Here is a 45,665-nt window from a genome sequence, read left to right as displayed (position 1 = left end):
TATCGGGAGAATAGACATCACCGCCGAGGAGCTTGGTGACTATAATTACTGGCAGAAACAGAATCTGACGGTCGAACAGAAGAAGTATCTTGCCCTGCGAATTATGGCTCCCATGAGCGAAGAAGAATTATCTACGCTTATGGGAGAGTTTGAGCAATACGAGATGACTATGAAAGGATTGGACGGGGAGTTCAATGGATTTACGAGCAGAGTAAGTACGAAAAAGGGTTCTTCAGGTGTACCAGAATCTTCAGACCATCCAGGAACAACGGGTTCTCCAAGTGCTGCTTCTAAAGGAACAACGGTGACAGATAAACCGGCTACAAGCAAAACAAAGACATTTGTGAAAAAGTCAAAAGATGTGATTGTTAAAGCCGTCAGCGATTATTATAAAGAGAACCAAATCATCCGGTTTCAGCCTTGGGGCAACTTGGGAAACAACAAGCCCAAAGAGTCGGGTAGTGCTGGGGAAGTTAGTTCAGGAGGGAAAACAAGCTCGAACGCTGGGAATAAGTCAAGCGATGGGGCAGGAACAAGTTCCTCCAGCAATGGCAAGAAAACGAATCAGACCCCAAGCACTAGTAAGAAGTCCCAATCATCGGGTGAAACGGATAGTACGGGTTCGAGTTCAGGTACAGGGAAGAAGCCTAGCGATGGTGAAGGAACAGGCTCATCAGGCAGCGGCAAGAAAGAGGATCCATCTCCGAATACCAGTAAGAAGACCCAAACATCGGGTGAAGCGGACACTACAGGATCAAATTCGGGTACAGGGAAAAAATCGAGCGATGGTGAAGGAACAAGTTCATCCAGCACTAACAAGAAAGATAATCAGATTCCCAACAGTCATAATCAGTGGAAACAAGATTCATCGAAGAAAAAAGGAAAAGGTAAAGATGATAAAAAGAAAAAAGAGGAGGAAAAACGTAAAAGGGAAGAGGAAGAAAGACAAAAAAGTGAATCAGAGGCTGAGGGACGGGAAAAGATACGAAGAGGTATGGTGATCCTCCCGAGGAAGAATTTAAATTTAAGATTGAAATTGCTGCTGAAAAGAAAGCTGAAGAAATAAGAAGTACAGGATTGAAAGATATAGAGGATTTTGCTAAGAATACAGGTTTGGAGTTACAGGATGCAATTGATTTAAAATCACATCTGTTTCTTAATAAATATGATCTTCCAGCTTACGATGAGAAAGGTTTATACTTTTATAAAACTAGATTAACACCTGATCCCGAAGTAATATATGCTTATCACAAAGTTCTGGATGGAGAACTGACTCCTGATCAGAAAAAATGGTTTCAACAGTTAAAAGCACATGAATTAGATGAAAAAGCACGAATGGATTCTGGGGCAGAATACTATAGGCATCCAGGTTCTTGGGATTTCGAGTCGAAAACCTGGAAATCAAAGCCTCCTGGTGCACATGATAATGCTGTAGCACAACCTGAATTTGGAACATTTCCTGGATATAAGGAGGAAAGTTCGAGATTTTATAAAATCAAAAAAGGTGATGAATATGAGATTGTCTTTTAGTAGTGCGGTGCAAAAAATAAATGAAATAGACTGGAATACAGGAGAAAAGCCCAAAGAATCACATTCAGCTCTGTTAGCTGAATACTTGAGAAGAATTGCTGTCTTTACAAGTTCTTATATTTCTAATCAAAGCCCATTAGGAAGTCCGGTTAGAGTCCTAAATATTGAAAACAATGATTTGCTGCTAGAAATTGATAGGGTTGTGGATGAAAGTTTGCCTGACATTAACAACCCTATACACTATAAAATATGTAGAAATTATTTAGAAACAGCATATGTTGTTGAAAAAGGCTTATCGGAAGTCTTAAAAGTAGCAAATATTTATGAACCTATTATTAAGTTTTTTGAAAGAGGTGGGAAACTAAGATTCGATAGCGACAGGGCTTTGAGCTGTGGTAGTGCTGCTTTTGTTCTTGAAAATTGGATTGATTTTCATAGCAGTAGGCTAGAAACCGATATAAGTGACTCTAATTTGGAGAGAATTGATCTTAATAATAATGATGTTTAGTTAATCTCGATATCGTACCTCGAACGCGTCAATTATGGTTAGATATTACCATGATTGACACGTTTTTTTGATTTGTACCTCCAACATCCATGCGCACCATGCACCGCCAATAAAGGAGAAGGAGATAACGAAGTCAAGTATATCACCGCAACTGACTTATTTTTTTGTTTCTTAGCTTTCTTGCGTTTCTCAAATTTACTTTCTACTGTAGAGGAACTGAATTTTGCACATGCAGAAGTGAATATCGAAGGTAAGCCCATGGAAAAATAAAATTGGCGATGGTGAAGGAGCAGGATCATCAAGTGGTGGCAAGAAAGAGAGTCATGATTCAAGTCATGCATCTAGTACGTCGGGGAAAAAGTCGGATAATGCCAATGAGTTAAGTTCGAAGTCCGCTCAGACAAACAAGGAACAAGTGGAAAGCCCAACTTCGAATGCTACAAAGAACGAAACTCCGAACGGAAAAAATGAGTGGAATAACTCTCCATCTAAGAGAAAAGGAAAAGGTGAAAATAATAAAAGAAGAAGGGAAGAAAAGACTCGAGAAACGGAAAAACCTGAAGTGAAACAGGGTGAAACACAACTTGAACACAGGTATACTATTGATCCTAATACTGGAAAACAAATTGATTTTGTATGGGTACCCTCAAGGAAGATTGATCCTATAGCCGACAAGGATGTACTTGACCGAGTATCAGAATTAAAAGGTATACTTTCAAATTCTGTACTTAAGAAAGTTGGTAATTTTGCATGGATGAAGGTTAATATCGAAGGTATCACAAAAAAAGAATTTTATGCCCACAGTCGAGTGAACACAAGGAGCGGAAATACAAAACTGAATGACATTTCAATTATAGAGGAAGGGAGAACTCCAGTATTTAAAGCTACGGAAGCTCCAGGACCGGATGGAGTGCCTTATTCGAGAAATCCAGATTCAGAATATAAAATGTTTAATGATTTAGCCTATCAACTCGGTGATAATGTAAAGGTAAAGGGCCATATTAAACTTTTTACTGAAAAAGATACATGTGGTAGTTGTAATAATATTATAAGTCAATTTAAGGCGAAGTATCCGAATATAACAATTGAAATTATTCATAATGGGGGCATCCCTGTTATTCCAAAAAATTAGTGGAGGTATTTATATGCACTGGGAATACGAGGAATTGTTTGAGGCAGTAAATGAAACATACCATGAATTTAAGTTAGAAAATATGAGTGGCACTAAAGCATTATCTAGAACACTTAGCGAATTTGAAACAACAATGAATCTCGGTATTTTTGAAAAATCTATAATAGTTATAGCTTACGGAGAGATATTATTAACTCATGTAGAGGTGTTTCATAAATCTAAAGAGTATTTGTTAAAAGAATTGAAAGGTTTGAGTCTACATCAACTAAAGGATAAGTTGCCTTTAGAACAATTTAACGATCTTAATACACGCAGAAAGGTAATATTAGAAAATATTGAACAGAAGCCTGTAACAACTATACTAGATTAGAATTGGCAGTAATGTTGTTGATTCATTTTATTTGTGATTGCACAGATATTCTTTACAGTGTACAAAGCCAGAATGTGATAGTTTCTATAAAAGTTTTTAAGTTTCCTTATTTAGGAGGGTGAAAAGCGCCGAATAAGCCCGATAGCTAGTTACTAGCAGACTTAACTTAGTCATATTTGTATAAAGGTTTTGTCGTCTCAGTTCTGTGCACACTTAGAATTTGAGGTGAAGTTATGCTTTTAAATGATGTTGTGTCTAGTGTTAAGAAGCTTGACTGGAGTTCCGTTGGAACAGTGATTTCTAAGGAGAATGAGAGATTAGGATATGAATTTTTCAGAAGATTGGCTTCTTTTTTTTAAGTGGAAAATATAACACCCATTTCCCCTAAGTTTACTGATACATCTTGTCTTTTAGGTGACACTAGTGAACTAATAGATTTTAAATTATTTTTCAATGAGGAAATAATAAAATATATGAATCAATTTTCTGATGTAGAATTATTTTTAAATTTTTATTTGAAGTTGGGGAAATATGTAGAGAACCATCCCCAACACTCCAAGTATATGTTCGTGTATGAACCATTGTTGAAAATCCTAGAAAGAAAGGGGGCATTCGTGTTTAGAGTAAATGAGTTGGAAATTATGGGGGTGAGTCATCTTCCTTTAGGAGGTTGGTATGAGAGATTTTTAAATAAACCTCCATGCGAGATTGACGACTTATAATTACTGATCAAAGATATCGTAGCCTATATGTGTTAACATCAAGCTTTAATAGAGAATTAGAAATAGGATTACATTGAACAGGTTGATTATGGATGGAAACAACCATGATTAACCTGATTTTTGTTAATCTCGTTCTCTCATAGGTTTTTTTAATCAATCAGAAGAGTTTTTACAGTGTAGGGTTAAAAAAAGGTTACTGCTGTTCAATTTTATGTAGAAGAAATGATTTATTTTGAAAGTTGCCTCCAGTTTAAACAAATTTTAATCCAAGTTTATATCGTCTACCTATAAATGATTATTTTAAAAAATCTCCATATGCTTTTAATCCGATCCAAAATCTAAATTAGGAATTAATATTGGTTTAAAGAGGATGAAAGGTATAGGTTTTAGTGAAAATCAATTACTTTAGATTCCATTTTTATACAGGACACGATGATATACAAAAAACTTATTCCAACATGAGTCTTTCATAGAATAAGTGTGAGATTTATTCTAATATCGATTTCCAGAAAAAAGATGACGTAAGAAATTGCGAGGAAATGTTTTATGAGCTAATGGAGGTATAAGGACACATGGTGAACATTTCAAATTTTGTTTTTAAAGAGAACATGCCGGCAAACGTCATTGAGAAGTACCAATCTGTAATACCTATTCAACTAATTGAAGTATGGAAGGAATATGGACTGGGTAGTCTTTCCAATGGATATTTGAGAATTATTAATCCTGATCAGTATATAGAATTATTACAGGATACCTACAGTCGAGCAAAATTAGCAATTCCTCTATTTACAACAGCAATGGGAGATATATTGATTTGGGAAGATGGATACTTAATGGCGCTTAACTTCAGAAAGCATGAAGTAAATGTTATAGGGAAAAATTTCAAGTACTTTTTTGGGGACATAAATGATGAATATTTTTTGAATAAAGCTCTTGACTGGTCTCCCTATCTTGAAGCGCTTGAAAAATATGGAGAGCCTGCTTACGAAGAATGTTTTGGCTATGTGCCTCTTTTAGGATTAGGTGGATCAGAGAAAGTTGAGAATTTAAAAAAAGTTAAATTTATTGAGCATATATATATAATCAATCATTTTATGGGACCAATGGAATGAAAATAAAAAATGGAGACCGATATAAATGTTTAACCGTAGGTATTATCTTCTATACGGGGCATCTATAGGAGGTATATAAAAGCTAATTGGAGAATGGAAAATGAGAATAATTTGGAAACGTACGGTTGGAGATATTAGTGAAGATATAATTAATAAGGTTGAAAAAAAATATGGTATACAATTTCCTGATGACTATAGAGAATGTGTTAAAAACTATAATGGTGGGCATCCTGTACCGAATATATTTTCCTATGATGATGGAGGAGAGGGAGTTTTTGACCATTTACTAAGCTTTACAAGTGAGCCTAATATTGTTGTAGTTTATGAATTTATAAGTGATTTCATGCCAAAAGGGATATTTCCATTTGCAATAGATCCTTTTGGCAATTAGCTTTGTTTTGATTACCGAAAAAGTGAAAATTCACCTTCAGTTGTTTTTCTTAACAATGAAGAATTTGGTGAGGATTCCATTACAGAGGTATGTAACAGTTTTTCTGAGCTTTTAGAAACATTACATGAGGCCAGCGATGAATTTTATTGACTTTCTTGATAGGTGGGTGAATAAGTATCAATATAGATGAAAATATTATTAAAAAAAGTTCATATCCTCCTGTAAGTCTCCAGGAGATCGAGACAGTCGAGAAAAAGTATAATATCATTTTTCCTGATGACTATAAGAAATTTTTAATGTTACAGAATGGTGGCAACACTGGTGCTAGAAGAAGATTTACTACAAATGATGACCAAAAAGAAGGTGAAATAGAGTCTTCTATTTTGATGTTTTTCCTTTGTCTCATAATTTAAATAATAATTCAGAACAAAAGTATCGTCTGTACACAGAAGCAAATGTTTTATCGAGAATTTATTATCCAATAAGTGAGACACCGAGAAATAATTTAGTGTGTATTGTAGTAGAAGGACCTAATAAAGGGAATGTATATCATTTCGATATGGATTATGACAATTATATTGAAAAGAAACTTCCTCTAGAGGAAGCACATATCAGACTGATCGCCAAAAGTTTCATTGACCTTTTGGATAGTTTATTTGTTTCCCGGACGTAGGAATAATCATAATTAAGAATTAATAGCTACGAGTTGCAATCAAAGGGCCTATTCCATCAGAACAATTTAGATGGGATAGGTATTTTTGTGAGAACAGACTTCTAAATTGTCAGTTCCTCGTGAAAGATCACACACAGTTCCTCGACTACCCTGATGGGTGAATTCGAGCAACATGAGATGACTATGAAAGGATTGGACGGGGAGTTCAATGGATTTACGAGCAGAAAAATTTACCAGAAAACATAATGAAATTGGTTAACAACGGATCTTATACATGGCATCACACTGAAGTACCGGGGAAAATGCAATTAGTTCCCTTTTGTATACACAACATTACTACTCATAATGGTGGTAGATCAACCGGAATGTGGGCAGATGCATTCCTGAAAGACGTTCTTTTAGTTGTAATAGTCATAATTACTTAATTACTAGATTCTTGTGCATTCTTGAAGATCCAACCGACAATGAACTTGGAATATTTGATATTGACGCAACAAAATCCCAACTTGATGAGGACTTAATAGGAGTTGCCTTGTTACCAGTAGCTGTTCTATTTTCTGGTGATTTTCTATGCTTAGATTTTCGTGAATCTAGAAATTCTCCTAATGTTTGTGTCTGGGATCACGCAAATTCTGGTGAATTCGATCCAGTGAGTTATTTTTTGGCGGAAAGTTTTAAAGATTTTTTGGCATTGTTAACTAAATAAACAAAACAATATACAATCAATCATTTTATGGGACCAATGGGATGAAGGAATGGTAGATTCATGATTCACTATGATTATACAAATTGGATTGGATACGAATTACAGTTTTGATGATCAGTTACTTATTTGGTGATGTGAATATTTTTGTTATTTACCATATAATGAATAAAGTAGAGGATTGATAATTATGTATCCAGAAAAGTATCCTGATAATCCATTATGAAACATAGCAGATTGGGTGGGACTATGAGTTTTAGAGCTAAATAAAATATAGCAAAACACAGGTTAGATCGAGAATACATAATTTCCAAAGTTAGTGTCCAGGTGGTGCATGCCAAAAGATAAGAATAGGGAGTGGAAAAAGTGAGATTGGATGCTAATACGATTGTCTTTCCATTGCCAATCGATAAATTATTAGATGTAGTTGAGCGAAGCTTGAGAGTTTCATTTCCCGAAGCTTATAGAATTTTTATTAAGGAGAATAATGGAGCTGTACCAATCACAAATATCTTTAGTTTTAATCAGCAAGAATACACAATTGAAAAATTTCTTTGTATATTGAATGACAGTGAGTCTGATCCCATAAATGGTTGGTATGATATTGAAGCTACTATTGCACAAATAGAGGATAGATTAACTGACAATGAAGATTTAGTGGGAATGAATGTAGTTCCTATTGCGGCTCTTTTTTCAGGAGATTTTATTTGTTTGGATTTCAGAGAAACAGAAGAGCCTGCTGTAGTTATTTGGTTTCATGAAGAATCAGAGAAGTTTTCTCCTGTGACACAAAAGGTCGCCCTCAATATATCTGAATTTTTTGAAATGCTAAATGAATAAGGTTACTCTAGTTCATGTTAGCACGTGGTCAATTCACCGTATATCTGTAGACTATAGTCCATTAAAAATATCTGGAAGAATTCGATTTAAACGATGTGGCTGAACGATTAACAGAAGATGAGAAGATAGAGCTATCTTTTGACAGATGACCAAAACTAGTTAGGAAGTGACCCGATGGAATTTGAATATCATGTAACCATGAGTGATCTGAAGCATAATGAGAAGGAAACCTTTATCAACATCTGTAATGACCAGAACGTGAAGCACGTGTTGATCGTCTTGGACCAAGGTGAATATATTAATCAACCGATGATTACAGGTATTGTACATAGCACGGATTATGAAGAAGTAAAGGATGTTATTGAAGAGGTTACCACGAAATTCCGGGTTAATGGATTCACGGTTGTTCGGACCAAAGTGGAAATTCCCGCAAAGGAAGAGACGTATTTTGATCAGCCGATGCTGGCGCAGTCCAAGCCTTATTTCGAATGGCACGGTAAAGTATATGTTGATGATGTGGGCAGGTTGAAGCAGTTGTGCCCCGGATCAGGCGGACATATCTCACGGAACTCGTTGAATGCGAATGGAAAAATTAGATTCGTAACGGTCCGAGAATATGAAAGTGCAGAAGATTTTTATCGGAGAGTTGAAGAGATTCATGCCATTTTGCATATGAACAAGATCGAACTGTTAAAACAGCAATATGAACTGTGCATCTACGATAGCCGGGAAGAATTGGATCGTGGATGGATCTAACCGGATGTTGAGTACGATGAATTGAGGAGGAGAACGGTTGTCTGGAAAAAACATAAAAATGCACCTCTTAAATGAGGATGAGAGATTCATTGTGGTGTTAGAAGCCTTATTGAAACGTGCCACTCTAGTAGATGGCCCATTTATATTAAAAGGTAGCTTGTTAACCAGACAGTATTTGGAGAATCCAAGTATTCGGTATGTTGATGATATTGACTTTTTGTATGCAGGTCGAATTGAGACCGAGGATGAAGCCAATGAAATTTTTACAGATTGGATGATTCGGGTAACTGAGATGGATCTGAATGACGGTATCGTATTCCGAAGCTTTCGGGAGAATACCTTTTGGCGCAGAATAGACTACGCGATGGCGGATGATTTTCCCACGGTGAACACGGAGCTTGCCTTTTATATTGATAGTGAACCAAGGAAAGAAGATATGTATGAGGATGAGCTGCACCTGGATATATCTTTTAATCTGGACTTGGAAGAGCAATCTGTTGCTCTATTGTATCAACCTATGGTTGGTGAAGCTTTTGTCGTTCCTCACACCGTACCACTCTCTATTCAGATTGCATGGAAGCTACATCAATCGATAGTGAGGCCCCGGTTTAAAGACCTGTACGATTTGCAGCATCTGTTGTCTAACCCGTCATACGATCAACAGGCTCTCCAGGAAACCCTACAGACCTTGGTCAACGAGTGCAGTATGGATCCAGCCATTACGAGAGAGGATATGAAAAAGGTACTGGTTGACGATCTTCATGATGTATATTCGAGGTTAAACTACGATTATGACCTCCAGTATTATGCAGGAAGTCGTAGTTCTGAAGTGTATTTTCTGGACTTTGTCTCGGAGCTGCGCCAAACGATGAATCACGTCGGGATTAACAGTGAGGCATATGAACACTTACCAAGTTGCACTACGCATAAATAGCCTTCTCATTTACAAGTAATCTGAAACATCGATTGTGGATTTGCAAATGGATTTGAAACGAACACCCAAACTTCGATACAATGTTGTCATAGAGTCTGAGAGAATGGATCCAATACGGCTCAGAAATGGAGAAATACAACATGACTGATTATATCAACGCTGAAGATATTAACGACGTAATTTTGGCTGGGGCGGCTTCAGAGCTGGAGCAGATGGTAGGCAAAATTTGTGAACTGATCAGTACGCCTTTGGAACAGACAACGGAACTGGAGCGTCAGGTGATTGCTGCTTTTGGATTTGGCGCTGTATATGGCATTACCCATCGGGATCAACTAGGGGAGTCGCAGGCTCATGCATTGAGCATCCGGATGCTGATTAAGCCGTTTAACTACAGTGAACAGCAGGCTGTCGATTTTGCCGATGACTTGATTCGGGTGGCTTCCGATCGTGAAGTTCATCCTGTGATGAACACGATTATTCATCGTGGGATTGATGGACACCGTCAATTCAACCAAGAGGACGATGAAGGGTTGGCTGGCAACATTCAGGAGATTTTGGCGGCAGTACAACCGGAAAGAAACTGAAGAAGCAGAGCGTTCAGCCTTTCACGTAGTGGTTACAGATAGTATAAATTTCTAACGAATTGTTTAACTTGTTTGGGAGATGATCGCAATGGATCTGATGAAATTAAGCAAGGAACTTTCCTACGTCTTGCGTCACGCCCCTTGGGAGTATGAGTTAGAGCTGGACGAAGAAGGCTGGGTGGAGATTCCCCAATTGTTAGTGGCTTTACATGAAAGTCCACAGTGGAAGGAAGTCACGGAAGCCGATCTGGAGCAGATGATTCAAGCCTCGGAGAAAAAGAGACATGAGATCCGTTCTGGCCGCATTCGGGCATTATATGGTCATTCGACTCCGCAAAAGATATCCAAAATACCTGCTGATCCACCGGAGATACTCTATCATGGTACCCCATTGCGGTCGGTTGCTTCCATTATGGAACAAGGTTTGCAGCCTCGCCAAAGGCAGTATGTACATCTGTCCGCAGATATCGATACTGCCAATCAGGTGGGAAGAAGACGTGATGACCAGCCGATAATACTGAAAATTAATGCCAATCAAGCGGCCAAAGACGGAATACTCTTTTATCATGGAAACGAAAATATTTGGCTGGCCGATCATATCCCGGCACGTTACATCGAGCAATAATCACTGTCTCGAAGTCCAAGCCGGCTAGTAGACCCTTTTCTAAGGAACTCAGGACGTCTTATTTCGCCTTCAGATGCTCTTTCTAAAAAGTAAGGAACCTCAGACACGTTATTTCCTGAATTTCCTGACAAAAACGCTGTAAACAGCTGTTTATTCTGATATAGCGTGTCTCAGGTTTCTTAGATTTCTGTGGTCACTTTAAATCCCTGAATAAGACGCCTCCGATTCGTTAGTACTCGCTTACTTGTACATTCAAGATGCCATGCCCTGACACGTTCATGTCGGCTTACGCTTTCAGTGGGTTTGAAGACACGCACTTGTATAAGTGATCTGTTCAGCTTCCAGATGGTGTTATAGTTCTTAACTGCACAAAAAGGGACACATTCAACATTCGTTGATGTGTCCCTTTTTGATTTCCATTACTTCTCCTCTATGTATACAGAGAGAGAGTTCGGATCTGGAGAGTTTTCGTACCCAAAACTTACTTGCCCAAAATCGCTTTAACACCCTCGCTCAATGGTTGAGCCGGACGGCCAAGTAATTTCTCCAATGTGTCGCTTGCTACAGCCAGTGCACCTTCACGGATGGCACTTTGCATATCTACGAGCATGGAGACAACAAAGTCTGGCAGACCTGCACCTTTCATGATCTCAGCGTATGCGGCATCGTCCACGTTTTGTACGTTGATCTCCTGTCCCAGCACTTCACCAACAATGGCAGCCAGTTCAGCCTGAGTACGCAATTTGCCGGACAGCTCATATACGGTATTTTCATGTTTCTCCCCAGCAAGAACAGCTGCAGCAGCATGAGCATAATCGCTGCGAGTAGCCCAGCCTACTTGGCTGGAGTTAGTTGCATGCACCCAAGGTGCGCCCTGGGTAACTGCTTGCACACTACCTGCTTCATTTTCCAGGTACCAGTTGTTGCGCAGGAAGGAATAAGGAATGCCGGATTCGCGGATCGCCTGTTCTGTGGCGCGATGTACTTCAGCCAGGGAAAGAGTGTTATTCTCTGCATTCACAACGCTGGTATAAGCGATGAATCCAACTCCTGCTTTCTGGGCAGCGTCCACGGCAGTCTGATGTTGGCGAATACGCGTTTCATTGTCACCATCGGTGGAAATGAGCAGCAAACGGTCCACGCCAGCAAACGCTTTTTCCAATGTTTCCGGTTGATCGAAATCACCGTGACGAACGTCAACGCCCTGAGCACGAAGAGCTTCCGCTTTCTCGGGGCTGCGTACACTTACAGCCAGATCCCCAGCAGATACCGTTTTTAACAAAGCCTCTACGACCAGTGAACCCAAATGACCTGTTGCTCCCGTAACTAAAATTTTCATTGATATTTCCTCCTATGGGGTGTGTTTTGTATCGACACTAATCTGAAATGTCAATCTACATGAATGGATGTAATCGTAGATGTTATAACAGGTGTGATTACAACGAAAGGTTAAAAAAAGCTCATAATGAGCTTTTTTTATTCAGAGACGTGAACCTGATCCATCATCTGTTGTATCGTTACACGATTCAAGCGCTGCTCCATGGCTGTCTGAGCCTCAATAAGTTCGGCACGCAAAGTTTGTTCGATCATGCTGCCAACCGGACAATTTGGATTCGGATGTTTGTGGAAGTTGAACAACTCCCCATCCTCGACGACTTCAAGAGCTCGATATATATCCAAAAGGGTAATATCCGCCGGGTCCTTCAACAAGGAAGCACCGCCGACACCGGGTCTAACCTCAATCAGGCCGGCCTGTTTCAGCTTGGACATGATCCGTCGAATAATCACGGGATTCGTATTCACGCTTTTGGCGATATAATCTCCAGTGCACTCATTGGGCACAACAGCGACCAGAGACAGCGTATGAACCGCAATGGAAAAGCGACTGCTGATTTGTTTCATAGATGATCACCACCGTTGTAACTATAATAGTTACAAAAAAAGACGTTGTCAAATTTTTTTGTTTAAACGGCAATTTACATTTGGAATATTTCGTAATTATAGATGATGATAATAACCAGAATAAATAGAAAAAAATATGTTAATTGACAAATATTTTAGTGAATATATAATCTGATTATCTACACAAATGTATATATTGAGAAAATCGTTCTAAGACGAAATGCAGGGGGAGTGATACCTATTTTTAAAAATTTTTAAACGAATTAGCTTCTCATAACTTCTAGTTATAAACATGTGATTTGAAATAATATTTGTCCATAATGATCTGACTCCAGATTAACTTCAAACTACCAGTTTATGGGAGGAGCCATGTTCGTTTATGCTGCTACGAATGCTGAGAAACGATATAACGAGAAAGAAAGGGATTACGGCTGCGTTATTTATTTTTGTACTGCTGGCCGCCTTGCTGGTATCTTCGGGGTCAAGGATGATTATGGAACTAACGAGTTCCATTCAATATCTGTTCTCTGAATCCAAAACACCGCACTTTGTACAAATGCATGCCGGAGAGCTCAATCAGGCCAAAGTGAACACGTGGGCCGAGGAAAATGCCATGGTTGAGCATCATCAGATTGTGGAGATGGTCAACATTGACGGCTCTAACCTGTTTCTCGGAGCGGAGTCTGAAAAGAACAGCGTTATGGACATTGATTTTGTTACACAGAATCAGGGTTTTGACTACTTGTTGAATCTGAACAGTGAGATTATACAGGTTAACGACGGCGAGATCGCAGTACCGGTATATTACATGCAGCAAAACAAATTGAATGTGGGTGATCAGGTCCGGGTAGGTAATGGACAGTTTGAGCGTTCCTATACGATTGTTGATTTTGTCCGTGATGCTCAGATGAATCCGTCGGTTGTCCACTCCAAACGTTTTATTGTGAGTTCAGGGAATTTGCAGGAACTGAAACAGAGCATCGGGGAAATGGAGTATCTCATTGAGTTCCGGTTGACTGATCCCGGACAGACGGGAGATTTCACCCAGGCTTACCAAAATGCCGGGCTTCCCAATGCCGGGCCAGTTGTAACCTACGGGCTGTTCCAGGTATTGAATGCCATGACCGACGGAGTTATTGCAGCCGTCATTATTCTGGTCAGTCTTGTGCTGATCCTGATCGCGATGCTCTGCATCCGATTCACGATGCTGGCGACCATCGAAGAGGACTATCGTGAGATCAGTGTCATGAAAGCGATTGGTATCGCCGAGAAGGATATCAAGAGACTGTATCTGATGAAGTATATTTTCATGGCCGGATTAGCTTCCGTGCTGGGTTACATTGCATCGCTCGGAGTTAACAGACTATTCGTTTCAAACATTATGTTGTATATGGGAAAAGCGCCTGCAACCCTGCTGCATTTTGCAATTCCTTTAGTGACAGCCGGATTGATATTCACAATGGTGGTTCTGTTCTGTCGAACGGTACTGCGGCGTTTTCGTTCCATCTCCGCGGTGGATGCTCTCCGTACCGGAAGCCTGGGAGACACTCAGCTCATTCGGAATCGGCTTAGTTTGTCCCGCAATCGCTGGTCTTCCGTACCCGTCTTTCTAGGTCTGAAGGAAGTCATACAGCGAATAAAGATGTTCCAATTATTATTATTCGTCTTTGTGGTCAGTTCATTTATCATGATTGTGCCGGTCAACTTCCTGAACACTTTACAGGCGCCAAGCTTTATTTCCTATATGGGTGTTGGACAAAGCGATATTCGCATTGACTTGAGGCACACAGACGATGTAGAGCAGCGTTATGCCAGTCTGGTTGCCCAGATCCAAAATGATAAAGATATCAAAACGTATTCCCCATTGGTAACGAGCCAGTTCAAGGTTCGGAATGCAGAAGGAAGTTACGACAATCTGAGTGTGGAAACCGGGGATTTCAGTATTTTTCCATTGTCCTATGTTAGCGGGAATGCGCCAACAACCGAGAATGAAATAGCGCTATCGGATGCAAACAGCGGCGAGCTGGGTCTGAAGACAGGTGAGCAGCTTACCCTGCTGGTTAATGGCAAGGACCAGGTGATGACGGTCAGTGGCATATACCAGGACGTTACGAATGGTGGGAAAACGGCGAAGGCTTTGTTGCCCTACAACAAGGATAGCGTTTTGTGGTACGTGGTCAGTCTGGATCTGAAAGATCACGGGGAAATGGCTGCCAAAATAGCTGAGTATGAGACGTCCTTCTCTCCAGCCAAAGTAACGGATCTTCAAGGATATCTGGATCAGACGCTTGGAGGAACCATCCAGCAATTGAAATTGGTTACGATGCTGGCCTTGGTCATCGGTGTCTTCATATCCATTTTGATTACATCTCTGTTCCTTCAGATGTTAGTAGCCAAGGACAACAATGACATTGCTGTATTAAGAAGTCTCGGCTTTGCCTTGTCCAAGATCAAGTTGAAGTATGTCGTGATGTCACTTGTCATATTGATTGTTGGGGTTGTTGCTGGAACGATATTGTCCAATACATTGGGTCCGTTACTGGTCAGTGGCATCATGTCGACGTTTGGTGCTTCGAATATTGTTTTTGTTGTTAACCCGCTGCAGGCTTATATTTTGTGCCCATTGCTGCTTGCAGGCACGATCGTACTGACAGCATGGGTCAGCATACAATCGATCAAGGAAACTAGCATATCCAAAATGATTGTGGAATAGGGAGGATTAACGATGACAACTATACTTGAAGCCAAAGAAGTGAATAAATCCGTAGCGATCGGCGAGAATGAAGAACATAGCATCCTGAAAGATATCAACCTTCAATTAAAAAAGGGAGAGTTTGTTTCCGTCATGGGTCCGTCCGGTTCAGGCAAGTCCACGTTATTGTACAACATTAGCGGCATGGATCAGATTAGTGCGGGCAGCGTCTATTTTAATGGCAAAAAAATATCCGCATTTCAGGAGAGAGACCTGGCAAGTCTGCGTCTGACCAAGATGGGGTTCATTTTTCAAAATATTCATCTGCTCAAGAATCTGAATCTGTTGGACAATATCGTACTTTCCGCATATCTTGCCAAGAACAGCAGCAGAGAAACGATCAATACACGGGCGATGTCACTGATGAAAAAAATGGGGATTGACGGGCTGGCTCAGCATAACATCACCCAAGCCTCGGGAGGACAGCTGCAGCGGATCGCTATCTGCCGCGCGCTTATTAATAATCCGGATATTCTATTCGGAGATGAACCGACAGGGGCTCTGAATTCCAAATCGACGTATGAAATTATGGATATTCTGGGCGATATTAATGCAGCAGGTACAACCATTTTGCTCGTAACCCATGATGTCAAAGTCGCTGCCAGATCGGAACGAGTGCTGTTTATGATGGACGGCAAACTGGTTGCAGACAAAAATATGGGGAAATATGCAAGAGAACGTCAGGATCTGAAGGCAAGAGAAACCCATCTGGCGCAATGGTTGACTGAAATGGGGTTCTAAAAAAAGAAATTAATGACTACAATAGACCGACAGTCGGTCGACGTATCGGAGGCAAGGATATGAGATTGATGAAAAACCCGGAAGAACGCAGGAACGAGATTTTGGATGCGGCAGAGACTCTGTTCGTGACCAAGGGATATACCAAAGCAACGGTCATGGATATCCTCCAGGCGTGCAACATTGCCAAAGGCACATTTTATTATTATTTTCAGTCCAAGGAAGAGGTTATGAACGCCATCGTCATGCGTTTTATTCTCAGTGGGGAGGCATCAGCCAAGCGCGTGGTATCCGATCCCAAACTGAACGCCCATGACAAAATTTTTCGAATCATGATGGCACAGAATCAGCCTGACGACAGAAAGCATGATCTCATCGAGCAATTGCACAGTGTCCATAATGTGGAGATGCACCAAAAGAGTCTCGTGGAGACGGTAATTCGGTTAAGTCCGATCTTGGCTGAAGTGGTGGAGCAGGGCATTCAGGAAGGGGTGTTTCACACACCTAACCCCAAGGAATCCATCGAATTTCTGCTCGTATCGTCCCAATTTTTGCTGGATCGAGGCATCTTTCAATGGGAGGAGGAAGAACTCCAACAAAAGGTTGAAGCCTTCACGCATATTATGGAACGTGTTCTGGGAGCAGAAAAAGGAAGCTTTGCCTACGTCACCCGTCTTTATTTTCCACATCAAGCTTAACCAAGAAAGGCGTGCTATCCATGGAACATACCGTTCAAAAATCATTTCGGAAATTTCTGGTTGTATGGTTCGGTCAGCTTATCTCCATGATCGGGATTGGTCTTACAGCCTTCTCGCTGGGGGTATATGCCTTCGAAAAAACGAATACCGCAACAAGTGTTGCGCTGATTACCTTGTTCACGTTTCTGCCGAACCTCCTGCTTCGACCGATTGGAGGTGTGCTGGCTGATCGGTTCGACCGTCGAACCATGATGATCATCGGCGACCTGGGATCGGCGGCGGGTTTGATTTTCATTCTGTCGATTATGCTTACGGGTGATATCCAGTTATGGCATATCTATGTGGGAGTGGCCTTTAGTTCCGTGTTTTCCGCACTGCAAAGCCCGGCATATAAGGCCTCTGCCACCGACTTGCTGGATAAGGATCAATTCTCCAAAGGAAGCGGTCTTGTGCAACTGGCTGAATCCTCGAAGTTTCTGTTTTCACCCATCCTTGCGGGTATTCTGCTGAGTATAACAACCATTGAAGTCATTCTGGTCATTAATATTCTGACATTCCTGGTTGCTATTCTGGCTGTGTTGGTTATTCGGAAGAGCATGAAGGTGGAGCGAGAGGATAAAGAAGACAAAAACTGGATGACTGATATTCAGGAGGGCTGGAGAGAAGTTGTAACCAACAAGGGAGTACTGCTGCTGGTCATGATTATTTCTCTGGTCACCTTCTATCTGGGATTCCTGGAGACACTTATTGGCCCGATGCTGCTGTCCTTTACAGATGCCAAAACACTGGGGACGTTTCAGTCCGTTAGCGCGATTGGCATGCTGATCAGCAGCTTGTGCATCGGCATATTTACGATGACGAAGAAATACGCAAGTGTACTGGTAATGGGTCTGATTTTGTGCGGCCTGTCCTTCTCGCTTCTGGGGGTATCCACCAACATTTATTTTATTATCTTCGCAGGTTTTCTGTTCCTGTCATCACTGCCGTTTGTCAATATGAGCGCAGATGTGCTGGTACGTAACAATATCGCCAACGAAAAGCAGGGCAGGGTATGGGGCATTATTGGTATTCTGTCACAGCTCGGGTTCGTGATAGCATACAGTTTGGCTGGATTTCTGGCCGACCATGTGTTTAATCCACTGATGATGGAGGGTGGAGCACTGGCGTCTTCCGTTGGTCAGATCATTGGAACAGGGCCGGGAAGAGGCATTGCCCTGCTGTTCATCATAGCGGGTCTCTTCGTTATTTTGATCGCGCTTATCACATCCCGTTTGAAAATGATCAAGTCGTTGGAGCAAGACACCGACATCGCTCCGCCCGATTCTGCCGGTTTGGCGCACGATTAATTCAGAATGAATGTGTGACGGTTAAAGATCTCCACAGCGAAAGCCCTCGTCCGAAGCAGGTGAACGGTCTGGTTGAAGAACCAGACACACATGCTTTGCAGACAAGGGCTTTTTGACTGTGAAGTCAGCAGTTTTTTATAAAAAAGGTTTGGGATATCGTCATTCAAGTGATCTTATCCCTTCACCGCCCCGGAAGTGAGACCGCCAACAATATATTTCTGCCCAATCAGGAACACAATCAACACAGGCAGGGAAGTAAGCACGATATCCGCACTCACCAGATTCCACTGAGCACTGAACTGCCCGAAGAAGTTATATACAGCCAGTGTCATCGGCCACATCTCGACAGTATTGAGCATGTAGAGCGGAGCGGTAAACTCATTCCAGACACTCAGGAAATTAAGAACAAACACCGTCACCAGTACAGAGGTTAACAGAGGCACGATAATTCTGAGAAACAGCTTGATCCCGTTGCACCCGTCCATTATGGCTGCCTCATCCAGTTCTTTTGGAATATTGGACACAAACGCATACGTGATGAATAGCGAGATCGGAATGCCCATCGCTGTGTACAGCAGAATCATGCCCATATGCGAATTAATCATGCCCAGGGATTTCATCACTTCCATTAAAGGGATGTAATTGAGCGGCAGTGTGATGCCGAGAATCAGGAAGAAGTACAGGAACTGACTGAACTTCGAATGATTGCGCGACAATGTAAAGGCCGAAAACGCCACAACAAACACAAGCAGCAGGGAAGAAGCCGTTGAATGCAGCAGACTGTTGAAAAAGGAACCTCCCAAATGTCCCTGTTCATAGACAATTTTATAATTTTCAAAGATAAACTTCTCAGGCAGGGTCAGTTTCAGTACTTTTGCTTCGGCATCGGACTTGAATGAATTCAGGACAATGACGACAAAAGGAATCAATACCACCAGGCTAAGCAGCCAGGCGAGTACATTTAATCCGATGGAAACCAGCTGTTTTTTCACTCGCATCTAGAATTCCACCTTTCGGTTCATCAAGCGGATAATGAAGAAGGAGATGATCGCCATAATGACAAACAGAATCGTGGATAACGCACTGCCGAGTCCCCAATAGCCTTTCGCAAAAGAGGAATACACCGCTGTGTTAATCACATCTGTCGCGTTGCCTGGTCCACCGTTAGTCAGCACGTATACGGCATCGAATACCCGCAGCCCGTACGTAATATTAAGCACCGTGGCGATTGTGATCGTAGGCATCAGCATCGGAATGGTGATCCGAAACAGCTTCTGCCCGAAGCCGGCACCATCAATGGATGCCGCTTCATAATAATCACGGGGAATGGCGAGCAGTCCGGCGATGAACAGGACCATGATGTACCCCATCCCTTTCCACGTATCCACCGCCATGATGGATGGCATGGCCCAGGTCAGTGAGCCCAGCCAGTTCTGGGCCAGAACGTCCAGACCGAGCGAACGCAGCGTCACGTTAACGAACCCGTTGTTGGGATCGAGCAGGCTTTTGAATACCAGGCCGACGATCAGGAATGACAGCACCTGGGGTGAAAAAATGATCATCCGATGCAGATTGGCGGCCTTTACACCGCTGACCAGCAGCAGGGCAAGGAAGAGACCCAGCACCGTCTTGGCGATGGAGGTAATCAGGGTAAAAAGTACTGTATTCTTAATAAAAAGTAAATACGTGGGATCACCCGCCAGAATAGTGCGGAAATGTTCCAGGCCTATAAAGTTCTTCTCCGAACTGTAGCTGTTCCAGTCGGTGAAGGAATAGTAGATGCCCAGCAGGGCGGGAGCGACGATGAACAGTAGATATAATACAATCGCTCCGGATGAGAAATACCAGGGATAGATCTTGTTCGCATTCATAATCCGTTACACCTGTCCTTCCTGCCAACATCCATGAGCGGGCGATGCCCGCTGCATGCAACACTGGTCAGCCTTATATTATAGGTACCGGCCTATACGCTGTTATTGCCACGCTTCATCCTTCAGCACTTTGGCTTGCTCAGCCCGGCGTTTATCAATATTCTGCAATATTTGATCCGGGGTCATTGCTCCGGCGAACATGCCGGAAAGATCCTTGCCGATATCCATCCATTGCGGATCAATGTACTTCACGGCTGCCTGCATCACCGTACCCTTTTCATGATTTTTCTCATAATCGATATAATCCTGCGTCAGCTTCGGTTCGATTTCTGGCCAGCAGATCGTCAGATTGCCTTCACCTTCATCAAAGACACGCTGCAGATGATCATGCTCCGTAATCCAGCGGAAGAATTTCAGTACTTCCTCAGGATGTTTGCTGTTTTTGTTGCCAAACATGGCTGCTGAACCACCCGGGTTCACACCAATGGTCTGGTTGTCTCCCCACGGCATGACGAAGAATCCCATATTGTCCGCCATCGCCGGATAAGCCTCGGACACTTCCTTCTCCGTACCTGGAACCCGCAGCAGCATGGCTGCTTTCTCCTGACCGAAGGCCTCGATTCCCGCTTCAACGGTATTGGATAGGAAATCCTTGCCGAAATAGCCGAGGTCCGCAAATTCTTTCAACTGTTCAATGACCGTCTTGAGCTGCGTCAAATCTTCGACTTTCATCTCATTGTTGTTCAGCTTCTCATACGTTCCCGGCGCAGACTGCTCATAGTTAGGCCCCGTTTCGAACAAAGGCAGAACTTGATACCATCCACTGGCAGGTGCCTGATAGAAAGGGATGATGTCTTTATCCTTGATTTTCTGGCTGATCGCCTTGAATTCTGCATATGAAGTTGGCGGCTCAATGCCAAGCTCTTCAAAGATGCGTTTGTTATAGTACACATACCAGATTTTTGTGGGTGCAAAAGAAACGCCATATACCTTGTCCTTGTGACTGACTGTTGGTAAAATCTCCTCCGACATGCGACCCGTAAATTCTTCCTTGGTCAGATCAATCGCGTTTTCTTCCGGTCTTACGTTGGCAGGCATGCTAAGCGGGTCCACATCAACGTTGAAAATATCAGGAGCTTCACCGGAGGCGAGCTTCACCTTGATCAAGTCACGCCACTGGGCGTCAGGTACCACCTGAAAGTCAATTTTGACGCCAGTTTCCTGCTCATACTCCTTAGCCATCGTCTGCATGATCCCTGTACGTGGAATACCGGACTGGCTTGTTCCGAAGGTGAGTGTTACCTTGTCATTGCCGTCCGCATTTTTACCGGAGTTGCATCCGGCAAGCAGCAGGGTGGAGAGCAGCAGCACACTTGCAAAGAAAAATAGAAATCGTTTTCTCATGATTGAACCTCCCAGAATAAAAAGAATAATTGACACTTGCCGAAACGCTTAATGTAAGCGTATTCTTATGTGGATAACTTTACTGTGAACGACGAATGTGCTCAATAGACAAAAGCGTTCTGTTGAGTGGACATTTTCGAATGACGCAATAGACTTAAGTCAAGAGGATGAGGTGTGAGATGGTTCGTTATCGCTTTAGAACGCTTCAGCAAAGTCTGTTTGCCTATTACTCTGCGGTGTTTATAATCTTTTCGCTCATTGTAGCAGGCCTTCTGTATGTTTTTCTCGCAAGCGATATCCGTAATCGTAGTGAGGAGCAGCAGAAGCAACTGGGGGTATCGATGGTAGGCAATCTGGATCAAGAGGTTGTCAAAATGAACAATTTTTCCATGAACATTGTGTATTCCAATCTGGTGAAAGAACATTTCAGTCATTATTTGTCTCCGGCGGAGGACAGTGAACAGACACTGGGGAGTGATCCGGCATTTTACAAGGATACAACGACATTGATTGATGTCATTCTGGCGATTATTAGCAGCTCCAACACGGCGAAACAGGCGAATATCTATGACGTGAATGGCAAAATGCTGGGGGCAGGGGCTTTTAACGGTCAAATGTCGGTAGACCTCACTCAACGACCATGGTACGAGGAAACGTGGGAGAGGAGTGGCTGGCGGGTCATCCGGCTGTTGGATGGGGGAAGTCTGCCTATGCCTACAGAGGAGGGGAAGTCCGGGAATCCGTATATCTCTCTCACTCGCGTATACAAAGACGGGAATTACGTCAGTCAGGGAGTCGTTGAGATTCTGCAGGATGCGGGTACCTTGTTCCAGCATTTGAATGAAGTACAGGGTGGTCATGATGATCTTCGCATTTATGTGATGGACGAGCGAAATACACTATTATATCCTTTTGCTTCTGATGATCGAGAGTTGATTGAAAACAGTGCCTACGTTGTAGAGAGAGTTCGTAATGGTGACGAGGCATCAGGAACGATGCAGGAAATTGCTGATCCGTATGGGAATTCGAAACAGATGATGACATACACCACCTCACAGGAGACAGGATGGACCGTTGTCGTTATGCAGTCCAAGCAGTCCCTCTTTGCAAATCTGAATCGCATGGCTCTTCTGTTTATGGGGGCTACTTTGGGTACATTGATGCTTATTCTGCTTCTCTCCTACCTGATCTCGAAGCGTGTCACTTTGCCGCTCCATCGTTTGCAGCGTATTATTCAGAAAACAGGTGTGCATGATCTAACCACGGGTGAGGACTCGGGTCAGTTGTTTAAGCTGGATCGCCCGGGTTCCATCCGCGAGATGGATGAACTGAATGATACATTTATCAGACTGAATCAACAGCTTGTACAGTCCTTTCAGGATATGATGGCCATCAAATCACAGGAGACGGATGCCAGATTGCTGGCCTTGCAGTCCCAGATGAATCCTCATTTTCTGTATAACAACATTACGAACATCAGTATTATGGCGGAAGAAGGCATGAATGGACAGATTGTTGCGTTCTGTGGTCATATTGCTTCCATGCTGCGTTATATCTCGGCCCCGAACAAAAACGGTGTCCCATTATCCAAAGAAATCGACTATTGCGAACGATACCTGGAGTGTATGAAAATCCGGTTTGAAGATGATCTGGTCTATGAATTTCATATCCCTGATGCAATGAAAGACATTCAGGCTCCGATGCTTCTGATTCAGCCTCTGTTGGAAAATGTCATGAAATATGGACTTGGGGATACGCCACCCTGGAGGATACATATCATTGGAGAACTGGACACAATAGCAAAGGCATGGCAAATAACAGTAGAAGATAACGGACCTGGCATGGAACCCGAGGCGCTTAACGCCATACAGCAATACATGAAGAAATCACAGGAATGGGAGCGTATGCCTGAGCTGGAGATGGGCGGGATGGGCCTCCGGAACATTTGGATCAGACTGAAGTTATGGTATGGCCCCGCAGCTCGTATTCATATTGTAAACAAGCTTTCTGGTGGAGTGAGCATTACCATTGGAGGTTCCATTCGAAAGGAGCACCGTTCAATCCATGACGATGACGTATAGAACCATTATTGTCGAGGACGAGGCATTGATTCGCCGCAATGTATCGCGTAAATTCAGGGAGCTCAGCACACGTTTCGAGGTGATTGGTGAAGCGAGGAATGGACAGGAAGCATTACAGCTGATTGAACAAATGGTGCCTGATCTGGTTGTTACCGATATTCAGATGCCAGTTATGAATGGGCTGGAACTGGCGAAACATCTGTATTTTGCCTATCCACATGTCAAGATTGTAATCCTGAGCGGCCACCACGAGTTTGAATATGCACGTCAGGCGATCCGTTATAAAGTGGAGGATTATCTCCTCAAACCACTCACGGAGCAGCAACTTCGGACGCTGCTGGACGCGATGGAATTAAAACTCGGCAGTGCAGAGGATTCGCTGGCCCATGTCAGCGCAGTGCAGGACGAACAGGTAAAGCCGGAAGATATTGCAGAGGCTGTCAAACGGTATCTGAAACAGAACTATATGCATGAAATCACGTTGCAGGATATGGCAGGACAGATGCATTTCAGTGTGGATTACCTGGGAAAGTGCTTCAAAAAAGTAACGGGCGAAACACCGCTCAAATATATGACAGGACTTCGAATCAATGAAGCGAAGCGCATGCTCGTGACTCGCGAAGATATGGATATCAAAATCGTAGGCAAGGCAGTGGGGTACAGCGATTCTCATTATTTCAGTCGTATTTTCAAAAACAAAACAGGCCTGTATCCGAGTGAATATCGTCAGCAGTCACAACAACGAAAAAAAGCCCTGTCCCTGGATCATGAGAACCAAGATGACTTGGGCTGATTATTGGGACAAGGCCTCTTCCGTGATTTGGCGGATATCAAATGGGGAACGGTTGCCTTCCTCAATGATGTCGGGGAGAATATGCTCGAGAAAATAGTGTACACAGTGGAGGTCAATATTTTTGATTTTGATCAGGGCATATCGGTACATCACGATAAATTCCTTTTCGGTGTTGCCACGTTGCAGTTCAGCAAATGCCTCGTAGACCTGATCCATTTTGTCGGCCACTTCCAGAATGAGTCCTTCGACAGAGTTGTCTTTGCCTTCACGCAGTTGTTTGCGGAAAATGTCCTTGAATTCTTCCGGGATATTTTCGTTGATAAAATGTTCAACCATGCCTTCTTCCACCTGTTGCAGCATGGAGCGCAGCTCAAGTGAATGATGTTTGACGGGTGTTTTGATATCGCCGATGAATATTTCGCCATAATCATGGCTGCTGGTGATTTCGTAAAGCTTCTTCCAATCGATGGTAACCCCGTTCATTTCCTCAATATCGGCCAGGCTTTTGGCGTATTGCACCACTTTCCAGGAATGGGCGGAGACGCAGTGCTCTTCAAACTTAAATTTTCCAGGGGTCCGAATAATGCGTTCAAGATCATTCAGTGACCTAAAGTACGTGTGAATTCCCATATTAGCGATCATCCTTTGTTAGTTTGGTAGTATGGTAGTATGAACCGACTATACTCCAGTTATATTAACCCTGGATTAACAATGTATACATGAAAGGTAAAATGGGCTAAACAGAAAAAACCACCATGTCCTTTTGAAGATAAGTCAAAGGAAGAATGGTGGTGAAGAAATGGTAATGAAGATGTACAAGCAGATTAAACTAAATGTTGGTATACATCTGAGCTCCTGCAAAAAGACTGTTAACGAAAGTGAACTATATCGTAGGCGATCTAGCCTTTTTTTCTCACAGGGGAAACAAACCAGTAGGCCATGCCGACAAATAGAGCTCCTCCGATAATATTACCGAGCGTGACCGGAATCATGTTATGCATCCAGCCTGCCAGAGTAATCGTATCCGGGTGGTTTGGCAGCAGCCAGGACAAGGATAGCAAGGTCATATTGGCGACACTGTGTTCATAACCACTGGCGATAAAGGCGTACAGACACCACCAGATGAGGACAAGTTTGGCAATATCCTCTTTCGAGCGGGCGGCCATCCAGATCGCCAGACAGACCAGCCAGTTACAGAGAATGCCACGGAAGAACAATTCGCTAACGGGAGCGGCCATCTTTTTGGCAGAAACGACAAACAGCAGATGTTCCGGTGTAGCCGTCTTGAAGAGACCACTGCCCACAATGAGCAGACTGAGCAGAACAGCACCGATCAGATTGCCCAGGAAGACAAGCCCCCAGTTTTTGAGCGTATCTCGAACGGAAGTCCGGCCTGCCAGCGTGCTCATGGTGAAAAACATGTTATTACCTGTGAACAGTTCCGATCCGGCAAAGATAACGAGTGTGAGGGCGAGTCCAAAAGACATGCCCATCAGCATCATTTGCAGTGGTGACTGAGCAGCAAGCAGCGGGGCACCGATACTGAATATCAGAATGATGCCAAGACCTACATAAGCACCAGCCATCAAGGCTGCAACCATGTAACGTGGCAGGCTGGCATTCATTTGATCCCGTTTTTTAACTGCAGCTTCAATAATGCCTTCAACATTGGGTGTATACATGACGATTTCCTCCATTTGGTGCATCTATCGTTGACAGTGAAAATATATAGCTATATAGCGATCCAAACCTGCCCGTTCTCGATTTTCACAGGATACATCCGCACTTGGCCCTGATCGGGGGCCTGCACAAGACCTGTGTTCAGATCGATTTTCCAATCATACAGTGGATCGTACAGATCATACCCGGAGACCATCCCTTCTGCCAGCGGTCCACCTTTGGGATGGGGACTACGATTTTCTGCGGCGAAGATGGTGCCATCAGAGGTCCGAAATACGGCCAGTGATTGGCCTTTGACCTCAACCACTCTGCCAATCTGCGGCAGGAATTCTTCAATCTCTCCGGCAGGATAATAGATGGCAGATTGCTGTGTTGTCATATGAACAACTCCTTCATTTTCAAATTACCTTACAGAATCAATAAAGATAGCTCATAATGGCCGAGAAAGGGGACTATGGTCGAGCTGACACTTCTATGCCATGGAATAGTTTGTTCTGGCCTTCCTCGTTACGCAGTGCTTTTTTCCAAGGGTCTTCCACTTGCTCAAGAGCGAATTCGATTCGTTCCATAAGTGCCTTGCGCTCTTTCACATCATCGACAACAACGGCTCGAATCTGCTCTAGACCCAGACGTTCCACCCATTCGGAAGTCCGCTCCAGGTAATTGGCTGTCTCCCGATAATGCTGCATGATCGCTCCGCAAAGCTCAACTAATTCTTCATCAGTCTTCACCTTGCACAGGGAGTCAGCGAGTCTGGCCTTGATGCCACCGTTACCGCCAATAAATATTTCCCAGCCGCCGTCATTACCTACGATACCGATATCTTTCGTACACGACTCCGCACAGTTACGAGGACAACCGTTTACGGCATATTTGAACTTGGCAGGCAGATCCAGACGTTCGAACTTGCGCTCGAGCAGAGCGCCCATCGCCATGGAATCCTGTGTGCCGAAGCGGCAAAATTGTGATCCGACGCATGTTTTGACCGTTCTCAGCGACTTGGCGTATGCGTAGCCTGAAGGCATATCCAGCTCAGCCCACACGTTGGGCAGATCTTCTTTTTTGACTCCAATCAGGTCCAGACGCTGACCTCCTGTTACTTTGACGGCTTTTACATCGTATTTGACCGAAATGTCAGCAATGCGTTTCAAGTCTTCCGGTGTTGTGACCCCGCCATACATGCGCGGTACAACGGTATATGTGCCATCTTTTTGAATATTGGCGTTCATGCGTTCGTTGACAAAACGGGATTCCTTTTCATCCACATGGGTATCTGGTGCAATCATGCCAAGGTAATAGTTAATGGCCGGGCGGCATTTGGAACATCCTTCGGGCTGGCTCCATCCCAGGACATGCATGACCTCTTTGGTCGTTTGCAATCCTTTTTGTCTAATCTCGGCTACGATTTCATCCCGGCTGAGGGAGGTGCAACCGCAGATTCCCTGTTTGGCACCTGTTGTGAAGCTGTCTCCAAGCACATATTGCAAAATTTGTTCAACAACCGGTTTACAGCCGCCGCAGGAGCGGGTTGCACCCGTACAGGCTTTAATTTCGTCTACGCTGGTTAATCCTTGATTCGTAATGGCATCGACAATGGTTCCTTTGGTTACCCCGTTACATCCGCAGACAATTTCGTCTTCTGCCATGGTTTCCACGGAGGCAGCCTTTTTGTGCCCGCCACAGCCTGTACCCATCAGTGAAGCATACAATTCATCGGTCATTTCGGCTTGTTGTTTGATCAATTTCTGTAATTCGGCAGAATCCGTAATGTCACCAAAGAGTACGGCACCAACTAAGATATTATTCCGAAGCAGAATTTTTTTGTACGTGCGTTTCCAGTCATCCTTATGAGCAATGACCGTATGTTCGGGACTGTCGATGAATTCACCGGTCGAAAAGACGTCCACGCCCGAAATTTTCAATTTGGTGGATACAACAGAACCTTCATAAGGAGCGGTCTCCACGCCGCATATATGTTTGGCCAGAATCATGCCTTGTTCAAATAGTGGGGCCACGAGGCCGTAACATACACCGCGATGTTCAGTACATTCCCCGACGGAATACACGTTATCCAGTGAAGTTTGCATATAGTCGTTTACCACAATGCCCCGGTTCACTTCCATGCCGCTTTCACGAGCTACATCCGTGTTGGGTTTGATGCCTACGGCCATAACAACAAAATCGGTGTTCAGCACGGAGTCATCGGCAAAACGAATACCTTCTACCCGTTCGCCACCAAGAAGCTCTGCGGTTTGTGCACCCATCTTGAACCGGATGCCCTGACGTTCTAGTTCGGCTTTTAACATCGCGGACGCCTGCGGATCAAGCTGGCGCTCCATCAGATCCTGCATCAAATGCACAACTGTGACTTCCATCCCGAGCTGTACCAGCCCTTTGGCAGCTTCCAGACCTAGAAGCCCGCCCCCAATGACAGCCGCTTTTTTGTATTGTTTCGCAGCTTCCAGCATGACGTTACAATCGGCTATATCCCTGAACCCAACAACCCCTTGTTTGTCATGACCGGGTACGGGAAGAATGAAGGAACTGGAGCCGGTTGCGATGATGATTTTGTCGTAAGGGAAGCGTTCGCCTTCTGCAGTAACGACTTCATGGGTCTCGGAATCAATCCTTGTTACAGTTGTACCCGTATGGAGGGTAATACCATAATCCTCATACCAATGCAGATCATTGAGCACAATATCATCAATTGTTTTGCTGCCTTCCAGCACATAGGACAGCATAATCCGGTTGTAATTTGGATAGGGTTCAGTACCAAAGACCGTAATGTCGAACCGTGAGCTCAATTTTAAAATTTGTTCAACTGTACTGATGCCTGCCATACCGTTACCGATGATAACCAATTTTTCCTTATTTCCGTTCATGTGTGTATGCCTCCTTGAATGGACACTTTACATTACCATCATTTTTAGTGATTTATATTTGAATCATACCGTTCATTGGTGACATTAAATGTGACTAATTTCACTAATTACGATAGAGGCGTCACAAATTTAAAAGTGTGATCCCCGTCACGGAATCTTTTTTTCTTCTTTATGAACCCCAATGCAACTAAGAGTGAATGGATACAGGTTAAGAAATAACAAAATGAGAAATGCGAACTATTGTTCTTGTTTTCTTTTCGTTGTAATATCGGAAGTGGGCCGATTATGTTCCCTATTTCGTCGAAAGGAAGTTTTTGCACCATGATGGGAAGATCCCACCTGATTATCGGCACAGGCGTATCGCTGTCTGTTCTTCAATTGGTCGGCATACCAGTGACTGCACCGGCAATTACGGTTGCCTTGATCGGTTCGCTGCTGCCGGACATCGATGAGCCTAATTCGCTGCTGGTATCGAAGGCACTGCCGAACAGCCTGATCAGGCTGTTACAGATGATCCTTTTGCCTACAGCCGTGTTTGTGTATTTCTACGTTCAGGCCAAACCCTGGAATCTGCTGCTTGCGGTTCTGATTGCGATGGTATCATTTCTACCGTCCCGTTCGCTGCGCAAAGTACTGATGTTTGCGATTGGATTGGGACTCGTCATCTATGGTCATGCATTCGCACCCTGGAATCTGATCGCGGGCAGTTTGTTAATGCTGTGTACGACGTTAACCCACAGGGGGTTAACACATACCCTTTATGGAACGGCCGTATGGGCTGGATTGCTCTACAGCACTACGAATCATCAGGGACCAGAGATTTGGGTAGCTGGAGGTACGGCATACGCCATGCACTTATTGGCCGATTCATTGACGAATCGCGGGATTCGTCCTTTGCCACCGCTTAAGTGGCGTATACGTGTGAATCTGATGAGTACAGGAACCAAACACGGGGCCGTTGTGGAAAATGTCTGTATTGTGCTTACTCTCATTTTGGCCTGGTTTGCATTCTCACCGTTATTTCTGTAACCCAAAAAACGTCAGTCCTTAACTCCGGACTGGCGTTTTCCTGTATATCTTCTTTGAGATCACGACGCATGCAATCGGATGGCGGCTTAGGTCGTTGTAGGCTTGGTAGGCGTAGAAGAGAGTCCTTCAATATCCGTGGAGCCAAATACGAATAACATGACAAGGATGACTATAATTATCAGTTCGGCGAAGCCAGTTCCGTCAAAGTCAGACATTATCCCTACCTCATTTCATGATATCTAGGAATTCATTTTTTGCTGAAATGCTTTCATAACATCATCCAACGTCATATCCCCATTCTGGTTCAGAAATTCCACCAGTTTATCTGTATTGGTTGGTGTGAGATTTTGCAGTGTTTTGTATTTTCCGGTTAAACCGACAACCAATGTTGCTTCTCGAAATAACGTTACATTATCCACTCTTAATTTCCCGCTCACCAGCAAGGCCGCGACGATAATTTCCAGGTTCTTTCCTTTAAGGTTGCCGTTGAGAAGGGTGTTGGGCAGCATTTGTTTTGGTGGAACCTTTATTCGATTTTCCGTTCCCTCTCATTGCCATAACAGGTCCCCCACTGCTTGTTGTTTAGTTCATCTACCGTTGTTATATCTTATGAATCTTTTCTATATATGTTCTAGCTATTAAACTAGTTGCAGAAAAAAAGAGACGTCCTGCTGAAGTCAGAACATCTCTTGGAGTATTCATTTAGAAGGGGGGAGCAATGAAGCTCACGTCATTCAAGATCCTCTCCTGAATCCATCCTTACGCGTTTTCGATAATCGTATTCAGTGTGGTCTGATCCAGACCCTTCACCAGTTTCACGAGCAGCTCTTTGGCTGCATCATAGTCATCCGTGTGAATGATGGAAGAAGAGGTATGAATGTAACGGGCACAGATCCCAATTACCGTTGAAGGTACACCAATACCACTCATATGAACCGCTCCGGCATCCGTACCGCCGGGAGAGATGAAATATTGCATTTTGATCTGATTGGAAGAAGCGGTATCTTGAACATATTCCACGATGCCACGATGGGTGAACATGCCCGGGTCGAAGATTCGCAGCAAAGCGCCTTGACCGATATGTCCGAAAGATTGCTTGTCTCCGGTCATATCGTTCGCCGCACTGCAATCCAGTGCAAAGAAGATATCCGGCTCAATCAGATTGGCAGCAGTGCGTGCACCGCGGAGTCCCAATTCCTCTTGGACCGTTGCACCGCAGTAGAGCGTATTTGGCAATGTTTCCTTGTGTAGTGCTTCAACTAACTCAAGTGCAAGTCCTACCCCGTAACGGTTATCCCAGGCCTTCGCCATAATTTTCTTCGGATTGGCCATCGGTGTGAATTCACAGATCGGTACGATCTGCATACCGGGGTGAATGCCCCAAGACTCTGCTTCTGCACGGTTATCCGCGCCAATATCCAAGTACATATGGCTAAGGTCAACCGGTTTATTGCGTTGGGATTCATCCAGCAAGTGTGTAGGTGTTGAACCGACAACCCCTGTAATCCGGCGATCCGGAGTGATGATCTGAAGACGCTGGGACAGTACAGCCTGACTCCACCATCCACCGAGTGGACGGAATCTGATCATGCCTGTTTCCGTAATGCCTGTAGTCATGAAGCCAACTTCATCGAAGTGACCCGCAACCATAACTTTGGGACCGGACTGCTCGCCCCGGAGTACTCCAAAAAGGCTGCCCAAGCGATCTTGGACAAATTCATCCGTATAAGGAGACATTTGCTCCTTCATCCATCCGCGAAGCTCGCGTTCAAACCCGGAAACGGAAGGGAATTCCGTCAACGTGCGAAACATTTCCATCGTTTTTTGATTCATGTGTCGACAACTCCTCTGCTTGTATGTAGATCGGTCTCAGCAGAACGGCTGCCGGACGGTTGTTCTTCGGAATGAGAAGAACGATTTATTTAACCACTGGTCACACTATAGTATGAACCTTGCGCTAGTAATTGTCCATGGTTATGTCACGTATCTAAGGCATGAGAGGTTCCTCTTCATATCATTTTCTCCACGTCCCAAAATCCGCACAATTCATTGTCCCAAAGCAGTTGTATTGAATATGCATATAGTGAGGAAGTGTCTGCTTACCCTGCATTATTTCACTTGCCTGACAACAGGAGGGAGTTGGGAAACAAATGAGGCCGCCCGATGAAGGCAATGAAACCATCCTTTGTATTGTTCTTTTTATTTTGCTCGTGATTGTTCTGCTTTATTTATAAATGAATCAGAGTTCTGAACCGGCTGTGTAACTCATCTGGATTCGGCTACTTCATGGAGCTGGAAACAAATGCTGTCATTCGCCGGATACATAACCTTCCCAACATTAACAAACAATGAATATAGGGTTACACACAGTACAAGTCGTCATTAGCTGTTGACTCATTTTGATTTCAAGGGAGGTTCTTAATCTTGCCAGCTCAAGAGAAGTCAGGTAGTGGGAAAAAATCTGCATCCCTGTCCATCAGCGAACAGGAATATAAAAAAGTCGCCAAAAAACATGAGCCTGCCCGTCCAATCTGGGCAAATTGTATCAAAGCTTTCTTCGTTGGCGGGTTCGTGTGCGTCATTGGACAGGCGATCCAGGAAGCTTTTATGGCCGGGTTCCATATGACTTCCAAGGAAGCGGCCAGTCCAACCGTTGCGGTTATGATCCTCATTTCGGTTATACTGACCTGCCTTGGGGTCTACGATAAAATTGCCCAATGGGCCGGGGCAGGAACAGCCGTACCGGTTACCGGATTTGCCAACTCGATGTGTTCGGCCGCGCTGGAGCATCGCGCTGAGGGATTGGTGCTGGGTGTGGGGGCCAACATGTTTAAACTCGCCGGCTCAGTTATCGTTTTTGGTGTAGTGGCAGCGTTTATTGTAGGCATCGTCTACGCCTGTCTTGGATTCGGAGGTGGGCATCTATGAAACGAATCGGCCGTCAATCCTGGCAGTTTGAGAATCGTCCGCGCATTATCGGCAGAGCAACTGTAGTCGGTCCCGATGAAGGACAAGGTCCCCTGGCATCCGATTTCGACTACGTGTACGATAACCTGGAGTTAGGGGAGAAAACCTGGGAAAAGGCAGAGCGCAAGCTGCTTGAACAGGCGACTCAAATGGCATTAATCAATGCGAATATTACAAAGGAAGAGCTTCAGTTTTTTGTCGGAGGGGATCTGATGAACCAGATTATCAGCAGTTCATTTTCGGCTCGTAAACTGGGCGTTCCTTATCTCGGCGTCTTTGGTGCCTGTTCCACTTCCATGGAGACACTGGCTCTGGCTTCCCTCATTGTGGATTCTGGTGGCGGAGACTATGTACTCGCTGGCACGGTCAGTCATAACTGTACGGTGGAGAAGCAGTTCCGTTACCCCACGGAATATGGCTCTCAGAAACCGCCTTATGCCCAGTATACCGTAACTGGCTCAGGGTGCGGCGTGGTATCCCGAACAGGTGATGGCCCTGTTGTGACCCGTGCAACCATTGGCAGAGTCATGGATCTGGGCATCAAGGACCCGTTTAACATGGGGGCAGCCATGGCTCCAGCGGCGGCGGACACCATTGTTTCCCATTTTCGTGATACAGGGCTTGAACCCGGATATTACGATCTCATTGTTACGGGGGATCTTGCCTCGGTTGGATTACCGATCGTTAAGGAGCTTTTGCACAAAGAGGGCATACCAATGGAACAGACCGTGTTCAATGACTGCGGCCTGATGATTTATGACCTGGAGAAGCAGCCTCAGGTTGTGGCTGGAGGAAGCGGCTGCGGTTGTTCGGCGAGCGTGACTTATGGTCACATCCTGAACCGGATGCAAAAAGGTGAGCTCAAGAAGGTGCTCGTCGTTGCTACCGGTGCGTTGTTATCTCCGCTTTCATACCAGCAGGGCGAGAGCATTCCTTGTATTGCTCATGCTGTAGCCATAGAAAAGGAGGGGTAAAGGAATGCAGTTTTTATGGGCATTTATTGTTGGTGGGTTGATATGTGTCGTGGGACAGCTGCTGATGGATGGTGTCAAACTGACTCCTGCTCACACAATGAGTACACTTGTTGTTGCCGGTGCTGTGGCAGATGCGTTTGGCCTGTATGATCCACTTGTCAAATTTGCAGGTGCGGGGGCATCCATCCCCATTACCAGTTTTGGTAACTCCCTCGTGCACGGGGCATTGACGGAACTGGAGAAAGAAGGCTGGATCGGGGTCATTACCGGAATATTTGACCTGACTGCCGCCGGGATTTCGTCAGCGATTATTTTTTCGTTTCTCGCGGCATTGGTCGTTCGACCCAAAGGGTAATCAGGCGTGCAGGGGCAGCCGTTATATTAGTAGTCAGCAGAGGCTTCGGATAACTTCTATCCGGGCCTCTTTTTGTCGTAATCATGCGAGAACTGCGGTGAATCTGACGGCTGGAAACAAATTGTGAGTCCCTTCGAGTGTACTCGCGACCGTGGATCATGTACAATAAAAGGAAATCTGTATGCTTTTTTAGGAGGTTAGACCACATGCCTGTGCGCAAAGAGTCGATCCAAATCATTTCAGCTGTTCGTTCTAATTTAGAATCATGCATAATGGGGAAATCCTTTGAAATTCAACTTTTGCTCACAGCTTTGCTTGCAGGCGGACACGTTCTAATTGAAGACGTACCGGGAACAGGCAAGACGCAATTGGTTAAAGCATTATCCAAGTCCATGCGTGGTGAGTACCGTCGTATTCAATGTAATCCTGATATCTTACCAAGTGACATTACGGGAGTTTCCGTGTTCCACCCGCGTGATGAGCGATTTTACTTCCGTCCGGGTCCGGTCATGACCAACATTTTGCTGGCAGACGAGATTAACCGGGCCACAACGAAAACGCAGTCCGCATTGCTGGAAGTCATGGAGGAGCGCAGTGTAACCGTAGACGGCGATACGTATGATCTGCCCCATCCATTTATGCTCTGCGCAACCCAGAATCCAATCGATTTTGAAGGTACGTATACATTGCCGGAAGCGCAGCTCGACCGGTTCATGTTGAAAATAAGTCTGGGTTATCCAGACAAGGATATCGAGAAAACGCTTTTGAAACAGCATCAGTCGGGTCAGCCTGTTGACCGGCTTGAATCCGTAACCCATATGGATCAGATTTCTGCGATTCAGCAGGAGATCAAGGAAGTGTTCATCGGCGATCCGGTGATGGATTATTTGCTTGATGTGGTTCGCCAAACTCGCTCCCACCCATCCGTATTGCTGGGCGCCAGCCCGCGGGCAGCCATTTCATTCATGATGGCCGTGAAGGCTTTTGCCTTTTTGCAGGAACGTGATTACGTGCTTCCGGATGACGTGAAAACGATGGCGCCTTACGTTATCTCCCATCGGATCGTGTTGCGTCCCGAATCGAGACTGGACAGCATGAGCTCTGAAGCCGTACTGAATTCCGTTCTTCAGCAGGTTCGTGTGCCCGTCTCCATGGGACAATAATTGATGAAGCCGCTTTTGAGTACAGTCAGAAGGGGAATCCGCCACCCCCGCGTTTGGAGCATCGCGGCGGTGTGGATGTGCTGTTTGGCTTATGTTTTGTTCCAGGGTGGGAAGACCTCCCTGATGCTGCTGTCCATGGTGACCCTGCTTTGTCTTTATCTGGCGATTGCCGGGTTTGGCGGAGTAAGGCGTGTCCAAGGCGTGCGCAAGCTCTCTTCCGGTCAGGATCATGAAGAATTGCTGCATGCAGGTGACCAGGTACAGGTGCAATTAAGTCTGAACATTCCGGGATTTTTGCCACTTCCTTATGTCGTAGTGCGAGAAATGCTGCATCGGCATAACGGCGAATCCTGGTCTTTCAAAGAAAGCCTGATCCCGAACATGCGAGGGTATGGGAATTTATCGTTTCAAACCCCACCGCTGGAGCGGGGGAAGTATGTCTTTTCAGAGACGGAATGTGCCAGCGAAGACATCTTTGGACTGATCGAACATCGAGGAACATTCAAGGCCAAAGGAGAGTTTCGGGTGTTGCCGCGAACGGTATTTATTCCATACTGGCAGCTGTATGACCGCAAATCACGGTTATCCGGTCCGCAGACGGCTCTAACCCGCTCGCGAAGGGAAACGACCCAGATCAATGGCGTGCGTGATTATGTGTACGGAGACCGTCTTTCCCGCATCCACTGGAACGCTACTGCGAAGACGGGAGCGTGGAAGTCCAAGGAATTTGAACATGAGTCTGTGCCGAAAACGATTCTGGTGCTTGATGCGCTTGCAGGCAGCTATGAACATGGAGAGACCTTTGAACTGGCTGTATCCACGGCTGCTTCCCTGCTGGAGTATGGCTCAAGAGAACGAATGGGTATGGGACTGCTGACACTGTCGGAGAATACAGCATTTTTTGCACCAAGCGAAAGCCTGCTGGAACGGCAAAAGATGATGCATCATCTGGTGGATATCCAATATAACGGCCAGGACAATCGGCTGCTGCCAGGTGTGGAGAAAATGATGCGCCAGCTGCCTCAGGGCGCTTATTTTGTAGTGATTTCTCCCCAGAAGGATGAAAAGGTATTGGAACTGCTGCGATGGGCGGATACGCGGGGGATGACCCCGTGCCATATTCTGACGGACACCAGTGAATCCCGCCGGAGTGCTGAATGGAATGCCATGCTGCGCGGAAGAGGAACCAGATCCTTCACGGTTTCCCATCTACAGGAGCTTCCAACGGTTATGGGGGGAGGTAGTGTATGAGTACTAAAGGCAAAGAGCTGGCAGCGGGAAAAAGATCCTGGTATCATGCAGCTTCGTTGCTATGGATATTCCTGATTGGGATGCAGTGGATTTCATTTACACAGGAAACCTGGTATACCGAAACAACTTCATTGGTGCTATGGACGCTTGCAGCGGTCAGTTTACTGGAAATTATACTCCCCTTCAAAATGATGATTCGAACCATAATCAAGGCTGTTGTCATTGGTTATATTTTGCATAAGACATTAATCGATTACGCGGTTTACATTCCTTACGGCACATTAATGGAGCGTACAGAGCAGTTTATACTGCACCTGACTCCATACATCTGGTTCTCCCTGTGTGCATGGGTGATGCTTGAAGCAGCCCTTCGTCTGGTGACCACAACACCACGCATTCTCGTTTTCCTGGGCATTAACATTACTTCGATGGGAATTCTTGACTCCTTCACCCAGGTTCCACTCTGGATTGAAATCGCATGGGTGATGTTTGCGGGAATGGGATGGCTGGTATGCCAGCACTTCCGTAATTTCCAACTGCAATATCCACAAGGGTGGAAGCGAATTATCCGATATCCTTATAAAATTCTGGCCAACATTGCCATCATATTTTCTTTGATTATCGTAGCCAGTGTGAACATGCCGGAAATTCCTCCAACCTTGACTGACCCGTATACCGCATGGCGTAATTATACCGGAAGTTCGGCAAGTCAGGCGGGCAACGGAACACTGGACATTCCGGCAGCGACCGAGTCGGGATACAGCAGGGAAGACAATAAGCTGGGCGGAGGATTTAACTTTGACTATACACCTGTCATGTCCGTCACTACCAATGAGCGCAGCTACTGGCGCGGTGAGACGCGTGCCGAATATACAGGAACAGGTTGGGATGATCGGGGACGAAGTGGGACAGAGGATGTTGAGGCAGGACAGGCTCTGAAGAATGACGAATCCGGCAATGTGGATACCAAGCAAGTCACTCAAAAAATAACCATGTTGAATGACAATGTGTATCCAATCCTCTTCGGAGCCTATTCCATTGCTGAAGTCACTTCAGTCAATGGAGAGGCCAATTCGGACCGGATGTTATGGAATCCGGAGCAGGCAGAGCTGCATGTCGTAACAGACCGTCAGCAACCGCAATATCCGAAGACATATACGCTCGTATCCGAAGCTCCAGTCATTGTGGAAGACGAACTCCGGACAAAGTCTTTTGATGATCTGTATTCGAGCAATCCGGCAGATGATATGTACCTGCAGCTCCCATCCCGATTCCCTGATCGGGTGACGGACCTGGCCACCGAAATTACAGCATCCGCAAATACACCGTATGAAAAAGTGGCATTACTGCAAAACTATTTACAACAAAATTTTGATTACACGAACAATCCGGATTTATCCCGAAAAGTAAGCAGTGACTTTGTTGAAGGGTTTTTATTTGACATTCGTGAAGGGTATTGTGATTACTTCTCGACTGCGCTGGTGATGATGGCGCGCTCCGAGGGCATTCCCGCCCGCTGGGTGAAAGGTTATGCGCCTGGTCAGCTGTCGCTGAATTCTGATATGCAGGCTCCGCGCCAACCAGGAGCCGAGATCGAGACGACCTACACCGTTACGAATGCAGATGCGCATTCCTGGGCTGAAGTTTATTTTGGCGAGTATGGCTGGATTCCGGTGGAAGCGACGCCGGGCTTTGACATGCCGCTGCTCACGGAACAACCGGATGTACAACCCGTAGATGAGCCTGAAGAACAACCTGAAGAGGAACCGGTACAAGAAGAAGAGCCGACTCCTTCACCTGAAAAGGCTGCATCCAGCATCCCGGCTTTTGTGATCTGGGCTGCGGGAGCCATCATCGTATTGTGGGTTGCTTACATGTTCTGGCGTAATCGTTTCTCGCTTCGATTCTTTGTGCTTCGTCTTCGGACAGGCGGTCCGCTTACTCCTGAACAAAAGGTAGTGGCGGAGACCGAGCGCTGGATTCGTTATGCGAGACGGAAAGGGCTAACCCGGAGCGGGGACGAAACACTTCGTGAATCGGTAACCCGCTGGAGCCAGGCAAAACCGGCTGCAGCAGCGACTTTTCATGAACTTCTCGCGAAGTTTGAACAGACTCGCTATAGTCCAGCGTCTGTAACAGCAGATGACTGGAAAGCAGTCTACCAGACAGCTTCGAAGCTGCGTAAGGAACTCAAAGCGGAACGGGCATAGATGTCGCCTGTCCCGTTTTTCCTTTTTTCCCATCCCATCAGGGCTGTATGCATTTTCAGGAAAGACGGATTTGTGATATAGTGTGTCGTATGAAACTGAGGTGACTTCTTTGTTTGAAATGTTAATGCCCAAGCTGCGTGTAGACACGGTTTTTGACATTAATCTGGAAGAGCTATACGCTCAAGGCTACCGTGGAATTATAACTGATCTGGACAATACACTCGTTGGGGCCAAAGCCCCTGACGCTACGCCCGAACTGATCGAGTGGTTCGCACGTGTGAAAGAGGCTGGTTTCCAGCTCATGATTGTGTCCAATAACAATTTGAATCGTGTATCCCTGTTTGCGACGCCACTGGATATCCAGTTTGTGCATAGTGCACGCAAACCATCGAATGTTCCGTTTCGTAGAGCAATGAAAATGATGGAGTTAACTCCAGAAAAAACGATTGTAGTAGGCGATCAGATGCTTACGGATGTCTTTGGAGGTAATCGACTGGGACTCTATACGGTTCTGGTGTTGCCGATTTCCATTGGAGATGAAGGCTTCATGACCCGCTTCAATCGGCGCGTGGAACGGATTGCTCTAACGAGTTTGCGCAAGAAAGGCTTATGGCTTGAGGAGGAAAATAAGAAATGACAGAACCGCATAACGGCAATATTGCCGTAAGATGCAGCGGATGCGGCGTGCATCTGCAAACGGAAAACCCTGAATTACCAGGCTTCATCCCCGAGAAAGCGCTGGATCGTGAACCGGTCATTTGCCAGCGTTGTTTCCGTATCAAAAATTACAATGAGTCATCATCCGTTACAGTGGATCAGGACGAATTCCTGGCCCTGCTGAGCAAAATCGGGGATAAGGATGCACTTGTCATCCATATCGTTGATCTGTTTGACTTTGATGGCAGTATCATCTCCGGTTTGCAGCGTTTCGTAGGTAACAATCCAGTATTGCTTGCCGTGAACAAAACGGACCTGCTCCCCAAAGTAACCAACTGGAACAAGGTTCGTAACTGGGTGCAGAAGCAGGCCAAAGAACAAGGTTTGCGTACGGTGGATGTCGTTCTATGCAGCGCAAAGCAAAATCAGGGCTTCGACCGACTGCTTGAGCTAGTCGGGACGTATCGCGGAGATCGTGACGTATATGTGGTTGGAGGTACTAATGTGGGCAAATCCACATTGATTAACCGTCTGATCCGTGACTACAGCGATCTGGAGCAGGAACTTACGACCTCCCGTTATCCGGGAACGACGCTGGATATGGTTAATATTCCGCTGGATGATGGAAAAGCTATTATTGATACGCCGGGTATTGTATACCCATGGCGTTTCAGCGAGATTGTATCCCGGAAGGATCTGGCTGCCATTATGCCGGAAAAACCGCTTAAACCTGCCGTTTATCAATTGAATTCTGGTCAGACGCTGTTCTTTGGCGGCATGGCTCGTTTTGACTTTGTGGAAGGGGATCGTCAGTCCTTCACTTGTTTTATCAGCACTGCGCTTGATATTCACCGGACGAAGCTGGAACGTGCAGACGACTTGTATCGTGACCATCTGGGTGAATTGTTGTCTCCACCGACGCGTGAAGATGCAGCGGACATGCCTGAATGGACAAGACATGAATTCCGTATCAAACGTGGCAGTCAGTCGGATATATTCATTTCCGGTCTGGGCTGGATTAAGGTTAACGGTGAGAATGGGGCGCTTGTTGCAGTTCATGCTCCAAAAGGTATTCGTGTACTGATCCGTCCTTCCTTGATCTAATGTAATCTTAGAAGCATGTTCATCAGATCGGAGGCGGAAGTATGTCAGAACAAAAAAATGCCAATCCCTCACTTCCTGTCTTGCTCGGTGTAATGGGCGATCCCATTGCGCACTCCAAATCGCCTGCAATGCATAATGCGGCTCTTCAGGCTGCAGGAGTGAACGGAATGTATATGCCATTGCATGTTCGTCCCGAGCAGCTGGAATCAGCCATTCGAGGTATCGTGGCGCTGGGATACCGTGGTGTGAATGTAACTATTCCTCACAAAGAACAGGTTATGCAGTATCTGGATGTGATTGATGAAAGTGCACGCCTGATTGGAGCGGTGAACACTATTGTCAATGAAGAGGGCAAGCTGACAGGGTATAATACGGATGGTATTGGTTATGTGCGTTCTTTGAAGGAAGAAGCTGTTCCGGAACTTGCGGGCAAGCGTATCGCTGTTCTTGGGGCAGGAGGTGCAGCAAGAGGCGTGATATATGCGCTTGCTTTGGAGAAGCCTGAACAGATTAGTATTCTTAACCGCACAGCCGACAGAGCTGTTGACCTTGCTTCCGATCTTCGAGCTCATGGACTGGGTGACATCACAGGCAGTGGCATGGAAGAAGCCGCTGAGGTGTTGGCATCGGCTGATATTGTCATTAATACAACAGCCGCAGGCATGCATCCGCATGTAGATGACGTACCTGTTGATCCTGCACTCATTCGAGCAGATGCAGCAGTGAGTGACCTCATCTACAATCCGCTGGAAACACGCCTGCTTCGCGAGGCAAGGCAGCGTGGATGCACCGTGCATGGTGGTCTGGGCATGTTTATATACCAGGGCGCCGTAGCATTCGAACACTGGCTCGGCATTCCGGCTCCCGTGGAGACGATGAGACGAGCGGTGTTAAACAGTTTTTAATATTGTAAAATGAAATCAAGATTACACGATGACGAAGAGTGCAGAACCAATCAGAAGAAACGAAGTGCTCGCCTCAAAGCTTTCTGTAGGAAAGCTGCTTCGGAAGCATAAGCTATCACCGGATTTCCCCTTTATAAAAATGAAATGAAGAAATCTGGGGATAACAGCGATCGTAAGATGGTACTGCAATCGTAGTCACACTGTGTAAACTTTGTTAGTTCGTTTTATGAATGTGAAAATATAATTGAACGGTCAAGCCCCGGACAGACATTGTGCTGTTGCTGAGGTTTGCTCACCATAAGGAGTATGGAGTATTCATGTTAAACGGTAAACAAAAGCGCTTTTTGCGTTCACAAGCACATCATCTGACCCCTGTATTTCAAATTGGTAAAGGGGGCACTAATGAGCATCTGTTCCGTCATATCGAAGATGCAATCGAGAAGCGTGAATTGATGAAAGTACAAGTGCTGAACAACTGTCTGGATGACAAAAACGAGATTGCTGAAGAGGTTGCCCGTGAAACAGGCAGCGAGCTGGTGCAAATCATCGGAAGTACCATCATTTTGTACAAAGAATCGCGTGACAACAAACAAATCGAACTACCTAGGTAAGGGAGAGTGACGCGGGTGAAGATCGGCATCATGGGTGGCACGTTTGATCCGATCCACATGGGGCACCTGCTGGCAGCGGAAGCAGCAAGGGATTCACATGCACTGGATGCGATCTGGTTCATGCCTTCCCATGTTCCACCTCACAAACGCGGAGCCGGAGCATCGGGACAGCAGCGTCTCGATATGACGGAAGCTGCGGTGAAGGAAGTGCAGCAATATGAGGTGCTTGCCATTGAGATGGAGCTTGGTGGTGTGTCTTATACCATTGATACGATGAAGGAGCTGTGGCGCCGCTATCCCGAGCATGAATTCTACTTCATTGTCGGGGCGGATATGGTGAACTATCTTCCCAAATGGGAACAGATCGAAGAACTCGCCGAAGGCTTAACCTTCATCGGTGTGGGGCGGCCGGGATTCCAGTTACATCTGGATGACCTTCCGGATGCGTTACAGGATCGGGTCCTGCTGGCTGAGATGCCCCTGGTGGATATATCATCCACAGCAGTACGCAGACGTCTTGCCAAGGGGCATTCCGTGCGCTTCATGATTCCCGATGCGGTTCATCAATACATTGTAAGGAGCGGTTTATATGGAACTAAGCCGTGAGGAACTGATCCGAGCTGTTTCCGGGCAAATGCCGGAGAAGCGCTGGAAGCACACTTTGGGTGTCATGGAGTCGGCCGTTATGCTGGCTAACCAATACGGTGCTGATCCTGTAAAAGCAGATCTGGCAGCCATATTGCATGATGTGGCCAAGTATTGGCCCGTAACCGAGATGGAAACTGTCATTCGTGACAATGGATTGAACGAAGAACTTTTGCAGCATGACAAGCAGCTCTGGCATTCCGAAGTGGGTGCCTTTGTTGCACAGCGTGATTACGGCATTACTGATGCCGAGATTATTAATGCCATTCGCTGGCATACCTCGGGTCGGGTGGGCATGAGCCTGCTGGATAAAGTGGTATGTCTGGCGGATTATATTGAACCGGGAAGAGACTTCCCGGGGGTAGATCATATTCGCGAACAGGCTGGGCATAGTCTGGAAGAAGGTTTAATTGCCGGTTTTGACTCGACGATCAGCTTGCTGATCTCACAGCGCCGTGTTATTTATCCTTTGACCATGTTGTCGCGAAATGACTTGATTGCACATTTATAGATTAGGGAGGTTGGTTCATGACAGTATCATCGAAGGAACTTATGAATATGGCGGTTGCTGCCGCTGACGATAAAAAGGCATCCAACATTGTGGCACTGGATCTGGTTGGTATCTCGCTGGTAGCAGACTATTTTGTTATCTGTCACGGGAATTCCGATACACAGGTACAGGCGATTGCAACGGAAATTCGCAAACAGGCTCATGCAGCCGGCGTGAATATCAAAGGCATTGAGGGCATGGATTCTGCCCGTTGGGTATTGATGGATATGGGAGATGTCGTTGTTCATATCTTCCACCGCGACGAGCGGGAATACTATAACATTGAGCGCCTGTGGTCTGACGCCAAAGTGGTGGAAACGGTATGAGTTTGATCGCTGGAACAGTCGTCAACCTGCCGGTTTCACGTGAGGTGCCTCCGTTTGGCTACTTTTTGACGACAGGATCGGAAGATGTACTGCTCCACTATACGGAACTCACACGGGACGTTAAAATTGGAGAAACGCTGGAGGTATTTCTGTTCTTTGACACAGAAGACCGTTTGGCAGCAACCATGAAAAAACCGTATCTCACACTCGGCGAAATGGGACGACTGGTTGTGGCGGATATTCATCCACGCCTCGGATGTTTCCTTGAGATGGGGCTTGGGCGGCAATTGCTGCTCCCGATTCGTGAATTGCCTGAATTGGAAGAGTTGCGTCCCCATGTGGGCGATGAAGTTTTTGTTATTATGGAGCATGACAAGCAAGGACGTCTGCGGGCGAAATTGGCTGGGGAACGTGAGCTTGCGCCATTGTCCTTCCATGCGCCAACCTCTTGGGTGAACGAATGGGTTGAAGCTATAGTGTACAAGCCGCTGCAGATGGGTACTTTTGTACTCGTGGAAGGCGGAGTGCTTGGTTTTGGTGCCATTGGCATGATCCATTCCTCGGAACGGAGCCGCCTGCTTCGTCTCGGTGAAAAAGTGAAATGCCGGGTGACACTGGTGCGTGAAGACGGTCGTGTCAATCTGGCAATGTCTCCTCTCAAAGAGGTGGGTCGCAACGAAGATGCAGACAAGCTGCTCGCTTTCATGAAAGAACGCCCTACAGGTGGCATGCCTTATTCGGATGCAACCCCGCCGGATATCATCAAGCAGCGATTTGGTATCAGCAAATCCGCTTTTAAGCGTGCATTGGGCAAACTGATGAAGGATGGTCTGGTGACGCAGAAGGAAAGCTGGACCTATCTAACAGAGTCTGCACCGCAGGATCAGAGCGAAGACAAGTAAGCAACAGGTATCAGGTATCATGGATCAAGAATAAACTTGAATCCACAAGTAAAGCAGGGCAAGGCTGGGTGAACTCCGGACGCCCCTGCTTTTTCTTTTGTTCAGATGGGGATTGGAAAATGAAAATTGAAAGTGCGGTGCCTGACATGTCTTACCGGAAATTTGCTTATGTTTACGATGAATTAATGGAGGATATGCCTTATCCGGATTGGATAAGGTTTGCGAGAACAGCTTGGGAACGGCATGGCATGCCGAAAAGTGTGGCTGAACTCGGCTGCGGAACGGGCTCAATTACGATCCCGCTGGTGAACTCCGGCTTCGAAGTTACAGGTATTGACCTGTCAGCAGACATGCTGTCTGTCGCACGCAGTAAAATGGAGGCTACGCCTCAAGGTCACCGCTTGTATCGGGAAGGCAGTGTTCGCTGGGTGCAGCAGGACATGCGAGACTGGAGAGTACCGGAGCCCGTGGACTCGGTTATATCGTTCTGTGATTGTGTCAATTATCTGCTTGAAAAAGAGGACGTCGTTCGTACATTCCAGCGTACATACGAGATGCTGAAGCCGGAGGGCACGTTCCTGTTCGATGTGCATCATCCGAACACACTTATTCGATACGAAGAGGAGCAGCCTTTTGTATTGGATGAACGATCCGTATCGTATATTTGGACCTGTGATATGGATCATGATCGGTGTGAGATTGAGCATCATCTGAGTATATTTTCACGAGTGGCTGAGAGCGGCAAGGATATGTACCAACGGTTTGAAGAGGTTCATGTTCAGCGTGCGTATGATCCGGACTGGATGAAGCTGGAGCTGACAAAGGCTGGTTTCCGAGATGTCCGTGTATATGCTGATTTTGAGTGGAAAGAGGCAAAAGAAGGCGCACAGCGTCTGTTCTATGTAGCCGTGAAATAGAATGAAGATGTAGAACTGTCCTTATAATGCATAAGGGCAGTTTTTCTTATGTATTTTGAATCTCTGCTTACA

General features: G+C 45.4%; 49 protein-coding genes and 1 pseudogene. 38 read left to right on the top strand and 12 right to left on the bottom strand.

Going from position 1 to position 45,665, the window contains the following annotated elements:
- The 16 genes and pseudogenes from ACFTRD_RS20270 to ACFTRD_RS20195 all read left to right on the top strand — a co-directional run.
- Window positions 1-1,066: hypothetical protein (locus ACFTRD_RS20270; RefSeq protein WP_379383047.1), on the top strand; the 1,066-nt coding region annotated here is incomplete at its 5' end.
- 11 nt (window positions 1,067-1,077) lie between these two features.
- Window positions 1,078-1,530, top strand: a complete 453-nt coding sequence (locus ACFTRD_RS20265) for a hypothetical protein (protein WP_379383046.1) — start codon at window positions 1,078-1,080, stop codon at window positions 1,528-1,530.
- Window positions 1,514-2,038, top strand: coding sequence for a hypothetical protein (locus tag ACFTRD_RS20260; RefSeq protein WP_379383044.1), 525 nt, complete (start codon window positions 1,514-1,516; stop codon window positions 2,036-2,038). The genes ACFTRD_RS20265 and ACFTRD_RS20260 overlap by 17 nt, the downstream gene beginning before the upstream one ends.
- Before the next feature lie 415 nt (window positions 2,039-2,453).
- The gene (locus ACFTRD_RS20255; protein ID WP_379383042.1) at window positions 2,454-3,170 is read left to right on the top strand and encodes a deaminase domain-containing protein; all 717 of its coding nucleotides are present in this window, start codon (window positions 2,454-2,456) and stop codon (window positions 3,168-3,170) included.
- Between the two features lie 13 nt (window positions 3,171-3,183).
- Window positions 3,184-3,540: an Imm3 family immunity protein gene (locus tag ACFTRD_RS20250; protein WP_379383040.1), complete on the top strand. Its 357-nt coding sequence runs from the start codon at window positions 3,184-3,186 to the stop codon at window positions 3,538-3,540.
- 1,294 nt (window positions 3,541-4,834) lie between these two features.
- Complete coding sequence (locus ACFTRD_RS20245; protein ID WP_379383038.1) at window positions 4,835-5,374, top strand: T6SS immunity protein Tdi1 domain-containing protein; 540 nt, start codon at window positions 4,835-4,837, stop codon at window positions 5,372-5,374.
- Between the two features lie 100 nt (window positions 5,375-5,474).
- Window positions 5,475-5,765, top strand: a complete 291-nt coding sequence (locus ACFTRD_RS20240) for an SMI1/KNR4 family protein (RefSeq protein WP_379383036.1) — start codon at window positions 5,475-5,477, stop codon at window positions 5,763-5,765.
- Window positions 5,766-5,935: 170 nt separating this feature from the next.
- Window positions 5,936-6,178 carry an SMI1/KNR4 family protein gene (locus ACFTRD_RS20235; RefSeq protein WP_379383140.1) on the top strand — a complete coding sequence of 81 codons (243 nt, stop codon included), beginning with the start codon at window positions 5,936-5,938 and terminating at the stop codon, window positions 6,176-6,178.
- Window positions 6,154-6,438 (top strand): annotated as a pseudogene (locus tag ACFTRD_RS20230) (SMI1/KNR4 family protein); the annotation flags it as partial. The gene ACFTRD_RS20235 and the pseudogene ACFTRD_RS20230, both read left to right, overlap by 25 nt.
- A gap of 245 nt (window positions 6,439-6,683) precedes the next feature.
- Window positions 6,684-6,863: an HNH endonuclease signature motif containing protein gene (locus tag ACFTRD_RS20225; protein ID WP_379383034.1), complete on the top strand. Its 180-nt coding sequence runs from the start codon at window positions 6,684-6,686 to the stop codon at window positions 6,861-6,863.
- Entirely contained in the window at window positions 6,806-7,144 is a 339-nt protein-coding gene (locus ACFTRD_RS20220) for an SMI1/KNR4 family protein (RefSeq protein ID WP_379383032.1), read from the top strand. The genes ACFTRD_RS20225 and ACFTRD_RS20220 overlap by 58 nt, the downstream gene beginning before the upstream one ends.
- Before the next feature lie 363 nt (window positions 7,145-7,507).
- On the top strand, window positions 7,508-7,981 hold the full coding sequence (locus tag ACFTRD_RS20215) for an SMI1/KNR4 family protein (protein WP_379383030.1): 474 nt from the start codon (window positions 7,508-7,510) through the stop codon (window positions 7,979-7,981).
- A gap of 174 nt (window positions 7,982-8,155) precedes the next feature.
- Window positions 8,156-8,737, top strand: coding sequence for a hypothetical protein (locus ACFTRD_RS20210; RefSeq protein WP_379383028.1), 582 nt, complete (start codon window positions 8,156-8,158; stop codon window positions 8,735-8,737).
- Between the two features lie 37 nt (window positions 8,738-8,774).
- A complete protein-coding gene (locus ACFTRD_RS20205) occupies window positions 8,775-9,671 on the top strand; it encodes a nucleotidyl transferase AbiEii/AbiGii toxin family protein (protein WP_379383026.1) in 897 nt (298 codons plus the stop codon).
- A 140-nt stretch (window positions 9,672-9,811) separates the two neighbouring features.
- Window positions 9,812-10,255 carry an Imm48 family immunity protein gene (gene imm48, locus ACFTRD_RS20200; protein ID WP_379383024.1) on the top strand — a complete coding sequence of 148 codons (444 nt, stop codon included), beginning with the start codon at window positions 9,812-9,814 and terminating at the stop codon, window positions 10,253-10,255.
- Window positions 10,256-10,343: 88 nt separating this feature from the next.
- The gene (locus ACFTRD_RS20195; RefSeq protein ID WP_379383022.1) at window positions 10,344-10,880 is read left to right on the top strand and encodes an RNA 2'-phosphotransferase; all 537 of its coding nucleotides are present in this window, start codon (window positions 10,344-10,346) and stop codon (window positions 10,878-10,880) included.
- Window positions 10,881-11,361: 481 nt separating this feature from the next.
- On the opposite strand, the gene ACFTRD_RS20190 is transcribed toward ACFTRD_RS20195, so the two are convergent.
- Window positions 11,362-12,219, bottom strand: a complete 858-nt coding sequence (locus ACFTRD_RS20190) for an SDR family oxidoreductase (protein WP_379383020.1) — start codon at window positions 12,217-12,219, stop codon at window positions 11,362-11,364.
- Between the two features lie 137 nt (window positions 12,220-12,356).
- Window positions 12,357-12,782 carry an Rrf2 family transcriptional regulator gene (locus tag ACFTRD_RS20185; protein WP_192269176.1) on the bottom strand — a complete coding sequence of 142 codons (426 nt, stop codon included), beginning with the start codon at window positions 12,780-12,782 and terminating at the stop codon, window positions 12,357-12,359.
- A gap of 379 nt (window positions 12,783-13,161) precedes the next feature.
- Here ACFTRD_RS20185 and ACFTRD_RS20180 point away from each other — a divergent pair, with 379 nt between their 5' ends.
- From ACFTRD_RS20180 to ACFTRD_RS20165, 4 genes are read left to right on the top strand one after another with little or no spacing between them, the layout of a single operon-like run.
- Complete coding sequence (locus ACFTRD_RS20180) at window positions 13,162-15,495, top strand: ABC transporter permease (RefSeq protein ID WP_379383018.1); 2,334 nt, start codon at window positions 13,162-13,164, stop codon at window positions 15,493-15,495.
- 12 nt (window positions 15,496-15,507) lie between these two features.
- Complete coding sequence (locus ACFTRD_RS20175) at window positions 15,508-16,275, top strand: ABC transporter ATP-binding protein (protein ID WP_379383016.1); 768 nt, start codon at window positions 15,508-15,510, stop codon at window positions 16,273-16,275.
- Between the two features lie 59 nt (window positions 16,276-16,334).
- Window positions 16,335-16,970 (top strand): TetR/AcrR family transcriptional regulator, encoded by a 636-nt coding sequence (locus ACFTRD_RS20170; RefSeq protein WP_379383014.1) that lies wholly within the window; start codon window positions 16,335-16,337, stop codon window positions 16,968-16,970.
- Window positions 16,971-16,990: 20 nt separating this feature from the next.
- Window positions 16,991-18,316, top strand: coding sequence for an MFS transporter (locus tag ACFTRD_RS20165; RefSeq protein ID WP_379383012.1), 1,326 nt, complete (start codon window positions 16,991-16,993; stop codon window positions 18,314-18,316).
- Window positions 18,317-18,489: 173 nt separating this feature from the next.
- On the opposite strand, the gene ACFTRD_RS20160 is transcribed toward ACFTRD_RS20165, so the two are convergent.
- From ACFTRD_RS20160 to ACFTRD_RS20150, 3 genes are all read right to left on the bottom strand, one after another.
- Window positions 18,490-19,314, bottom strand: coding sequence for a carbohydrate ABC transporter permease (locus ACFTRD_RS20160; RefSeq protein WP_379383010.1), 825 nt, complete (start codon window positions 19,312-19,314; stop codon window positions 18,490-18,492).
- Window positions 19,315-20,187: a carbohydrate ABC transporter permease gene (locus ACFTRD_RS20155; protein ID WP_192269155.1), complete on the bottom strand. Its 873-nt coding sequence runs from the start codon at window positions 20,185-20,187 to the stop codon at window positions 19,315-19,317.
- Window positions 20,188-20,289: 102 nt separating this feature from the next.
- Complete coding sequence (locus tag ACFTRD_RS20150) at window positions 20,290-21,591, bottom strand: ABC transporter substrate-binding protein (protein WP_379383008.1); 1,302 nt, start codon at window positions 21,589-21,591, stop codon at window positions 20,290-20,292.
- A 179-nt stretch (window positions 21,592-21,770) separates the two neighbouring features.
- On the opposite strand from ACFTRD_RS20150, the gene ACFTRD_RS20145 reads away from it, so the two are divergent.
- Together ACFTRD_RS20145 and ACFTRD_RS20140 are read left to right on the top strand one after the other, a co-directional pair.
- Window positions 21,771-23,672, top strand: a complete 1,902-nt coding sequence (locus tag ACFTRD_RS20145; protein ID WP_379383006.1) for a cache domain-containing sensor histidine kinase — start codon at window positions 21,771-21,773, stop codon at window positions 23,670-23,672.
- Window positions 23,656-24,465, top strand: a complete 810-nt coding sequence (locus ACFTRD_RS20140) for a response regulator transcription factor (RefSeq protein WP_379383004.1) — start codon at window positions 23,656-23,658, stop codon at window positions 24,463-24,465. Before ACFTRD_RS20145 ends, ACFTRD_RS20140 begins: the two co-directional genes overlap by 17 nt.
- Here the strand turns inward: ACFTRD_RS20140 and ACFTRD_RS20135 are convergent, their stop codons facing one another.
- From ACFTRD_RS20135 to nirB, 4 genes are all read right to left on the bottom strand, one after another.
- Entirely contained in the window at window positions 24,466-25,095 is a 630-nt protein-coding gene (locus ACFTRD_RS20135) for a YfbR-like 5'-deoxynucleotidase (protein WP_379383002.1), read from the bottom strand.
- Between the two features lie 269 nt (window positions 25,096-25,364).
- Window positions 25,365-26,147, bottom strand: a complete 783-nt coding sequence (locus ACFTRD_RS20130) for a formate/nitrite transporter family protein (RefSeq protein ID WP_379383001.1) — start codon at window positions 26,145-26,147, stop codon at window positions 25,365-25,367.
- Window positions 26,148-26,197: 50 nt separating this feature from the next.
- Window positions 26,198-26,524, bottom strand: a complete 327-nt coding sequence (gene nirD, locus ACFTRD_RS20125) for a nitrite reductase small subunit NirD (RefSeq protein ID WP_192269142.1) — start codon at window positions 26,522-26,524, stop codon at window positions 26,198-26,200.
- Window positions 26,525-26,597: 73 nt separating this feature from the next.
- Window positions 26,598-29,027, bottom strand: a complete 2,430-nt coding sequence (gene nirB, locus ACFTRD_RS20120; RefSeq protein WP_379382998.1) for a nitrite reductase large subunit NirB — start codon at window positions 29,025-29,027, stop codon at window positions 26,598-26,600.
- A 321-nt stretch (window positions 29,028-29,348) separates the two neighbouring features.
- Here nirB and ACFTRD_RS20115 point away from each other — a divergent pair, with 321 nt between their 5' ends.
- Window positions 29,349-30,056 (top strand): metal-dependent hydrolase, encoded by a 708-nt coding sequence (locus tag ACFTRD_RS20115; protein WP_379382996.1) that lies wholly within the window; start codon window positions 29,349-29,351, stop codon window positions 30,054-30,056.
- An 86-nt stretch (window positions 30,057-30,142) separates the two neighbouring features.
- Here the strand turns inward: ACFTRD_RS20115 and ACFTRD_RS20110 are convergent, their stop codons facing one another.
- The 3 genes from ACFTRD_RS20110 to ACFTRD_RS20100 all read right to left on the bottom strand — a co-directional run bounded on the left by ACFTRD_RS20110 (window position 30,143) and on the right by ACFTRD_RS20100 (window position 31,889).
- Entirely contained in the window at window positions 30,143-30,271 is a 129-nt protein-coding gene (locus ACFTRD_RS20110; protein WP_379382995.1) for a hypothetical protein, read from the bottom strand.
- Between the two features lie 24 nt (window positions 30,272-30,295).
- Window positions 30,296-30,565 carry a hypothetical protein gene (locus ACFTRD_RS20105; protein WP_379382993.1) on the bottom strand — a complete coding sequence of 90 codons (270 nt, stop codon included), beginning with the start codon at window positions 30,563-30,565 and terminating at the stop codon, window positions 30,296-30,298.
- 250 nt (window positions 30,566-30,815) lie between these two features.
- Window positions 30,816-31,889 carry a M42 family metallopeptidase gene (locus ACFTRD_RS20100; protein ID WP_379382992.1) on the bottom strand — a complete coding sequence of 358 codons (1,074 nt, stop codon included), beginning with the start codon at window positions 31,887-31,889 and terminating at the stop codon, window positions 30,816-30,818.
- Window positions 31,890-32,480: 591 nt separating this feature from the next.
- Here ACFTRD_RS20100 and spoVAC point away from each other — a divergent pair.
- The 15 genes from spoVAC (at window position 32,481) to ACFTRD_RS20025 (ending at window position 45,593) form a co-directional block, all read left to right on the top strand.
- On the top strand, window positions 32,481-32,984 hold the full coding sequence (gene spoVAC / locus ACFTRD_RS20095; protein ID WP_379382990.1) for a stage V sporulation protein AC: 504 nt from the start codon (window positions 32,481-32,483) through the stop codon (window positions 32,982-32,984).
- Window positions 32,981-33,997 (top strand): stage V sporulation protein AD, encoded by a 1,017-nt coding sequence (spoVAD, locus tag ACFTRD_RS20090; protein ID WP_379382988.1) that lies wholly within the window; start codon window positions 32,981-32,983, stop codon window positions 33,995-33,997. Before spoVAC ends, spoVAD begins: the two co-directional genes overlap by 4 nt.
- 4 nt (window positions 33,998-34,001) lie before the next feature.
- Window positions 34,002-34,352, top strand: a complete 351-nt coding sequence (spoVAE, locus tag ACFTRD_RS20085; RefSeq protein WP_053781314.1) for a stage V sporulation protein AE — start codon at window positions 34,002-34,004, stop codon at window positions 34,350-34,352.
- Window positions 34,353-34,558: 206 nt separating this feature from the next.
- Window positions 34,559-35,515: an AAA family ATPase gene (locus ACFTRD_RS20080; RefSeq protein WP_379382985.1), complete on the top strand. Its 957-nt coding sequence runs from the start codon at window positions 34,559-34,561 to the stop codon at window positions 35,513-35,515.
- 3 nt (window positions 35,516-35,518) lie between these two features.
- Window positions 35,519-36,766 (top strand): DUF58 domain-containing protein, encoded by a 1,248-nt coding sequence (locus ACFTRD_RS20075; RefSeq protein WP_379382983.1) that lies wholly within the window; start codon window positions 35,519-35,521, stop codon window positions 36,764-36,766.
- Window positions 36,763-38,976, top strand: a complete 2,214-nt coding sequence (locus ACFTRD_RS20070) for a DUF4129 domain-containing transglutaminase family protein (protein ID WP_379382981.1) — start codon at window positions 36,763-36,765, stop codon at window positions 38,974-38,976. The genes ACFTRD_RS20075 and ACFTRD_RS20070 overlap by 4 nt, the downstream gene beginning before the upstream one ends.
- Before the next feature lie 109 nt (window positions 38,977-39,085).
- A complete protein-coding gene (locus ACFTRD_RS20065) occupies window positions 39,086-39,613 on the top strand; it encodes a YqeG family HAD IIIA-type phosphatase (RefSeq protein ID WP_192269116.1) in 528 nt (175 codons plus the stop codon).
- Window positions 39,610-40,737 (top strand): ribosome biogenesis GTPase YqeH, encoded by a 1,128-nt coding sequence (yqeH, locus tag ACFTRD_RS20060; RefSeq protein ID WP_379382978.1) that lies wholly within the window; start codon window positions 39,610-39,612, stop codon window positions 40,735-40,737. The genes ACFTRD_RS20065 and yqeH overlap by 4 nt, the downstream gene beginning before the upstream one ends.
- Before the next feature lie 41 nt (window positions 40,738-40,778).
- A complete protein-coding gene (gene aroE / locus ACFTRD_RS20055; protein WP_379382976.1) occupies window positions 40,779-41,642 on the top strand; it encodes a shikimate dehydrogenase in 864 nt (287 codons plus the stop codon).
- A gap of 317 nt (window positions 41,643-41,959) precedes the next feature.
- Complete coding sequence (gene yhbY / locus ACFTRD_RS20050; protein ID WP_062328768.1) at window positions 41,960-42,253, top strand: ribosome assembly RNA-binding protein YhbY; 294 nt, start codon at window positions 41,960-41,962, stop codon at window positions 42,251-42,253.
- Window positions 42,254-42,268: 15 nt separating this feature from the next.
- A complete protein-coding gene (locus ACFTRD_RS20045; protein ID WP_192269108.1) occupies window positions 42,269-42,859 on the top strand; it encodes a nicotinate-nucleotide adenylyltransferase in 591 nt (196 codons plus the stop codon).
- The gene (yqeK, locus tag ACFTRD_RS20040) at window positions 42,843-43,409 is read left to right on the top strand and encodes a bis(5'-nucleosyl)-tetraphosphatase (symmetrical) YqeK (protein WP_379382973.1); all 567 of its coding nucleotides are present in this window, start codon (window positions 42,843-42,845) and stop codon (window positions 43,407-43,409) included. Before ACFTRD_RS20045 ends, yqeK begins: the two co-directional genes overlap by 17 nt.
- A 17-nt stretch (window positions 43,410-43,426) precedes the next feature.
- Window positions 43,427-43,774 carry a ribosome silencing factor gene (rsfS, locus tag ACFTRD_RS20035; protein WP_192269103.1) on the top strand — a complete coding sequence of 116 codons (348 nt, stop codon included), beginning with the start codon at window positions 43,427-43,429 and terminating at the stop codon, window positions 43,772-43,774.
- Window positions 43,771-44,676 (top strand): CvfB family protein, encoded by a 906-nt coding sequence (locus ACFTRD_RS20030; RefSeq protein ID WP_379382971.1) that lies wholly within the window; start codon window positions 43,771-43,773, stop codon window positions 44,674-44,676. The genes rsfS and ACFTRD_RS20030 overlap by 4 nt, the downstream gene beginning before the upstream one ends.
- A gap of 119 nt (window positions 44,677-44,795) precedes the next feature.
- On the top strand, window positions 44,796-45,593 hold the full coding sequence (locus tag ACFTRD_RS20025; protein WP_379382969.1) for a class I SAM-dependent DNA methyltransferase: 798 nt from the start codon (window positions 44,796-44,798) through the stop codon (window positions 45,591-45,593).
- Window positions 45,594-45,665 lie beyond the last annotated feature (72 nt).

The organism is Paenibacillus sp. NPDC056933 (assembly GCF_042674385.1).
Taxonomy (GTDB): domain Bacteria; phylum Bacillota; class Bacilli; order Paenibacillales; family Paenibacillaceae; genus Paenibacillus.
The sequence above is the reverse complement of the archived record's forward strand: the minus strand, read 5'-3'. Positions and strand labels throughout refer to the sequence as shown.

Bases quoted from the DNA above. Each gene is read 5' to 3' on its own strand.
- ACFTRD_RS20150 (WP_379383008.1), bottom strand. From the start codon at position 21,591: ATGAGAAAACGATTTCTATTTTTCTTTGCAAGTGTGCTGCTGCTCTCC.
- ACFTRD_RS20135 (WP_379383002.1), bottom strand. From the start codon at position 25,095: ATGGGAATTCACACGTACTTTAGGTCACTGAATGATCTTGAACGCATT.
- ACFTRD_RS20170 (WP_379383014.1), top strand. From the start codon at position 16,335: ATGAGATTGATGAAAAACCCGGAAGAACGCAGGAACGAGATTTTGGAT.
- ACFTRD_RS20165 (WP_379383012.1), top strand. From the start codon at position 16,991: ATGGAACATACCGTTCAAAAATCATTTCGGAAATTTCTGGTTGTATGG.
- ACFTRD_RS20105 (WP_379382993.1), bottom strand. From the start codon at position 30,565: ATGCTGCCCAACACCCTTCTCAACGGCAACCTTAAAGGAAAGAACCTG.
- ACFTRD_RS20080 (WP_379382985.1), top strand. From the start codon at position 34,559: ATGCCTGTGCGCAAAGAGTCGATCCAAATCATTTCAGCTGTTCGTTCT.
- ACFTRD_RS20185 (WP_192269176.1), bottom strand. From the start codon at position 12,782: ATGAAACAAATCAGCAGTCGCTTTTCCATTGCGGTTCATACGCTGTCT.
- ACFTRD_RS20025 (WP_379382969.1), top strand. From the start codon at position 44,796: ATGAAAATTGAAAGTGCGGTGCCTGACATGTCTTACCGGAAATTTGCT.
- ACFTRD_RS20260 (WP_379383044.1), top strand. From the start codon at position 1,514: ATGAGATTGTCTTTTAGTAGTGCGGTGCAAAAAATAAATGAAATAGAC.
- ACFTRD_RS20070 (WP_379382981.1), top strand. From the start codon at position 36,763: ATGAGTACTAAAGGCAAAGAGCTGGCAGCGGGAAAAAGATCCTGGTAT.
- ACFTRD_RS20225 (WP_379383034.1), top strand. From the start codon at position 6,684: ATGAAATTGGTTAACAACGGATCTTATACATGGCATCACACTGAAGTA.
- ACFTRD_RS20190 (WP_379383020.1), bottom strand. From the start codon at position 12,219: ATGAAAATTTTAGTTACGGGAGCAACAGGTCATTTGGGTTCACTGGTC.
- ACFTRD_RS20075 (WP_379382983.1), top strand. From the start codon at position 35,519: ATGAAGCCGCTTTTGAGTACAGTCAGAAGGGGAATCCGCCACCCCCGC.
- rsfS (WP_192269103.1), top strand. From the start codon at position 43,427: ATGACAGTATCATCGAAGGAACTTATGAATATGGCGGTTGCTGCCGCT.
- ACFTRD_RS20155 (WP_192269155.1), bottom strand. From the start codon at position 20,187: ATGAATGCGAACAAGATCTATCCCTGGTATTTCTCATCCGGAGCGATT.
- ACFTRD_RS20250 (WP_379383040.1), top strand. From the start codon at position 3,184: ATGCACTGGGAATACGAGGAATTGTTTGAGGCAGTAAATGAAACATAC.
- yhbY (WP_062328768.1), top strand. From the start codon at position 41,960: ATGTTAAACGGTAAACAAAAGCGCTTTTTGCGTTCACAAGCACATCAT.
- spoVAE (WP_053781314.1), top strand. From the start codon at position 34,002: ATGCAGTTTTTATGGGCATTTATTGTTGGTGGGTTGATATGTGTCGTG.
- ACFTRD_RS20210 (WP_379383028.1), top strand. From the start codon at position 8,156: ATGGAATTTGAATATCATGTAACCATGAGTGATCTGAAGCATAATGAG.
- ACFTRD_RS20195 (WP_379383022.1), top strand. From the start codon at position 10,344: ATGGATCTGATGAAATTAAGCAAGGAACTTTCCTACGTCTTGCGTCAC.
- yqeK (WP_379382973.1), top strand. From the start codon at position 42,843: ATGGAACTAAGCCGTGAGGAACTGATCCGAGCTGTTTCCGGGCAAATG.
- ACFTRD_RS20145 (WP_379383006.1), top strand. From the start codon at position 21,771: ATGGTTCGTTATCGCTTTAGAACGCTTCAGCAAAGTCTGTTTGCCTAT.
- yqeH (WP_379382978.1), top strand. From the start codon at position 39,610: ATGACAGAACCGCATAACGGCAATATTGCCGTAAGATGCAGCGGATGC.
- ACFTRD_RS20130 (WP_379383001.1), bottom strand. From the start codon at position 26,147: ATGTATACACCCAATGTTGAAGGCATTATTGAAGCTGCAGTTAAAAAA.
- ACFTRD_RS20180 (WP_379383018.1), top strand. From the start codon at position 13,162: ATGCTGCTACGAATGCTGAGAAACGATATAACGAGAAAGAAAGGGATT.
- nirB (WP_379382998.1), bottom strand. From the start codon at position 29,027: ATGAACGGAAATAAGGAAAAATTGGTTATCATCGGTAACGGTATGGCA.
- ACFTRD_RS20030 (WP_379382971.1), top strand. From the start codon at position 43,771: ATGAGTTTGATCGCTGGAACAGTCGTCAACCTGCCGGTTTCACGTGAG.
- ACFTRD_RS20175 (WP_379383016.1), top strand. From the start codon at position 15,508: ATGACAACTATACTTGAAGCCAAAGAAGTGAATAAATCCGTAGCGATC.
- imm48 (WP_379383024.1), top strand. From the start codon at position 9,812: ATGACTGATTATATCAACGCTGAAGATATTAACGACGTAATTTTGGCT.
- ACFTRD_RS20115 (WP_379382996.1), top strand. From the start codon at position 29,349: ATGATGGGAAGATCCCACCTGATTATCGGCACAGGCGTATCGCTGTCT.
- ACFTRD_RS20100 (WP_379382992.1), bottom strand. From the start codon at position 31,889: ATGAATCAAAAAACGATGGAAATGTTTCGCACGTTGACGGAATTCCCT.
- ACFTRD_RS20240 (WP_379383036.1), top strand. From the start codon at position 5,475: ATGAGAATAATTTGGAAACGTACGGTTGGAGATATTAGTGAAGATATA.
- nirD (WP_192269142.1), bottom strand. From the start codon at position 26,524: ATGACAACACAGCAATCTGCCATCTATTATCCTGCCGGAGAGATTGAA.
- ACFTRD_RS20245 (WP_379383038.1), top strand. From the start codon at position 4,835: ATGGTGAACATTTCAAATTTTGTTTTTAAAGAGAACATGCCGGCAAAC.
- ACFTRD_RS20160 (WP_379383010.1), bottom strand. From the start codon at position 19,314: ATGCGAGTGAAAAAACAGCTGGTTTCCATCGGATTAAATGTACTCGCC.
- aroE (WP_379382976.1), top strand. From the start codon at position 40,779: ATGTCAGAACAAAAAAATGCCAATCCCTCACTTCCTGTCTTGCTCGGT.
- spoVAD (WP_379382988.1), top strand. From the start codon at position 32,981: ATGAAACGAATCGGCCGTCAATCCTGGCAGTTTGAGAATCGTCCGCGC.
- ACFTRD_RS20140 (WP_379383004.1), top strand. From the start codon at position 23,656: ATGACGATGACGTATAGAACCATTATTGTCGAGGACGAGGCATTGATT.
- ACFTRD_RS20110 (WP_379382995.1), bottom strand. From the start codon at position 30,271: ATGTCTGACTTTGACGGAACTGGCTTCGCCGAACTGATAATTATAGTC.